This is a genomic window from Vibrio owensii CAIM 1854 = LMG 25443 (assembly GCF_000817815.1).
GTDB lineage: Bacteria > Pseudomonadota > Gammaproteobacteria > Enterobacterales > Vibrionaceae > Vibrio > Vibrio owensii.
The window spans coordinates 1-57,671 of record NZ_JPRD01000042.1; the positions used below are offsets into that span (position 1 = coordinate 1).

Consider the following 57,671-nt stretch of genomic DNA (forward strand, 5'->3'; position numbering starts at 1 on the left):
GCGGACTGTGAGCGTATTTGGCGATATCGATAATACGAAAGCCAACTCAACCGCCATTATTCGTCAGTTCCAACAAGATGAAGCGCCAAAGCTTATGCAAAAGTATCCTGGTCTTCGCTTTGATTTTGAAGGCGAAGCCAAAGATACCGCTGAAACTGGGGCATCAATGGGTAAAGGCTTCTTGCTTGGTTTGTTTGGCGTGTTTGCGATTCTGAGTTACCAATTCCGCAGTTATTTGGAACCATTCGTCGTCATGCTCGCGATTCCACTCGCCTTTATTGGTGTGGTATGGGGACACATCCTACTCGGTCACTCATTAAGTATGCCAAGTATGATGGGCTTCGTCTCACTAGCGGGGATTGTGGTGAATGACTCGATTCTGTTAGTTCAGTACATACGCCATCATGTCGATGAAGGGGATAATGTGCACGACTCGGTAGTCAAAGCCAGTCGAGAGCGCTTTAGAGCAGTATTCCTAACATCAATGACCACTGCAGCAGGTTTGCTTCCGCTACTGACTGAAACCAGTTTGCAAGCACAGGTTATTCAACCACTGGTTATCTCTATCGTGTTTGGTATTTTCGCATCCACTCTGCTGGTGTTGTTTATGATCCCTGCCGCGTATGCCATTTTAGCTGACTTCGGCCTAGTCCATAAACACGAAGAAATCTAAAACGACTGATAAGTAAATTTATCAAAATGAACAAGAGCGGCTTAGGTCGCTCTTTTTGTTTTCAGTGAAAAGCGTTAAAAACAACACAAAAACTTAACAAATACAGGGTTATTATGTGGCATTAAGTGCAAATATGAACAATTGAGAATGCGGTATGTCGAGCTTTATATAACCAACCCCAATGATCACTATAGGATTTATGATAAGTTTTATTATCAAAAACGACATTTAGCACAGTATAAATACACACAGACAACACATTCACAATTTGAACTAACGATAATGAAATCATTGATTGAAGAATTAACATTTTAACAATGATTACAACAATGTTAACTTTAGCCTCGTTGGTCGCACTGGTGGTAAGCCTCTCACCAAGCCTATTGTCAGTATGATATGGACGTTCGACCATCTCCAAAATGAATAGACACCCAATTTGGTGCCCTTTTTTCGCCCGTGAAGGTATTCTTCGCGGGCTTTTTTCTATCTGCCGTATTTCTCCTACTCAATCCCCAGTTTTAGCGCCCCCTCCTCAATCAACAGGCATAAAAAAGCCAACCCATTAATAGGTTGGCAAATAGAGCAACAAGGTTGACGCTGACTGCTCACTAACGTCGTGCTTGTATCGGATGCACTCTGGTTAATCACTCGTCCTTGTGACTAACACGGAATCTTTGTCGTCAGAGGTTATGACTTGGTTGCCTCTGTCTTCTGGCATTTGATCTTTACCAGTTGAGCTTGTTGTTCTTTGATGTGTTTAACAATGCGTTCATCGCGTTCATCAATAGCGTCCATGTTCATTTGTTGGATGTCCGCAACCGCCTCATGCTTCATTGTTGTAAATTCTTGACGTAAATCCGCACTCCACTCTTCTTTGTCTAGAGTGTTAGCAGCAGCGATTGGTGATGACATTACAGCAATAAGACCTAGAGTAGATAGAAATACGCTTTGCATAATAAGCTCCTTAGGGATTAGCAGTTCATTGGGTTGCACTCTATACATTGCACATAGGATGCCAACTTTTTAAACCTTTAATATCAACAACTTAAACAAAAGTTTATTTTTCTACCATCTGCTCAATGGCGAATTTCACACACACAGTGTTAAATTAACCAACGATATTTATGAATATTTAACCATTCATCCAGCTTATAGTATAGATGGTCCATTTCAGTTCGCTTAAGGCACAAAAAAAGCAGCCCGAAGGCTGCTTTAGATTTTCGTTTTAGGTGAAACTAGCTTTGCGTGCTTTCGTTGCCGACAGTGTTTGATGACTGTGATTTGAACTTACCTATCAAACGACCAAAGAATCGTTTAACAATGCGGAAGATGTTTTTAATATCCTCGAGCATCAGGTACAGACAAGGCACCAGAATCAAGGTAAGGACAGTTGCAAACAGAACGGCAAAACCAAGCGCGACCGCCATCGGGATAACAAAACGCGCCTGCAAGCTGGTTTCAAACATGATAGGAAGTACACCAGCGAAGGTGGTAATAGACGTCAGCGTGATCGCTCGAAAACGAGCACAGCCAGCCTCAACAACCGCTTGCTTAATGCTCATGCCTTTTTCTCGCACTTGGTTAACGTAATCTGTCATCACCAAGGAGTCATTGATAACCACACCCGCTGCCGCAATTAAACCAAACGTCGACATCATGCTGATGTCCATATCCAGCCAGAAGTGTCCCCAAATCGCACCCGTTAAGCTAAACGGAATTACCGACATGACGATAAGCGGTTGGGTGTAGCTCTTAAGCGGCACGGCCAGCAAGATGTATACGATGATCATGCCTGCAATAAAGAACATGATTTGCTCGTTACGCTGTGCTGCTTGCTCTTCGATGTCACCACCCAATTCCGTTTTCACACTTGGGAAGGCTTGCTTCATGTCCGGTAAGATGTTGTCGTCGATAACTTTCACGACTTCTTGAGGTTCAACTAACTCTTCATCTATAGAGCCATAGACATAAACGGTTTGATAACCGCCTTCACGTCGAATGGTACTCACACCCGGTTGCTCGTTGATCTTCACCACATCACCAAGCATGACCTTTTTGCCTGCTGGTGTGGTAATCACAGCGTAACGCAGTGATGAGAAGGCTTCACGCGTCAGTTGCGGGTAACGCACCATAACCTTAATTTCTTCGCCATCACGGATAATGCGCTGCGCTTCACCACCGTAGAAACTGCCACCCACTTGCTCTGCTATCATGGTAAGATCCAAGCCCAAATCATAAGCAACAGGGGCAAGTGATAGCAGTACCTCTTTACTACCAGAATCGATAGACGAAGAAATATCGTACAGACCTTCTTCTTGCTGAAGTCGGCCAATCAGGTAGCGCCCTGCTTCGTTTAGCTCGTTAATGTCCGAACCAAACAGCAAGTAACCAAACTCGTCGCGGTCACCGCTACCTGCACTTTGCTCGCGGATCTTAAAGCTCTTCATGCCCGGAATAACTGGCATTGCCTCACGCCAGCGACGTGCAAGTTCAAAGGTATTGAATGGACGCAGTTCTTCATCCACAAGCGGCACAAGAATACGACCTTCAGTACGGCTGCGGTTGTAAGAAAGCACATCCCGAATCATCCCCTGACCATGCTCATCAATGATCTGGTTTTCGATTTTCTGCATCACGCCTTCAATGGTTTTTAACGCATTGATGGTTTGCTCGCTCGATACCGTGTCATTCATCTCAATCGTAATCGCCGGATAATCCGTTGGAACTTTTGGATTTGGAATCACACGAACATAGTTCGAGCTAACTAAAGCAGCACTAATCAGTAACAGACCACAGAAGAAGGCAAACACGGTCCAACGCCAATGAGTACAAGCCTTAACGAAGCTGCGGTAAGGACCATTAACAAAGCCGAAGAAGCGCTTGTTGAAATTATCGCGCCAACCACCCGCTTTGATTGGTGTAAAGTTGGTGTGTGCTAAGTGAGCTGGCAAGATCAGCTTAGATTCAATCAAGCTAAAGATAAGACACAGGATCACCACACCCGCAATACCGTAGAAGAAGGCACTATCAATCCCACTTGAGAGTAGGAATGGGGCAAACACCGCTATCGTGGTTAACACACCAAAGGTCGCCGGAGTCGCGACACGCTTAACTCCCGTCACAACGTTCTCAACACCACCACCCTTCTCTTCGATCTCACTGTAGGCACTTTCCCCGGTTACGATGGCGTCATCCACCACGATACCGAGCACCATGATAAAGGCGAATAAAGACACAATATTCACGGTGATACCCAGCATTGGCATCATCATTACAGCGCCCAAGAAGCACACTGGTAGTCCCAACATTACCCACATTGCTAAGCGGAAACGAAGGAATACTGAGAGCATGATGGCCACCAACGCGGCACCTTGAAGAAGGTTTTTCAGCATCATGTCGAGACGACCATTTAGGTAGTAGGTCATATCGACGAGAACTTTCAGTTGAATGTCGTCAGGTAAGGTTTTGTTCTTTGCTTCGATGTAGTTACGAACGGATTCTGCAACTGGGATGATGTTTTGATCACGCGTGGCTTGAACCGCCATGTAGATCGCGTTTTGACCCGAGTATTCGAAGTAACGATCTTCCTCAGTAAAGCCATCTTTAATCGTTGCGATGTCTTGTAGCAGAACTTTTGCACCGTTTGCGCCAAGCTTAACTGGAATATTGCGGAACTCATCACCACGGTAGTATTGGTTCTCAATACGTACTGCGATCATGCCTGCGTTGGTTTTTACTTCACCTGCAGAAAAGTTCGCTGAGTAACGACGAATCGCGTTACTCACATCACTTAACGTTAAGTCATATTTACGAAGAATCAGCGGATCAACTTCTATAGCAATCTCTTCTTCTGGTGCATTGAGATCCACCAGCATGACATTTTTCAGTTGCAGTAACTCGTCTTCGACTTGTTTAGCGATAGGTTTGAGCTCTTCCAGTGGTCTATCGCCCACTAAGCCCATTTCTATCACCTCTTGTCGCCATTCCACCTGATAAACGTTGATGGGTTCCATGCCTGCCGGCAAATTGGATAAGGTATCTACCCGTTGCTTTACATCGTCCAATACGCGTTTGATGTCAGCATTCACATCCACTTCTATCGATACGTAAGCGCTGCCTCGAGAAGCTCGTGCCACGGTCTTTTTGATGCCAGTGACGTCTTTGATCGATTCTTCGACTTTAACCAAGATACTCTCTTCAATCTCTTGCGGAGAAGCACCAGGATAAGCCGCTCGAATGTTGATGTAGTTAACTTCAACGTTCGGGAACATTTGTCGTTGAATGAACATAAAGCTCACGATACCCATCACGATGATGAACACCATCATCAGGTTCGCGGCGACAGAGTTATTAGCAAAATAGGCAATGATGCCCTTTTGTTGATTCTCTTCCATGATTGACTCCTACTTACTGTACGACGGTTTCGGAGTCGTCATTCTTTTTTGCGACTTGGACAGCCATGCCTTTTTGCGGGTACTCAGGTAACGTCAGAACCAACTTGTCTGATTGCTCAAGACCTTCTCCCACAAGTAGGAACTCACCTTCTGCACGAAGTACGTTGACCGTTCTAGGTTGCAGTTCGTTTTCGCCATTCACGACCCAAACGGTGCGGTTCTTTACTAGCTCCTGAGGGAGACGATAAATGTGCTTGAGCTCTTTACCGGTAAAGCTCACTTCAACGTATGAACCAAACTTAATCGGTGGCTGATTGTTGTCTAGACCATATGGGTCACGAACTTGAATCACCATATTGATCATGCGCGTCGCGCTGTCGATCATGCCGAGATCGCGAACAACTTTGCCTTCACGAGTCGTCGATAGAATGCCTTGTTGCGTTACAGTCGCACGTAGTTCTTTCAAAGATTCAGGAAGGAATGCACTATCAAAACCAGCGATAGGAACGTGGATCTCCGCCACTTCGATATTATTCAAGGTTGCAACGCGAGAGCCGGAAGAGACAAACTGCCCCACACCGATATCACGCTCAACAACAAGTGCATCGTATGGCGCAATCACTTTACAGTTTTCTAGATCGCGGTTAGCTCGCTTCAACGCAGCTTGTGCAGACTTAACTTGCGCCTGAGCACTCAAGACATGCGGCTTGCGTAAGTAAAGATCTGTGACTTGTTTGTCGCTTAACTTTTTCGCTTGGCGTTTTGCGACTTCCGCTTTGGCTTGTTCCTCGATCAAAGCAGCACGTGCACTTGCCAAGCCCGCTTCAGCTTGTAGAACAGCCGCTTCGTAGTTATCACTTTCAATCGTGAACAACACTTCACCACGCTTTACGATTCCACCCGTCACAAAATTTGGGTGCCAACTGATCACTTCGCCGCTAACTTGAGCTGCTAGATGCGTTTTTTCAAATGGACGCATTTCACCATGGCTGGTGATAACAACTTTATGATCGGTAGGAAAAAGTGAAGAGGTTTGTACTGTGGGTTCAGTAACGGTGTCTTTGATTGACTCTTTTTCGGGCGCAGTAGCGGCAATCGCGGCATAACCCGCATAAGAACCACCAACCACGACGAAGGGTAAAAGCCAACGTAATACTGGTTTTGCTAACATCAAAAATCCTTTTTTATTTTTGTATTCTCCTGTTCATCCCCGTCAGGCCTTCGCCTTAGAGCTGAATTAACAAACGGAACTTTCGATAACCCAATCTCCTACTCTCCGTGGACAAACAGTGAGTGTTTGCATCTGAAATAGACAACTTTATAAGAGCGCCGTGCTTCTGCTGTGTTTCGCGATTATCAACCACAAAAGAACTATCCATGGCAAGTTAATAAAATTAACAAAAACTTAACCATCTCCGCAAGTTACGACCTCTCACGCTCACTGTTTATACGCAATCGTCATGCCAAACGTTTACTCTTTAAATATCAATAAGTTAGGTTAAATTGGTAATTTCTCTCAGTGCAGTGTTGGTAATTACCACCAAATATTAGTGATATTGACCATTTCTGAGTAAAACATAAGTAAAAAACATGATATTGTCCGCCCGAATAATATGCTTTCCAAAAACCATATCGAGTCATTCAGATTCGGTTGCTTTATTGAGAAATCTGCGACTTGGCTACAATCACTCGCGTTACCCAGATTTAAAGCTTGATATATAATCAAAGAGTTACGTTGTGTATTAACAAGGAAGTGTGCATTGCTACGTTCTCTCTCTAAAGCCTTACTCGGTTCAATGCTTGTACTTGTCTCGGCTTGTTCCTCAATTCAGCCAAGAGATCCAAGTGAGAAATCCACCAGTTTTCAGTTCGGATATCAAAGCGACTCATCGTTGGCAGAGTTCTTTGAAAGTTACGACAAAGACTCTAACTCAGACACTGGCTTTTACCCTCTCAATCAGGGAAGCGACGCACTATTAGCTCGAATCGCACTGATTGAATCTGCCGAAAAAAGCCTAGATTTGCAGTACTACATCTATCGCAGTGACGAGACCAGTCAACTAATGACTTGGCGTTTGTATGAAGCAGCACAACGTGGCGTACGCGTTCGCCTACTTCTAGATGACATGCAAAAGCGAAATGATGCAGGAATGGCAGAGTTGAACGCTCACCCAAACATCGAAATCCGACTGTTTAACCCGCACCAATATCGAGATGCACGTGTATTTGCACTGGCAAGTGACTTTGACCGCCTTAATCGTCGCATGCACAACAAAGCTCTGATTTCCGATAGTGTGTCTGCCATTGTCGGCGGCAGAAACATTGGTAATGAATACTTCTCTTTCGAGTCCAATGTCGAGTTTGGTGATTTCGATTTGATGCTTTATGGCGAGGCCGTGACACAAACCGCGGACCAGTTCGATTTGTATTGGAATAGTCTCTATGCCATCCCAATGGAATGGATTGTGCCTGAGTCTGAAAAAGTGGCAGACGATGCGATTCAAGCGCAGGTGAAAAAGCTCAAATTGGAAGAGAAGTTTTCTACCGGTCCCTATAACTTCAAAGAGTTAGACCTATATGAGGAGCTCCAACAAGGCAAACTGAAACTGTATTGGGGACAAGGCCAAGTGTGGTTCGATTTACCCGACAAAATTGCCACTCAAGAAAGCCAACTGGTTGCGAACTTAGGTGAACTCCTTGAGAGCGTTGAAGATTCTTTTGTTCTAATTTCCCCTTACTTTGTGCCGACAGAATCCGGAACAAAAGCTCTGACTGATGCGGCAAAACGAGGGATAGATATCACCATCGTGACGAATAGCTTGGCATCAAACGATGTATTTGCTGTCCACGGTTGGTACGCCAAGTACCGAGAAGATTTGGTTAAAGCGGGCATTAAACTATGGGAAGTAAAAGCCAGCGCGAAAATCAAAAGCAAATGGAGCTTAACCGGTAGCAGCCGAGCGAGCCTGCACGCCAAAGCCATGATGATCGATGGGAAAACCTTGTTTGTAGGTTCGATGAACTGGGATCCGCGTTCGGCTGAGCTCAACACAGAGATGGGCGTAGTTATAGAGCAACCAGAGTACGTGCAAAAACAACAAACCGTTTTGCCAGAGCAGCTGAAAGAAAATGCCTATCAACTCATCATCAAAGATGGTGATATCGCATGGATTGATCAAGCAACAGGCGAAGAATTTGATTCAGAGCCAGAAGCCAGCGTGTGGAGAAAAATGGGGGCTTGGTTCTCAGGCATTCTGCCAATCGAGGATCAACTCTAGCTTCCCTGCGAGGATAAAATCAACAAATCTAAATCAAAACGCTATTCAACACTGAGTAGCGTTTTTTACACATAAGAAAGGAATCGCAATGTCAGTAACATGGAACGATTACTATCAAAAGGTGGCGAGCCAACCTCACCGACCAAACGTAGAACGTGCCGCCAACCTGCTTACGCTCGACAACAAAATAGCCATTGATGCAGGATGCGGTACCGGTCGAGATTCCAACTACCTCCTCAATCAAGGCTTTACCGTTTACGCGTTTGACACTCATCAAGATGCGGTGGAAACTTGCTTGACGCGTTTCGAAGGCAATCCTAACTTTTCCATATCACAGTCTTGCTTTAGTGACTTTGATTACCCGCCATGCAGCTTGTTCATTGCCAGTGCGAGTTTGTTCTTTTGCCCTAGCGAGCACTTTGAAAGCGTGTGGCAAAGAATCGACTCAGCCTTAGTCTCCGGTGGTGTTTTTTGTGGGGATTTACTGGGCGTGAAAGACTCTTGGGTCAAAGCCAAAACGCATCCAGACATAAGTGCATTCACCAAAAAGCAAGTCGAAGCATTGTTTGAAGGGTATGACATTCTCCACTTCCATGAGCGGGATGAAGATGGCAGCACTGCTCTCGGCAATGCAAAACATTGGCACATGTTCAGCGTCACTGCGCTCAAACGTTAATTCGTTACTCTTATTCGTTACTCTTATTCGTTACTCTTATTCGTTACTAAAAGGAGTGTTATGTACCATTTCCAAGGCGTCACATTAAGACGAGCCGTTCCGGAAGAAGCGAAAACGCTCTATAAGCTCATCACCGAGGATGAACGCTGGGCGCAATTCAATGGTCCTTACTTCCCTTATCAAACACCGACATTAGAAGGCTTTCGTAACCACACCTTTCAACGCCTACTAAAAGGCAAAGACATGTTATTGATTGAGTTCGAAGGTAAGCCCGTTGGCTCAGTGAGTTGGTATTGGGAATGTGAGAGCACTCGCTGGCTTGAAGCTGGCATCGTCATTTACGATTCGAACTATTGGGATAAAGGGTTGGGCTTTTGTGCGCTAGTTCCATGGATTAGTCATATATTCGAAACCCAAGACATAGCACGAGTGGGTTTAACAACCTGGTCTGGTAACCCAAGAATGATGCGATGTGCAGAAAAGCTTGGCATGCAACAGGAAGCGCGGATTCGTAAAGTGCGTTACTACCAAGGCGAGTACTACGACTCCATCAAATACGGCGTATTAAGAGAAGAATGGCAAATGCTGCTCCAACGGCTCTATAGCCAAGAACAATTAGCGTAAATCATCGTAGTTAATGAAAAGGCTTGGCAACGCGCCAAGCCTTTTTCGTTGGGTTACTTGGATATAGGGTAAACCACTCTAAAACGCTCAAGTACCAACAAACGTTGCTCATGCCAGTCGATGCCAAGCTCTTCACATTCCGCTTTAAAGAATTTAGTGTGTGCTTCTCTCCACCAAGTTAACGTGCGATCGCCTTCCCCTTCAGCTTGGGCAAATTCTTCACTCACGTCCGAATATCGGCAGGTACTGACGTCTGTGATTTGAATAATACAAACAGGTTCGCCGTCCCAATTGGTCACCACTTGTAAGTGCCCCACTTGAGGCATCACCTCTCCGTGTTCGCTGTACCAGAGCTCCATACTGCAAGAGGCCGTTTTCTGGCCGATTCTCACCAGCTCAGCACAAGTATTAGCGTTGTACTCGTCAGCACAATAATAATCAGCACTTACTGAGGGAATCGCTGCTTGCTCTTTTCCAGAGAGCGTATCCAAATATTGGTTGAGATAAGCTTGTGCTTTGGCGTCCATACATCTGTACCTTGGTTCTGCTTTTCCTTCGCTTTACTAGCCGGAAAGAGTATCCATTCATGATCAAAAGAACAAGATACGAGCCCATCAGAACGCTTTATAAAACAAGCATTTTTCATCTGTTTTTTGCTAAACCTTGTCTGTATTTGCTATGGTTTCAGAGATCCATCCATTCTCGACGCAAAAGGACGTTCTATGCGCTTAATCATCGGCATCTTCTTCGCTGCTCTGCTCTCCTTTCCAACTCTTGCATCCGAAGAAAAGTATTCAGAATCCGACCTTTTGGATAGACCATTAATGGAGCGTTATATCCTTGATGAGTTGAAGTCGCTGCGTCAGGAGCAACAGGATTTAGAACGAAGAATGATTGTTGAAATCACCGACCGAGAGTTAACGGTGGCTGATAAATCTTTGAACTACGCTAACGTGACGGTTACCTACTTCTTCTACATCATTGCGGGTGTCGCTTCACTCATTGCTTTTGTTGGCTGGCAATCTCTGCGCGAGTTTAAGCACAACACCAAAGAGATGGCAGACAAGCGATTAGAAAAGATCGCTCAGGAATATGAGAAAAAGTTCGTGGCGTTGGAGCGTGACTTGAAACGTAAAACCCGCATCATCAGCGAGAACAACAAAGAGATTGAGAAGATCAACGAAATCCATAACTTATGGCTTCGTGCACAAAGCTCACAAACTCCGGAACAACGCATCGACATCTACGATGAAATTTTGCTTGTTCGCCCTGGAGATTTAGAAGCGCTGACTTACAAAGCCGACGCCGCTATGGAGATCAAAGAGTACCACTGGGCACTGAGCTTATGTAACAGAGTTCTGGAAGTGGACGATACGAACGGTCCAGCCCTTTACCAACGTGCTTGTGCCTACTCTCGATTAGGGATTGAAGAGCAAGCGATTGAAGACTTAGAGCGTGCGATTGACACCAGCCCTTCCATTCGCGATCTGTTAGCGGAAGAACAAGATCTCGAACTGCTTCACGGCAATGAGCGCTTTGAACAGCTCTTAGCAAGCAGCACGCCTGAGTCTCAAGCATGAGCAGCCACTTTAACCTTGAAGATGCCAGCCAAGTTTTGGTTGGCGCTTTTGCTCTCGCCGTCCCAATTTCTTTCTCGGAAGAAGCGTGGCGCTTGGGTGAAAGCTTGCCGATGTTGAATTTGCTGATGCTATTCAGCTTGTCGGTGCTCTTCTTAGGTTTTTTTGCTTATCAAAGCGTATTTCAAAGCAACATAAAAACGCGCGTTGCCGTGTTCATCTTTCGTGTGGTAATTGCCTACTTCATCGCCGCTGTGGTGGTGGCTTTAGTGCTATTCTGCATCAACAAACTTCCTTTATTCACAGACCCACTAATCGCCCTCAAACGGGTGATTGTGATTACTATGCCTGCTTCAATGGGCGCGATTGTGGTGGATAGTTTCGATAAGGAATAACCAGCTCAGCCGTTGTTATGACTCTTGTTCGTCGAGGGTCAGGTTCGAACCAGCATGATCTTTACCGAGCACATCTTCTGGGTTTCTTAATGCACAAGTTTCTAGTGAGAGACACCCGCAACCAATACAACCACCCAAATCGTTTTGTAGCGCTTTGAGCTTTTGAATCTTTTGTTCTAGCTGCTCATGCCAATGACTGGCCATGGTTTCCCATTGCTGCTTGTTTGGTGCTTGATGCTTAGGCAGCTCTTCTAATGCCACTTTGATCTCTTCTAACGACAATCCAACTTGCTGCGCTGCTTTGATCACAGCCACACGGCGAAGCACGCTGCGATGGTAGCGACGTTGATTACCTTGATTTCTCCAGCTTGAAATCAATCCCTTCTGCTCATAAAAGTGCAGCGCTGATACCTTCACTCCAGAGCGCTTTGCCACCTCGCCTACGCTGATTTCCATTTCTGACCTCTTGTTTAAAAAAACGCTTTACCTCAAGTTTACTTGAGGTTCTAAAGTTACACCACGTTAACAAATTAAGCAGATAAAAACGATGAAAAATAAAACGCTGCCCTACTTGGCTGGGCGATTCTTCGATAGTATTTCTTCCGGATTATTTATGATGGCACTGCCATGGGTAATGTTGGCTGAACCCGGAATGGGAACCTTTGTTGCTTTGGTCTCACTCTCTTGTACTGCGGTTTCTTTCTTGGCTACACCTTTCTTCTCCACTCTTATCGACCGCCATTCAAGAAAGCAGTTACTCGTGCTCAATCAATGGTTACAAGCTGGTATGGCGTTCATCATTTTTGTCGCGTACTGGTTTGAGCTTGGCTCACATTGGTTGTTAGCGTTTGCACAATTGGTCTACTGGGTATCCAGTAACTTCGCATGGACAACCAATAATGCTTTCACCCAAGAGAACTATCAACGCCATGAATACGCCAAAATTTCCGGTCAGCAAGAAATCGTGATGCAATCGACCACGCTGGGCGCTGGCGCGCTAGGTATCGTGTTGTTAGAGATGTGGGGAATGAGGGAATTTGCTTTGTTTGCTGCCTCCGCCTCTTCTATCGCCGCCCTTTTCTATATGGCTACGCCGTACGTGCAACAAATCAGAGACTCTCACGCTGTTGCCTTTATGTCGCAGTTAAAAGAGAGTAAGCAAATCTTTGCTAAAGAGCCGACCTTTTACACTTTTATTTTGCTGTCCTGCCTGTCTTATCCCATTCTGACTTACCTAGGAAAATTGGTGCCTATTTGGTTCTCGGAGCAAGGTATCTCCGGTGATTGGTACGCAGGGTTTAACATCAGCTTTGGCTTGGGTTCATTACTAACCGGACTTATCGTTACCAAGGTACTGAATCAGTTTGGTCACACCAGCATTATTGTCGTATCGATGAGCGTGTTAGTAATTGCTTTAATTGGCATGAGCTTATCCGCACATCCACTGACCATTCTGATGTTTACTGCGCTCTTTGGCACATTTAACGCGTTGAATCGAATCGCAAGAATCAATTGGATGCACCACACTGTCTCTGTCCATCAACGAGGGCGAGTCGACGGCGGAATCAGCATGTTCGCCACTACCGTGCAATCTTTAAGTTATGTTGTTATTGCGATGTTGAGCCACTATGGCTTGACCAAGTATGGCTTCATACTGGCGGCTGGCACCATGGCGATGGCAGTCTGTGTGATGTGGTATTTGAATCATAAAATGAATGGCGATGGTCAACTTGCCACAAGCCAATAACAAAAAGCCCAGCAATCGCTGGGCTTTTGGCTTCCAAAGGGAGGAATTAGAATTCGTAGTATAGGCGAACACGCGCACCGAAATCGTCTTCTTCAGCAAAGGCAGTTGCATCCGATTGCTGCGTCAGCTTGTTGTCGACCATAGTGTAGTAAGTACCTAGTAGGATTGAGAAATCCTGAACTTCTAGCACATCACGGAATGCGTAAGAAGCGTACCAAGTTGATACGTTTACGTCACCTTCCGCCCAAGAAGAAAACTCTTTGTTTTCGAATTCGTTCGTTGAGTAGATGTAGCCAAGACCTAGGTTATTCCACAATGCGTTCACACCTGCCGACATGTTGTTCTCGTCTACTGCATCTAGGTAAGAAACACTTGCGTTCACAGACCAATCACCGCTTGTCCAGTTACCTGTTAAGCCGTAACCCGTACGATCTGAGATGTCCACGCCATCGGCAACAATAGCGTCAGAAACTAGGTTAGTCTCCATCGATGCTGCGACTGTGAAATCACCCATTTGGTAAGCAACGACAGGGCGTAGTAGGAATGCATCTTTGCTTTCTGTGATTTCTTTACCGTGGTAATAACCACCAACGCCGCCATCAAATAAGTTAGAACGGTCACCCAACATCGCACCAACTTCTACGTAAAGGTTGCCGAATGTTTGGTTGTACATGATCTGACCATCAGAACCACGACCGCGCGCTTCTTTCATTTGGTAAGAGTATGCCGCACCGTCTGCATATAGGTCATTCGCCGTATCACCTGAATACTCAAGGAATACGTCTAGGCCCACAGGGAACATATCATAAGCTTCGAAACGACCCGCTTTAATCGCCCAACCGTCTTTCTTACCAAATTCAAAGTACGCGTCATCCAGTGCGATGTTGCCTGTGCTCTCAAAAAGAGGCTGTGCTTTTACACCCACATAGTGACCGTTGCTGGTGTACTTTTCACCCGCAAACTCGATAAGTACGCGGCCGTCTTGGTTGAACTCGCTGTCGTCATTGGCGTTTGATTCACGATCTTCAAAGTTGAAGTTTAGCTCTACGTTACCGCCAACCGAGAAGTTACCTTCTTCGTTGTCAACGATGCTGATACCTGCGTTTGCAGTCATTGCTGTTGATACTAAAACAGCCGCTAGCGAAAGCTTAAAAGTGTTGTTCATGTGAACCCCTATATTTGTATTTTTTAATAGTTTGCCCGCCTTAAAGGAGGGCTTATGTGTAGCTATGGACAAAAAAGAACTGCTAATTAACTGGCCGATCATTAACAGTGGACGGGGCTAATTCTTGATCAACAAAAACAGCAAAACAATATTGCTAAACCGTTTTTGCTAGACAAGATCACGATTTTAGATCTTTAGTTATTTACCTTTAATTACAGCAACTTAAATATAAAAATTTATAATTATCGGATTTTAAAGCAATTTTTTGAGTGAAATTGATAGAAATCAAACTCATTCATATGAGCATTGTAACATGACAGATATCACAAAATTTATGAATCAATTTCATTGCTAAATAGCAGGCACAAAAAAGGCCACCAAGTTGGTGGCCAAAAACCAATCCGAAACTGCTAGCAGTAAGAGATCGGGGACAAGTAATGCAGTGTTGCTTGAGCCTGTTTGAGCTCGATGTTGCACAGATCATCAATAAAGATCCGCGAGGTGAAAACCGTCTTACCACTGTCGGCAAAAATCTCGATGGCAGAGTTATCCACGAAGATACGAATGCGCTGTGCTTGTTCAAGTCGCTTGGCATAACGAACGGAACCAAACGCCTCGGCATGCAAATGAGAAACATGAGTTCGATCTAGGGTGAACTCATGTTGATCGCCGCTAAATACCATTCGCTCACCTCTCTGATTGGATAGAGTCAAAGAGAAAGCGCCATCAACATGAAGCTCGACCTCAAATGCTTGAGAATCCAACGAATGTGAACCGTCGACTTCAACAGAGTCTTTACGTAACGCTTCCAATTCTTGTAGTGGGCTTTGAATGAGGTAATCCCCTTCAATAGTCAAGACACGAGGTAGCGTCAGCATATGCGCCCAGCGGTTCTTATCGGTTGGGTATTCACTCTTCGAGTTGCCCAACCAACCAATCAGAATACGTCGCTGCTGATCATCGAGATAGGTTTGAGGAGCATAGAAATCAAAACCTTTATCCAACTCTCGATAACCCTGATTAGGAAAGACTTTGTTTTCGAAATCAATGCGCTCGCCCACCATGTACACCACAGAGAAAACGTTCTTCAGGTCATATTTACTCTCTGAGCTTACGCCTTGAGGAGAGAAGATAAACACACCGTTTTCATCTTGTTCGTAATAGTTAGGGCACTCCCACATATAACCAAAGTCAGCCAGCCCCACATCAATATTGCCTTGATAGTGGTAATCATCGATATCGGAACCGTGATAATAAGCAAGCTTGCCTTTTTCATCATGCCCTTGAGCACCTATCAGCATGTGGTAACCGTCGTCGCGAGTGACTAATACTGGATCACGGAATTCTTGCGTGTACGCATCAGAATTAAACTCAACCACGACACCTTTTTTCTCGATCTTGCCTTGTTTATCCATCACCGCGAGTGCTTGTGTTGGCAAGCCTTTCCCCTCTTCATTCAGAAGGTTGGCGGTGTAAAACAAGTACAATTCGTCATTGTGAGGAACACCCACGCCCGTGTAACAACCGTGATGGTCGTAATCTTGGTCTGGATACATCGCAATGCCGCGATCGTTAAAGTTGACGAAATCTTTGGTCGATACGTGATACCAATGTTTCAAACCGTGCACGGGGCCTAGTGGAAACCACTGATAGAAAATATGATGCTCGCCATTAAAGTAGCTCAGACCATTTGGGTCATTCACTAAACCATGATGCGGGGCAATGTGGTAGCTCGGATAAAACGGGTCTGTTTTCGTTTTATGCTTAATGTCTGCCAAATATTCCGCGCTCACCTCATCGATTCTCACAAATCGATTTTGGCGATTAGAAAAATCCATAACGACTCCAAAAAGAGAAAGCACTCCCGCTAAACAACGGGAGTGAAAAGAATTACTTTGGTTCTTTGTAGAACAGTTTTGTTAGAGCGAACGCCGACACTGCGCCCACCAGCATGACAAGCATGTACATGCCTAGACCACCGCCGAGGTACAACAACATACCTGGTAGCATGGTTGCACCTGTACCCGCAGAGCCGATGCCGGCAATCGCACCAAGACAGCCACCAATCGCACCACCGACACAGCCGTATAGGAAAGGCTTAACGCGAGGAAGCGTAATCGCAAACATGGCAGGCTCTGTGATACCAAATAGTGCAGGAAGCGCCGCACCAAACATGCCAGAGCGTTTTACTTTGTCTGTTTGCATAGTCATGACCGCCATCGCCGCACCAAACTGGCCAGCAATCGCCGCTGTACCAAGTGGGTTGATGTAGTCGAAGCCTGTGTCTGTCACCATCGCAATCGTGATTGGAACGATAGTGTGGTGCATGCCAGTCACGGCCATAAATTGAATAGCACCACCGTAAATCAAACCGCCGATACCGTAAGGAATTTGCAGGAAGTACAGCACCGCCTCAGTAATCAGTTTCTCAATACCAAGCAGAAGTGGGCCTACGAACACCAAGCCAGCAATCAGAGACACCAACAAGGTAATGAAAGGTGTGAGAATTAAGTCCAACACTTCTGGAATGTGTTTGCGCGAAGTGCGCTCTACCATCGCCGCGAACCAACCCATAAATACCGCAGGAAGAATAGAGCTTTGCAGACCGGTAACTGCGATATCAAAGCCCATAAACGGAATGATCATGGCTTCTGCGTTGCCAAAGGCCACATCCCACTTACTGGCTAATTGTGGCGCAACTAGCATCAGGCCGAGCACAATGCCGAGAACCGGGTTACCGCCAAACACGCGCATCGCTGACCAAGTCACCAAAACTGGGATAAAGATAAATGCCGTGTCGGTCAGAACTTGCGAAAGCGTGTTTAACTGTGGCGATAGCTCCATGCCAAAACCGTTGACGAGCAAACCACGTAAGCCCATCAAAAGACCCGTAGCAACCAGTGCTGGAATAATGGCAACAAAGATATCAGAGAAGGTACGCGTCACTGCTTGAAAGGTGCTGACTTTGTCTTTCTTCTCTTCGGTTTGTGGCGCTTCTTCAATCGCTTCATTGCCTTTCATAATGGCAAATACTTTACCCACAAAACCAGTACCCAAGATCACTTGGTGCTGTCCGTTTTGGAAGAAGTAACCGTGTCCCCCTTCTGTCGCGCTGAGTCCTTCCGCGTCTACTAGTCCATCGTCCTTGGCCACAACACGCAGTCGTGTTGCACAGTGATTAAGTTGTGCGATGTTGCCCTCACCACCTAGCAAGGACATCACTTTACTCGCTACAACTTTCGCATCTCGCGCCATAATTTTTGTCTCCAAAGAGTGCAAAGAAATAACAACCTGTATTCAACTTGTATTTATCGTAATGCAGGTTAGATACAGGTTGTATTTTTCATTCTCGTTTTTTGTCACACGTCACACTTGTTATTGATTCAAAATGCATGCAGTTGCTTAGTTATTAAACCTATAAATAAAAAAATAGCCCACATCGGTGGGCTATTTTTCAATTCGTTCAATATTCGTTTAATTCAAGGTCTTTAAACTCGTGCGGTGATTTCAAAGTCGTACAAACTCGACTTGTAATAAACGATGGAATACTCGTATATCCCTTGTTCTTCATAGAAGTTCTGAGATTGGTTGATCAAGATAGGATCCAGCTTATCGACCACCAACAGTTTCTGTGCAGCATCATCCGGTAAGGCAGGAATCAATTTCTGCTGCGTTTTCACCATCTCAATGCCATGACGACTTAAGTATTCGAACTTTGAGCCTTCAAGGTCTTGTTGCGTTAAATTAGGCAAAAGAACACGAGGAATATAAAACTCCTCATAAGAGACAACCTGATCATTAATCAGACGTAAACGACGAGCAAAATTCACTGGCTCACCTTGCGCAATATTGAGTTTTTCAGCCACTAACTCGTCTGCAAGAACCACTTCAAACGCATCAACAATGTTCTTAGCTTCTAACCCTGAGCCTGCCGCTTCTTGAGCAAAGCCAGACATGGACAAGAAATCATGACGCAATTTGTTGGATTTAACGAACGTCCCTTTGCCTTTTTCTGAGAAGGTGTAGCCCAAATCATTAAGCTGTTGAAGCGCTTTACGAACCGTCACTCGACTGACTTTGAGTAACTCCACCAGTTGATTTTCCGATGGAAGCTTACTGCCTGCAGGGTAAATACCTTTATCAATTTCGCGCTTTAATTCATCCGCGACTTGAATGTACAGCGGCTGCAAACTTTTTTGATCAAATAACTCAGTCATAATTCCGTGAAAACTAAGGGGTTACCAACTCATCTTACTCAAGCTGAGGGCAATTACCAACTATTGTTAAAAGGCGTAAGAATTGGATAAGCTAGCTTCTAGCTCAAACGAAACAACAGGAAACCGCAGTGAATTTAAGACAATTGGAAGTCTTTTACGCCATCATGCAGACCGGAACTGTTTCTGGTGCCGCGCGCCTATTGCATGTATCGCAGCCTAATGTCACTCGGGTACTTGCCCATACGGAACAACAACTTAGCTTTGCCCTGTTTGAGCGCGTCAAAGGCCGCTTAGTACCGACCCAAGAAGCCAAAGCCCTATTGCCAGAAGCCGAAAAAGTCTACCAACAACTTGGGCAATTTCGCTCCCTCACCAATAAAGTGAAACAAGGCACTCAGCACTTGAGAGTCGGAGCACCTCCTGTCTTAGCTTCCCAACTGCTTGCTCCAACGGTTGCTACACTGTCGAAGCAACAAGGCATCTCATTTGAACTATTAACCGCAAACCGTGATGAGCTGTGTTCAGGCTTACTTAAGCACGAATTGGATGTGGCGATTGCCTTTGGTGAAGAAGCGCCACCTGCGATTTTGAGTGAGGTGTTACTCAAGCAGCAACTTGTTCTGATTGCGCCAAAAGAAGCGCTCAATTCGACTGACGACGCGATATCGTTTGATGATTTGATTCAGCACGAATTGCCAATCATCGGCTTGGACAGTCGAGACCCACTCGGTTTATTGCTACATCAAACACTCTCTGCGCGTGATGAACATTATAACCATGCGATCACAGTGCGCAGTTACGCCGCTGCCGCCGAGCTAGTCAAGCATCATGCGGGGTTTGCGATTGTCGACCCATGGACAGCAAAACAGTATCAAGATGACGAATCAGTAAGCGTGCGCTCACTTTCTCCGGCGCTGTCATTTTCTATCTCTATCTTGTTTGCGGAGCACACACCGCAATCCATATCGACCAAGCTTTTTATTGAGTCGTTAAAGCAGCATGTTAATCAGTAAGTTAGCACTCACGCCCACCTATAACTTCAAGTTATAGGCGCACAACAAATAGGCATTCGGCTTCCCTCTTCAAACTGACTACATTGTCTGAAAACGTACGAATGACAGAGGGAACCATCATGCAAATTGCTCAACCTTACCTACTTTTTCTTGGCGACGTCACCGATCCATTAGCCGCAAAAACTGCACGCGGTATACATCAATGGCGCCCAGAGATTTGCTTAGGTCAGCTTCGTCTTACGTCAGAAACCGTTTCATTAGGTTTAACCGACATGACGCTGCAACAGGCTCAGCAGCAAGGCGCAAAAACGCTCGTCATCGGTACAGCAAACCCTGGTGGTGTTATTCCTGAATCATGGCAATCAACCTTGCTCGAAGCGGCGGAAATGGGGTTTGAAATTGCCTCAGGTATGCACCAACGTCTTTCTGAATTCGCGCCTTTGAATGACTTACAGCAACGTGGCTTGACCAAGTTGCACGATGTACGCCATTACGATGAACCGCTAAAAGTGGGCAATGGTAAAGCGCGCTCGGGTAAACGCTTACTAACGGTTGGTACCGACTGCTCGGTTGGAAAAATGTTCTCAGCTCTCGCGATTGAGAAAGCCTTACAGCAATCTGGTTGTAAAGCTGAGTTCAAAGCCACAGGTCAAACGGGCATCTTAGTCGCGGGCAGTGGTATTTCGATTGATGCGGTTGTCGCGGACTTTATCTCTGGTGCGGTGGAAGCCATTAGTCCTGAGTTTATTGACCACGAATGGGACATCATTGAAGGACAAGGCTCGTTGTTCAATCCTTCTTTTGCTGGCGTGAGTTTAGGCTTGCTTCACGGCGCACAAGCAGACGCTTTGGTATTGTGTCACGAGATCGGTCGCCCGCACATTCGCAACCTTCCTCATGCTAAGTTGCCAACGATTGAACAAACCATCGAAGCGAATTTACAAGCTGCACGTTTAACAAACTCTGACACACGTCTTGTCGGAATCTGCTTGAATACTTCTGCAATCAGTGAAGATGATGCCGCACAGCTTTGCCAAGACTGGACTGAGAAATACCAAGTACCAGTGACCGATCCTGTGCGTTTTGGCGTGGAGCAAATTGCTCAACAGATTATTGCGATTTAAGTTGCGATTTAAGGATTGTAGACGCGATGAAAATTCATGTAGAGCCCGTCACCATTGCGATGGCGACGCCTTTCCGTATATCACGTGGCAGCAGAACCGAATGCCACGTGGTGCGAGTAACCATAGAGCAGAACGGCATCACTGCCCAAGGTGAATGTACACCTTATCCTCGCTACGGCGAGTCGGTGGAATCGGTGATCAAAGCCATTTCTCAAGCCGCCCATGAACTGCAAGGTTTGTTTGCCAAAGGCGATGCGAACATAGTCTCCCTTAGAGAAAAGCTGCAAACCCTTCTCCCTGGTGGTGCGGCACGTAATGCACTCGACTGCGCGATGTGGAACTTACAAGCGAAGCTAGCGGGCAAGCAACACACTCAAGATTTATTTGAACTGCCAGCATCGATTGTCACCGCGATGACCGTGTCGATTAACACGCCAGAGGCAATGGCAAATCAGACCCGTAGTTACATCGAACAAGGCGCAAAACTACTTAAAGTGAAGCTCGATGGCGAACAAGTGATTGAACGTGTTCGCGCAGTTCGTGAAGCGGCAGGCGATGCGATGATCGTGCTGGATGCGAACGAAGCATGGCAAGAACTGGATTTAGACGCCACCTTTGCCGCACTAGCGCCATTGAATATCGCGATGATTGAGCAGCCTTTACCCTCGAATGACGATGACAAGCTAAAAGACATTTCGCACCCTATTCCACTTTGTGCCGATGAAAGTTGCCATACGCGCCAACAATTGCATGAATTGGTAGGCAAATACGAAATGGTCAACATCAAGCTCGACAAGACAGGTGGTCTAACCGAAGCCTTATTGCTTGCAGAAGAAGCGAAACGCCTTGGCTTTACCTTGATGTCTGGTTGCATGTTAGGCACTTCACTAGCGATGCGAGCAGCTCTACCCATCGCTGTTCAATCGAAAGTGGTCGACTTAGATGGTCCGGTTTTACTGGGTCAGGATGTTGAGCCTGCTTTGGTATATCGAGAAGGTGAAATCGTCCTGTAAAGGGTCAGGGATCACCCCATCACCCATTTCATGACCTAGATTAAAAAACAATCACCGTCAGCATGAAATAAGTCACATAAATTACGGGGTTATTACGGCATGCTAATAACGTAGTAACCTCTAATGCGCTTTTTCAGCAAGGTGGTGGTTGTATGTATAGAGTCATCCGAAAAATGACATGGAAGACGAAAAGGCGGTAAACCCGCCCTACTCCAATGCAGTTCGTGCCTGATATCAGGTTTGCTTTGGAACCGTTGATTGGCCGCTAAAGGCTCACTCGGTTTCGCACGTCATTTGCAAGGAGGCTCTATGCCTATCAATAAGATCCGCAACGTCGCCTTTGTCGGTCAAACGGGTACCGGCAAAACCACACTGATAGAAAAACTGCTCTACACCTGCCAAGCTACCAACCATTTAGGTTGTGTGGAAAAAGGCGATACGGTGACCGATTTCGACCAACAATCCATCCAATATCAACACAGTATCGAAGCCACCCCAGTCGCCCTAAGTTGGAACAAACACCGCCTCAATATCATCGACACTCCCGGACAGAGTGAATTACTCGGACGCACACTCAGCGTGTTCCCTGCCGTTGAAACTTCCGCGTTGATCATCGACCCACAAATGCCCATCAACCAAACTTCTGACCGCTTGTTCGCCTTTGCTAAAGAGCAGCAAAAGTGCCAGATGATCATCATCAACAAGCTCGATAATCACGGTAACCAACTTGAAGCCGTGATGGAAAGCATCATCGAACACTTTGGTGACAACTGCTTACCAATCAACTTACCTTCAGCCGATGCTCAATCGGTCGTGGATTGCTATTTCGAACCAGAGATCGAACGCGAGACCCAGCTCGCCAAAGTCGAAGAAGCCCATGAAACCTTGATAGACCAAGTGATTGAAGTCGATGAAGAGCTGATGGAACTGTATCTTGAACAAGGCTCAGAACTGACAGCAGAACAGCTGCATGACCCGTTTGAAGAAGCATTAAGAACCGGACACGTTATTCCAATCTGCTTTGTGTCGTCCGAAACAGGCGCAGGGGTAGAACTGCTGCTGAGAACCCTAGCGGAAATCATGCCGATGCCAAATGAAGGCAACCCACCGCTGTTGGAGAAAAACGGCAAGAAGGTCAAAGTAAACTGTGAAGCACTTGAGCACAGCGTGGCGCATGTGTACAAGATCAGCGTCGATCCTTACATGGGCAAACTCGCCTACTTACGTGTTTACCAAGGTGAAATCAACGCAGGCAGCCAACTCTACATTGGCGAGAGCAACAAAGCGTTCAAAGTCGGTCATCTCTACCAATTGCAAGGCAAAGACAGAACAGAAATCCCAAGGGCGCTTGCCGGCGATTTCTGTGTGCTAGCCAAAGTGGATGAGTTGGAATTTGATTCCATTGTTCATGACTCTCATGAAGAAGATGGCGTGCAATTCAAAACCCTCAACTTCCCTGATTCAATGTACTCGCTGTGCCTAAAACCCGTTAAGCGTGGCGACGAGCAAAAGCTTGGGGATGTACTGAATAAAATCGCCAGTGAAGACCCTTCTCTTCGAATCGAACATCGCGCACGCACTAATGAAACCATCATAAGTGGTCAGGGTGAATTCCACCTCAAAGTAGCGCTGGAGAAAATGTCTTCTGTTTACAAACTGGAAGTGGAAACCAGCCAACCAAGCGTCGAATACTTTGAGACCATAACCAAGCCAGCAGAAGGTCATTATCGTCATAAGAAACAGAGCGGCGGTGCCGGTCAATTTGGTGAAGTGCAATTAAAAGTACGCCCACTCGAGCGCGGTGCGGGCTTCAAGTTCATCAATAAAGTGGTAGGCGGTGCCATTCCTACCGCACTCATCCCTGCGGTGGAAAAAGGCATTGTTCAAGCACTAGAAGAAGGAGCGATTTCTGGTAACCCAATCAAAGATGTCGAGGTGACCGTTTACGATGGTAAATACCACTCGGTTGACTCGAAAGAAATCGCGTTTGTCATCGCAGGTAAGAAAGCGTTTTTAGATGCGATCAACAACGCAGACCCGATTGTGCTCGAACCGATTGTTCAAATGGAGCTTCATATTCCAACCGCGAATGTGGGTGATGTATCCGGCGATTTATCTGGTAATCGCGGTCTTATTGAAGGTACCGAGCCTATCGACGCGAACTTCACTATGTTAAGGGCGAAGTCTCCGGTCAACGAGTTGCAAGATTATGCTCGTCGTCTGCGCTCAATTACTGGCGGTGAAGGCAGTTTTAACATGACGCTCAGCCATTACGAACCAGCGCCACCAGCTGTGCAAAAACAGGTCTGCAACGAAGCGACGCAGCAAAGCTAAGACTTAACACATTTAACTTCACCAACAAAAAACGCCCTCGAAACTTGAGGGCGTTGTTGTATTCAGTTGAGGTCTATTTGTCTAACGACATACCAATATCTTCAAGCTTGGATTGGAACTGTTCAACACTGTCGGCTTTATAGGTAGGAGAACCGTTAAAATAGCGCGGCTTCTCTGGCAACATCGCGTTCTTGAGTTCTTGTTCCTGATCGACATTGTCATGGTACACCGTTACACGGTTTGGGATATCCTGTTTCATAAATGCCATTTTGGTTCTCCTTTGTTAAGACGAACCTTAAAGTTAAAGATGGTTAAAAAATAAGCAAAACAAGTTGTGTAAAAATTAGACATCCTCGACAGTTTTTATTGTTAAATTCAAAGCATTTTATAAACTAGACATGAACTTAATTTTGACACTACGTCATCGAACTGGCAGCGAACTCATCCTATCCCCTACCAAACGTGCGCCTATTATCATTTCCACAAATTATGTCTTTTTTTTGAGATTTTAGTCAGTAATGTGTGAATGCAAATAGCCTCATATTCAACTTACTCATAGAGGCGACCTTTTTCTTTTTGAGTTTTACTCGACTTGCTGATTCAGATGAATAGACGTGTTTTTGATAAACGCCCAACCATTGGCATCATCTTGCCTATGTTGAGCGGTTTTTATATGGGAGAGCTTAACGCCACGTTGCGCCAAATGGCTAAGCAACATGGGGTTAATTTGGTATTTATTCGTAGTGGGCATCGCCGAGACTTCGACCTGTCTGTTGCTTTGCATCATCTCGATGCATTGATGGTGGTTTTGCATTCTGCATCCGACCATCTGGTGCAAACGGCGCTGAACAAAGGCATTCCAGTGTTGTCTTTGGGCGCAAGCTACGCACCGCTTGATGTAGAGCAGTTCATCAGCATACAAAGTGACGGCGTAAAAGCCTTGTATCGCTGGTTGTTGGAGCAAGGACATCAACGCATTGGTTTTTGTGGTGACTTGTCGGTTAACGATGTACGTTCACGTTTTAAAGCCTACCAACATGCTGCTACACAGCATCAAGGAGCTTTCAATCCCGAAGATTTCTTTAGCGTTAGCAACTGCTCATTAGCGGGTGGACGAGAAGCTGCCGTTGAGTTCGTGCAGCGCAACTCGCAATGTACGGCGGTTATTTGTGCTACCGACCACAACGCCATTGGCATGATGGAGCAACTTAAGCACTTGCAAGTTGCCGTACCAAATGAAGTCGCCGTGGTTGGTATTGATAACGTCTTCTTCGGTAAACAAACTCAGCCACCGTTAACCACTGCCGATCAGCAATTGGAAGTTCTGGCACGCCGAGCATTTAGCCGAGCTATCGAGCGCATTCAAGGAGCTGCGTTTTCAAACCAGATTAACCAAGTGCCACAGAAACTGGTTATCCGTCAGTCCTGTGGTAATCGTAACCCAACCTATGAATCAACAGAATGTCCGAACTCAATTCGTCATGCGCTGCTGAATGTGGAAGGCCGCTCTCCGGCAGAGATTTTTGAGAACTTCTATTCTCAAGCTCAGAACGGTTTTAACTCCATTCTTGACGCTCAAAGCTTGTATGGCAACAACCTCGATTGGGCATGTTTAGCGCAGTGCGATCAGGAGCAATATCATATCGAGAGTTGGGTCGAACAAGGCATGACCCAACCAACCACGCTGCCAAAACAGAGCACCGCAAGTGATGACATTCGTGATTTTCCTTTCCTTGAAGGTTGCGAACACTTTGTCGCAACAGTGATGCCAATTGCTACGGGGCAAAAAAACCAGTGGCAGTTAGTCGCCGTGGTCGATTCACTTGAAGATCAACAAAACATCGGTACCCAATCGGTGTTCAACAACTATCTCGATATGTTGTCTTTGTTCATCGAACGTGATGCGCTACTCAACACCAGCACCTTACGCCAAAAGAACTCACAGCAATTGTTACAACAACTCAAGGTGGTATCAAACAGCTCAAATGATGGTATTTGGGATTGGGATTTGACCAGCAATAAACTGCGTTGGAACAGTCGCTTGGTCAACATGCTCGGCAATGAAAACATCTCCCACAAACGCTACATTGATTGCGATCAGCTGTTCCAATTTATTCATCCAGAAGACATCGACCAATTAGAAGAACACATCCAAGCTCACTTGGTCGATAAAGTGGCGTTCAAAACCGAATTTCGTATTCGCAAACACGACAACAGCTATATCTGGGTACAAGCCAATGGCTCTGCAGTACGCAACGCACAAGGTCATGCGGTGCGCTTTATCGGCTCAATGACGGATGTGACCGAGCAACGAGAAAGCGCGGCGAAGATCCATCATATGGCCTATTTCGATGCGCTAACGGGTGTCGCCAACCGCCGCAAAATCATGGAAGAGATTGTTGAACACATCAGCGTCAACCCAGATAAGCCTCGCGCCATCATGTTGATGGATCTCAACCGCTTTAAAATGATCAACGACTCTTTCGGACACCATGTCGGCGACGCCTTGCTTTGCCACATAACCAAAGAGTTAGAGAGTGTTTTGGTTGAGCCTCATACCATTGCGCGACTCGGCGGAGATGAGTTCTTGTTCTTCTGCCATGTTAGCAATGCCGCCCAAGCCAACCAGATTGCTAGCATGATTTTACGTACCATCGAAAAGCCAATGATTCATGAAGAGATGGAATTGGTCAGCCAAGGCAGTTTAGGGATTTCCTTCTACCCATCGGATGGCCATAGCCCTGAAGAGTTGGTGAAAAAAGCCGATATCGCCATGTATCAAGCGAAGCAACTCGGCGGGCGCAAAGTGGTGCATTACAACGACACCATGGAAGCGACGACACAAAGCTTAATTAAGTTCGAACACCACCTAAATCGCGCTTTAGAACAAAGCGAAATTGATGTGTTCTACCAACCTCAGCTGTGCCACAAAACGCAGCGTGTGATTGCAGTAGAAGCCTTGGCTCGTTGGCAATCTGAAGCGCTTGGCTTTGTCCCACCAAGTCAGTTTATTCAAGTCGCCGAGAACGCAGGTATGATCTCGCGATTGGGAGAATACATTCTCAATCGAGTCTGTCGTGACGTGCAGCAATCCGCTTGGTTACAATCAATGAGCCATATTTCGGTCAACATCAGTGCACGTCAGTTGGTACAGCCTTATTTTGCAGACGAGGTGATTCAAACCATCCTTAACTACCGATTGCCGCTGTCTCTGTTCTGCATCGAAATCACCGAAACAGCAGCCATTAGTGATTATGACTTGTGTGTGAAATCGCTTGAGAAGCTCAGAAAAGCGGGCATTACCATCTCTTTGGATGATTTCGGAACAGGCTTCTCTTCGTTGTCGTTATTGAAGAAGTTGCCATTGAGTGAAGTCAAAATCGACCGTTCTTTCATCGCCGACATCATCAAAGATCAATCCAACCTCGATTTCGTTTCCACTATGATTTTGATGGGTAGAAGTTTGGGTTATCGCGTGGTCGCAGAAGGGGTAGAAACCGCAGAGCATGTCTCTAGCTTAAGCGAACTCGGCGTGGATTTACTGCAAGGTTATTACTTCAGCAAACCCCAACCTATTTCTCAACTAGAGCAACAATACACACCACTTGGAGCCGTTTAAAAGCAACAAGGCGAGCTCATGTGCTCGCCTTGTTCTGTTCTTCACCGTTGGTTTTAAATACTTCGCTTTAGAAAACCTTCTTGTCTAATCCAACTTCATTTCCATCAACGGTCGCCACATCTCGATAATCTCTTCTTCCGATGGCATTTCGCTTTGCTCGATGGTTTTCACTACGCGACATGGACTCCCCACTGCAACGCAATCTGCTGGGATGTCTTTGGTCACCACGCTGCCTGCCCCAATAATCGCTCGGTCACCAATTGTCACGCCATCCAAAATGATGGCACCCGCACCAATCCACACACTATCACCGATGGTAATTGGGTTGCCCGTTGCTATGGGACGAACACGCTCGGCGAGCTCAAAGGGGTGTCCTGCCGTACTGATCACCACATTAGGACCAATTTGCACGTACTCACCAATATGAACAGGCGCAAGATCGAGAATGGTAACGCCAGCATTCAAAAAGCCGCCTTGGGTAAAGTGAATATTCTTGCCCATGTCACAATAGAACGGCGGCACGATGTTCACGCCGTTCGCACTGCCAAGAAGTGACTCGATGATCTCGGCTTTCTTTAAATGCTCAGAAGGTCGTGCGTGGTTGAAATCATACAGCTTCTCCTTCACTTCGGTTTGAAACTCAAACAGCTCAGGCGTAATAGGAATATGCACAGAAAAATCAGCCAGTTTACTACTCATCGATAACCTCTAAAGAACCAAGAACACATCGATAAATAATCGTAAATTCAGCCAGTTAACTTCCAACTTTTCGCATCATTTCGCTAGGTATTTGCGAGCAACAACGCATTTTGATGTTGGCTGTTAAGCACACTACGCTTTCGAACTCGGCTCTTGGATCTGATAGAGGCGGCGCTCGTTGTCTGCACAAGTAGTCTCACAGTTACACACTTTATCAACGCCTACGTTATTCAAACCGCCGCAACTGCCTTGAATGCGTTTGTTATGAAAGATCACGCCCAGTGACATCAACAAAATGATGGCTAAGAACCCAAGAAAAGTGAACAACCAAACCATTACTTCACCTCTTTCACGTAAGAAGAAACCAATGCTTTGAGTTTCATCGGACGAAGCGTCATGAGTGTTTTTTTGGATTGAGATTGAGGATTAAGCAATAGCGAAGACGCTTTTTTGCTGCCACAGCCTCCGCAACCACCTTTCTTAGCGTGGTTGGTAGAAGGTCGACCTTGCGTGGCAAGCGTTAATGGCGATCGCGGCACACCCATCACATCATCCAGCGAACTGCGAGTCGATAGCTTAAAGACTTGCTTACCACTGCTCAAAAGCTTACCCAGCGCACGTTCACCAATGTTGCGAACCAACACCGCATCTACTTTGTATTCTTGCAAAGATTGAATAAGTTGTGATTTTGCTTTGCAGCCAGCTTGTGGCATGGAAGCAATGTTAGCTAGATTCTTTAACAATCCGTCTGAATCGGAATAAATCGCAATGTATGGGGCTTTAACAAAGTGATTGGCGACGCGTTCGCCGTCATTTGGAATAGCGTAAATCATGAGTTTGACTCCTGGTCAGGAAAAACAAGTGCATGACCCTCAACTAGGCTTTTCGCGACTTTAAAACGCGCGCTTTTAACCGTATTACCAAAGGTCTGGCGAGAGACTCCCATTTGGTCGGCGGCTTGTTGCTGGCTCAATCCTTCCAGATCGGCCAATCTCAATGCCTCTAGTTCTTCTGGCAATATGTTGACTTTTTCTAGCTCGTAAAACGGTACACCATTAGGCTTAAAGCAATGGTGCGCTGCACGTCCACATATGCGTCTTTCTATTTTTGGTCTCGCCATCACATCCTCTCTACAAAACGCCTTCACCTTACGCCCGTTTGTGGCATATGCCAATTATAGTTTTTAGCATATGCCAATATCTTAGTTTGCAAAAATCGTATCCATAGCGAAATATTCGTTAGACATCTAATAATAATGCAACAACACATACAAACCACCATACGATTCATTGACATGAGCCGATAAAAAACCTCGCATTTCTGTGGCTATTTTCATCAAATGTTCACCATCATTTTCACGCTTGTTAACAAACAAAGCTATAATTCATCTAACACATTAGTTTGAACACTAATGATTAATTCGTTACCCTAAGTGAGCTATTTAGAGAAAGGAAACTCAATATGACGTACAAAACTCCCTTACTACTAGCGATTGGTGCGCTAGCAGCGACCAACGCAAACGCAAGTGAGTGTGGAACGGTTACCATTGCAGATATGAACTGGAACTCTGCAACACTGATTGCCAATGTGGACCGTTTTATTCTTGAGCACGGCTACGGCTGTGATGCCGAACTCATCCCAGGCGACACCATGCCTACCGGCACCTCAATGATCGAAAAAGGACAGCCCGATGTGGCACCAGAACTTTGGAGTAACAGCCTCAAAGATGCGCTAGACAAAGGTGTTGAAGAAAAACGCCTACGTTATGCTGGTAAAGCGCTCGTCGATGGCGGTGAGGAAGGTTTTTGGATCCCTGCCTACCTTGTTAAGCAATACCCTGAAATGAAAACCATCGAAGGTGTGAAAAAACACGCGAAGCTGTTCTCTCATCCTGAAGACAAAGCAAAATCGGCATTCTACAGCTGTCCTGCTGGTTGGAACTGTCAGATCAGCGCAGGTAACCTTTTCAAAGCGATGGATCTTGCTGACTCAGGTTTTGACATCATTGACCCAGGCTCAAGTGCCGGTCTATCTGGTTCCATCGCAAAAGCTTACGAACGCGAACAAGCATGGTTTGGTTATTACTGGGCACCAACTGCGGTTCTTGGTAAGTACGACATGGTTAAAGTCGATTTCGGCAGCGGCGTGAATGAAGAAGAATTCGTGAGCTGTACAACCCAAGCGGATTGTGAAGCGCCAAAAGCAACCATGTACCCACCATCACCAGTGCACACAATTACCACTGAAGAGTTTGCTTCACGTTCTCCGGCTGCATACGACTACTTCACTAAACGTGGTTTCACCAATGCAGACATGAACCAACTGCTAGCTTGGATGGAAGACAATCAAGCAGACGGTGAAGAAACCATGTTCCATTTCCTAGAAAACTACCCACAGATCTGGACCGCATGGGTTCCTCAAGACGTAGCTAAAAAAGTGCAAGGTGCACTGTAAGACTTAGACGTTTCGTAAATGGTATAGGAATACCAAAATTGTTGTATGCCGAGGCTCGCTTGAGTCTCGGCAAGAAAAGGAAGTAAACATGTCTGACTCGAATTGGCTTAGCGAATTCCCAGAAATGGATCGCTCAGATCTTAGAGCCATCCGCAAAACCTTAGATGGAGCCTACCGCGATTTTTCTCGCGAATACGGCGACCTAATTGAATCATTCTTCGATCCTCTTCTCTCATTTCTCGTTTGGTTCGAAAAACTCCTCATTTCTACACCATGGATGATCATCCTTGCTGTGTGTACCGCGTTGGTTTATGCCGCGAGTCGCTCATGGAAATTGGCTGTCGCGTGTTTCGTGTCATTGATCCTGATTGGATACTTTGGCATGTGGGAAGACACGATGCGGACGCTCAGCATCATCACGGTGTGTACCATGCTCGCCATTGCGCTCGGTATTCCAATTGGTATTGCCATGGCGCGCTCAAATCGCGTGCAATCCGTCGTAACCCCGCTTCTTGATGTTATGCAAACCATGCCCGCGTTCGTTTACCTGATTCCGGTCGTGATGCTTCTAGGTATTGGTAAGATTCCGGGCTTGATTGCCGTGGTTATCTACGCAATTCCACCAGTGATTCGTTTGACCAATTTAGGTATTCGACTGGTAGATAAAGAAGTACTTGAAGCCGCTACTGCCTTTGGTGCCAGTAAGAAGCAGCGCTTAGTCGGCGTGCAATTACCTTTGGCAATGCCAACCATCATGGCTGGTATCAACCAAACCATCATGATGGCGCTTTCTATGGTCGTTATTGCTTCGATGATTGGCGTAAAAGGCTTAGGTCAGCCAGTATTAAAGTCAATCACGAACCAGTATTTCACGCTTGGTCTGCTTAACGGCTTGGCAATCGTGGCACTGGCGATTTTGTTTGACCGTGCATCGCAAGCTTACGCAAAACGAACGCAAGCACACCTAGGAGATCTGAAACATGACTAAGCCACTTATTGAAATCAGCGGCCTGTATAAGATCTTCGGCCCAAAACCAAATTCTGTTATCGACCGTGTTAAGCAAGGACAAAGCAAAGACCAAATTCTTGCTGATACCGGCCATACCGTTGGCTTAAAAGACATCAACCTGCAAATCAACAAAGGCGAAATCTTCGTTATCATGGGGCTATCTGGCTCAGGTAAGTCGACCATGATTCGCCACTTCAACCGTCTGATTGACCCTACTATGGGACAAATCTTAGTTGAAGGCGTCGACGTAATGCAGTTGTCGTCAAAAGAGTTGGAAGAGTTTCGTCGCCATAAGATGTCGATGGTATTCCAACGCTTTGGCCTGTTGCCTCACCGAACTGTGGTCGACAACGTCGCTTACGGCTTGGAAATCCAAGGCATCAAGAAAGAAGCTCGTCTTGCCAAAGCTAATGAGTGGTTGGAAACAGTAGGCCTCAAAGGTTACGAGAACCAATATCCTGCACAGCTTTCTGGTGGCCAGCAACAACGTGTAGGCTTGGCTCGCGCATTGGCGACCGACGCTGAGATCCTATTGATGGATGAAGCCTTCTCGGCGCTCGACCCACTGATCCGCAGCGAGATGCAAGATCAGCTTATCGAACTGCAAGAGAAGCTACATAAGACCATTATCTTTATTACTCACGATTTGGACGAAGCACTTCGCTTAGGCGACCGTATTGCTATCTTGAAAGACGGTGAATTGGTACAACAAGGTTCTCCAGACGAAATCCTGCTTCATCCTGCTGATGAATATGTAGAAGCCTTCGTTAAGGACGTTAACCGAGCACGCGCTCTGACCGTAGAAACCGTGATGCAGCCGCCAGCGTATCGCATTGCGGCGACGACCATTGAAGAAGCCTTGATCGAAATGAAACGCGTGAAGCAAGACTATGCCTACCATGTAACCGACGACGGCTATCAAGGTGTGGTGACCAAAGAGAGCTTGCTTGACGCTGCGAAAACCGATGCAGCACAAGAACTCGATGAAGAGATCTACGAAGAAGTGCCTGTTGTCTCTCCGGATTCTGTGATTGAAGAAGTGCTGCCGGACACCATGTCCTGTGACTACTCACTGCCAGTTGTTGATGACGAAGGTAATCTGCAAGGCGAACTAGAACGAAGCGCCGTGGCCGAAATCTTCACGGATAATACCGAAGAGGAATCTCCATCAAAGGAGGTCAAAACGCCACCAGCAATGGATAAGGCATCCTAATACGCAAAAGGCTCATCATCTGATGAGCCTTTTTGTTTTGCTTTGTTGTCTCTTCAATATTGGTGTTATTGCTATCCCTACAGCCATATAAGCAGTGCAAAGATTAACAGACTCAATACGATACCAAGCAGAGCAATCCGTCCCTGCATTTCTGTCGAGACAGGACGATGCGGTCTTTTACCTAGCGTCAGAATATACAATCCCGCGTAACCGATACTGTAAGCAACCCTGTCTAAAAAAATTTCGATCAACAACCAACGAATAAGTGCTCCCAATACCCTAAGCGCACCTATAACTAATTCTTCCATTTTTCTTTTCCTTTTCCTTCTTCTTTGCAAATCACTGACGTTAAAGAGTTTTTCTAACAGAGGCTGTTCAATGGTTTGCTTTGTTCTGACGCAGGTCTAGGAAACAAGTCTATTATTATCACGGTATACCTAAGTGACCTTAGCATACATGCAACGAGATTACTTTGGTATGTCAACTTGTTGATTTAGAGAGGAATAAAATGAAAAAGACATTATTAGCACTCACAGGTGCGGTCATTATTCTAGCAGGCTGTCAGGATGAGAAACCAGCGGAGACAACTGCGGTTGACGTTCCTCAAGCCACTGAAGTTGAAAGCACGGTTGATGCGACACCAATTGAAGAAGAGCAAGTGATCACTCCGGACACGTTCGTAGATTCTGGCCACAATGCGCAAAATGCATTGGATTGGAACGGCATTTACAAAGGTAAGCTTCCTTGTGCAGATTGTGCGGGTATCGATACTACGCTAACTCTGAACGAAGACGGTACTTACTCATTGGTAGAGCTTTATGAAGGTAAAGAAGGCGACCCAATCAAGTCAGAAGGTAAGTTCACTTGGAACGAATCAGGCAACACCATTACATTGATTGATGAGTCTGGTCCAAACCAGTACTTCGTTGGCGAAAACATGCTAATGAAGCTGGACATGAATGGCGAAAAAGCAACAGGCGAGTTGGCTTCATTCTACAACCTGAGCAAGATGCCTTAATGCCAAATAGCAATTCAATTTAATCCTGATAAAGACCAAATCCGAGCCTCCCCCGCTCGGATTTTTTCATTCTCGTTAATTAGAACGACAATCAAGAATTTTCATTTATTAAGAAAAATAACAATCCAACCAATTGACGCAAACGATTGCTATTGATAGATTGCGCCATCTTTTTTATTTGTAAGTATGTCGTATGCAAATCTTTAAACGTTTCGCTGCACTTGTTCCTGCAGTACTTTCCTTCTCTGTTTTCGCTCAAACTCAACCTATCCTTGTTCAGGGTGCAATGGATATTGAAACCAGCACATTGGTTGAAGCATTGGATGATGCGAAAGAAACCACCGTTGGCTCTTGGACTTTCTGGCAAGGTGAAATCGACGGCTACCCAGTTGTCGTGTCTCGTACCGAGGTTGGCTTAGCGAACGCTGCCGCTTCTACTACGATTGCGATTGAACACTTCAATCCTAAGTACATCATCAACCAAGGTACATCGGGCGGTCACGACCCTGAGCTATACCGTGGTGACATTGTCGTGGGTGAAGCCAGCTTCAACATGGGCTCTTACAAGTCTGAGTTTACTGAAAAAGGCAAAGGCATCGACCCAACGAAGTGGCAGAACTTCGACGTAACCATGCGTCTACGTGAAAACGGTGAGTTTGTTGAACACAAACAATTCAAAGCGGATCCGGCACTGGTTGAAACCGCTCTTTCTTTGTCTGAAGAATACAAGAAAGGCAAAGTCGTGAAAGGCTTGATTGGCTCAGCGGACGAATGGAACCGCGAAGTGGATCGTATCAACTGGTTCCATGAAACGTACGGTACGTCTGTTGAAGAAATGGAAACGTCATCAGCGGCATTGGTTGCTCAAGCTTACCAAGTACCTTTCGTTGGCATCCGTATCCTTTCGAACACAGATCAACACAAGCAAGACTTCGAACCACAAACTGCGGTCGATTGTCAGCTATACACGATTGATGTGATTAAAGCGCTGATCAAAAAACAATAGTCGCTTTTTTGAATCGCAAAGGGAGGCCGAGCGCCTCCCTTTCTTGTTTATAGACACTGCTGCTTAAGCCAGTTGGTCAACTTAATGATTTCTGGTTGGCGAGCTCGATTCTTCTTATGCACGAAGTAAAAGCTGTCGCCCGTTTCTAAGCCGTGAGAGGGGATATAAACCAAGTCTTGAGCCTTGTCCCGTTCATTCAACATGAAGTCATTGGCAAACGTAATGCCCTGATCGTAACGAGCAGCTTCGATAGCCAGCAGCATGTGACTGAAATGCTGCATATCAATGTCTTTAGGTAGCTCAAACCCACCAGCTTTACACCACTCCGCCCAATCTTTACCGCGCTCACGATAGATAGAATCCGTAGAAAGAATCGGATAGTGCCAAAGTGCGTCTGGCATCGGTTGATCTTGAATTTCCTTCCAAATATTGAGGCTGCATACCGGATACAAGGTCTCGTCATATAAGCGAACTGCCATGTAGTTGCGCTTTGGCTTCTGTACCGTGATAAAGCAATCACCAACGCTGTCGGTTTGCTCTGGGTCTCCTGCAACCATGTTGAGCGTCAGATCGATTTCTGGATGCTGACGCTTGAAGTCCGCCAATCGTGGGATCAACCATTTCACCGCCAGAGAACTGTAAATCGCCAAGCGCAAGCTGCCCTTTTCGCCTTCCCGCACTTTTTGGCTCGCCATCGCAATGGCACTGATCGCAGGGCTGATGTCTTCAAGATAACGAAAACCGGTATCCGAGAGAGACAACTTACGACCTTGGCGAATAAACAGAGCTTCACCAAGGTAGTCTTCTAATATACGAATCTGATGACTCACGGCGCTTTGGGTTACGTTGAGCTCTTCTGCTGCAAGGGAAAAGCTCAAATTACGCGCAACGGACTCGAAACAGTGAACCGCTCTCAGAGGTGGTAATTTCATCATCTAAAAATCTCATACTTAAACTAATAAATATCATTTCACTTCATCCTATGACATCACCTACTCTTTGGCAAAGAATGAGGAGAGGAATAACGTGAAAGTCACATCTGTCGGCGCAGCCATGCTGCTATTAATTGTTGGTAACCTAATTGCGGTGCTCTCAGACGCTTTGATCAAAAGTGTCGGTAACGAGGTGCCGGTTTTTCAGTTTGTGTTTTACCGACAGCTGTCAGCTGTGATGATTTTGTTACCTGTATTCTTGCTCACCAAACAAGCACCGTTGATGGAAGGCTTTAAATGGCATGCAGTGCGTGCCCACGTTTGGCTAACTGGCGCGATTTTCATGGTGTTTGCTATCTCGTCTATGCCACTCGCTACCGCAAATGCGATCTTTTATGCCGCTCCTTTGATCATGTTGCCACTGGCGGCGATCTTCTTTGGAGAGAAGCTTTCTGCACAATCTATTGCAGCGGCAGTAATGGGCTTTGCAGGCGTGCTTGTGATTATTCGTCCTGATCAAGTTGATTGGGCGGCACTATCTGCTCTGGTTGTCGCGGTTACGTTAGCGATCAACAACCTGTTGATCCGCAAGTTGCCAAAGAACCAATCAGTGCCACACACACTATTGATGACTAACCTAGCCGGCATTCCTGTGTCTCTATTGTTAGTGTTTATCGAAGGTGAAGCGTGGGATTGGAGCTCCTTCCCTGTTGCGGCAGGATCAAGCCTATTCATCATAATTTACGCGGCAACTTGTGTATTGGCTTATCGCTCTATCGATAGCAACAAAATCGCCAGCGCAGAATACAGCGGCTTAATTGGCGCGGTCATCGTTGGTTTGATTTGGTTTGGTGAAGTGCCAGATATCTTTATGGCAATTGGCACAGTGATGATTGTGGTGCCTCTGGTTTGGCTATCTAAGCGCGAACGCCGCAAACAAAAACAAGCCCAAGCAGCCAAACTTGCGGAAGAGCAAAAACATCATCAAGCGCCAGCAGCGTAAATGACCAAAAAAGCCGAGCACTCATCGCTCGGCTTTTTGTTTTCAGGCAACACAGATGAGCCTTGTCTCTCGAGAGTTATCGACTCATTAGTTTTTGATGGCGTTAATGGTTAGCGCTTTTTGCTGTAACGCTTTAAAGTCAGCGCTCTGCTTAATTTGGTTCAAAGTGTCAGTAACATCAAAGGTCCCCACCACCTGCTTTGCAGCCTCAAAGGGTGTCACTCCTTTTTCCAATTGAAGGATGTCATAGCCTGCCGCCTTCAACGCATAAATTGCGGCTGCACCACTTGGATAGAAATACCCCCAACCAAACTGAGACTCCACACTTTCACGGTTTTGATACTGAGTCGTAAACGCGTAGCTATCGACGAACTTGAGCTCGGAAAAATTCGGTAGCGCATTTCTCAATGCCATCACTTCAACATACCAAGCGCTGCCTTCAAACAACTCTTGGCCTAATCCCATGTTCTTCGCATAACGCTTACTGCTGGTATCAATATTGATTTGCTCCTGAGTCAAAGCGATGTATTGCTTAAGCATGGTTTTCGCTTCGTCTTGGGTTATTGTTTTAGGCAAGGATTTAAACAGATCCAGTACCGCTAGCTTGTAAGTTATCTGCTCTACATTCACAGGGTAACCGTTGAGCTCGTTAAAGTAATCGGCAGGATCGCTAAAGTGATCCAGCTGATAATCATGAAACATCTCATGTACAGCTAATGCAATGGTGTTACGTTGATGCTCACCTTTTACGAAGGTCTCTGACGGCTTATACACTTGGAGATAGTACTTCGCTCCGTTAAACGTATATTGCCTTTCATACACCCCATTACCTTTGTTTATTGCGTCATGAAAAACGTGCATATTGGTTTCGTATTGATAGATATTCAGAGCGCCACTTTCATTGACGCCTAACTTTTGCGCTTCCTCTGGGACTTTAATAGGATTGACCAAATAGGCAGTGACTGGCGTGCTGCTCTTTTCATCCAAACGTAGAAAATAAGCTGGCGTACCTGATAAGTAGTCCCCATAGCCGCCCCAAACGGATTGGAATTTCAGTGCATTCACAGAGGCATTAAGTTGCTCGAAAAGCTTACCATCGACCTCATTGGCCAAAGCCGTTTCGCCTTCTGAAGAGACAAGTTTACCGAGGCCATACTTGGTTATCTCTTGCTCAGACATGTTGTGTATGTCTTTTGCCGATGCTGCATTAATCGTGAAGTAGTAGAAACCTTCTGGGTCTGACAATCCCATCTTTTTGTAGTAATCGATGTAAGGTTGATGATATTTGTGACCGACAGGAAAATCCGTTGCAACTTGATCTTCCGTTGCCCATGAATGAACACCAATCGTTGCGCCGCTCTCAATCGTTCGGTTTACACCTGCCAAAAACAAATCAGTGCCGCCAGAAGCAATTTGCCCACTGCTCGCAATATGGGAATCCAGCTGTTTAGCGCGAACTTGATAAGCCAGTTCGAGGTTTGATTCATCATCAACAGAACCATCAATACTGATGAACTTGAGCTGCTTCACGTTGGCGTGTTTTGTCATCATTTGCTCAAACGCCTTTGGTGAGCCCTGACAAATAACACCTTGCAGTTCTGCGACGTCTCCTTTCACAACAAACGACAAACCCGGCTCTTGAGCTGACAGTTGGTCTCCACACTGAGAAGTAAATGTGTTGGTTGTGGATGTGCTTTGGTCTTTCCCTTCTGAACCACAACCAGATAATGCCACGGCAATGCTCAGCGCCAATACTTGTTTTTTCATTCCTTTCCCCAATAAAACACCGTTCGATAGAAGGAATAATAAACAAAAAAATCCTGTTTTCTGGCGATTCTTACGTTGGCTTACAGACGCTTAATAATCCATCGATAACACCGGTTTTGTAAGCAACTCGCATACAATTTAGGTTGCCTAAACGTTCGAAGAAGCCTCAGATAGGCATCAGCTGCTATAGTTAAAACAGTAAATAATAAAACTAGGGCAGTATTGAAATCGTCATCACCTCTCCTACTTTCTCAGCACTCTGGCATTTTTAGAGCAAGCATTCGCTCTTGATTCGATTCATCGCTGCCTCTTTTTTGAGGGTCTGCGCATGCAAATTGGTTTCAAATCGACGCTTCAATCTTTTGTCCTTTCAACGCTTTTTCTTTTCTCTGTTTTCAGCCCTTATGCTTCTGCATCTTCACTAAAAGTAGGGACTTACCCCTGTCCGCCTTTTGCCATCGGCTCTGTTAATTCGGAGCTAAACGGCCTCAGTATTGAGTTGTGGGAACAAATAGCCAAAGAGATGAATGTCGAGTTCACTTTCGAAAACCACCCATTGGATGATCTTCTTAACTCGATAGAAACAGAACAAATCGACATTGGCGTGTCATGCATTTCAATTACTCCAGAACGTGAGTTATTCGCAGACTTCTCCCACTCTTTCTATGAGACCCACCTTGCGATTGCAGTTAAAAATCAAGGGTACCTACATACCTTACAATCGATCTTCATGAACCCTGCATTGTGGTTAATCGTAGGCGCGATCATTCTGGTTGCAGGTTTGGTTGGGGCGTTTTTCTACGCGATAGAAGAAGGGAAAAATGAAAAGCTGTATTCGATGAAAAGCCGAGTAGGACGTTGGGTTGAGAGCTTTATCCTTGGACTTCTCTTCATTACACGAGGCCCCTTTAACTACTTCGAGTTTAAGAGCTTAACAGGACGCATAGTAACGGTGTTTATTGGTGTGTTTAGCATGCTCTTTATCGCCAGTATCACCGCCGTGCTGGCCAGCAAATTGACCCTAAGCCAAGGCTATTCTCAAATCAAAAGCATTAACGATCTCGCCAATGTCAAAGTGGGAACCAAAACCGCAACCACCTCATCTTTGTTACTGACAAGCTTCGGTATTCGTCATCAAGATTATCAAGACATGACCGCGCTTTTAAATGCATTGGATACTGGAGAAGTCGAAGCAATCGTTGCCGATGACGTCGTGCTCAAATACATGATTGGTAACGGCAGAATATCGGGGCAATATGAGGATTTAGAGGTGCTGCCTTATCAGCTAGAAAAGCAGAACTATGGCTTCATCATTACGGAAAACAACCCGTATGAGGAAGAGATCAATCGCGCTCTACTGCAAATTCGTGAATCACGGAAATGGCGTAAGATTCTGGTCGATTATTTTGCAGACAAGTAGTGTTCACCACTGTCTTCTAAAATGAAAAAAGCCCTTAAGTTCAATGAACAAAAGGGCTTTTGTATTCAATCTCGTTGGCGATTATTGCGGTAGAACCACTTTGCCATCTTGAATTGGGAAAGTTTTACCTGCAGGTTTGCTTTGCATACGAACGGTTGTTGGCGCGCCAGCAACTTCGTAAGTGACATCGTAACCCACTACTTTCTCAGACGTGGTGTATTCAGTGTGACATTGCTTCTCAGTTGATGTCACAACATCACCCTTTTGTACATTGTCTTGGATCTTACGACCTGTCATCGCACCAGCAACAGTACCTGCAGCAGTCGCAATCACTTTACCTGAACCACCACCGATTTGGTTACCCAATGCAGCACCTGCCGCTGCACCACCCACAGTACCAAGGATCTTGTTGTTGTCCGTTGGTTCTACTTGATGTGTTACTACCACGTCTTTACACACTTGGTGTGGGTTTTTCACAGTTTCTGTTACCGCTTCAACAAGCGTGATATTTGCTTCTGTTGGTGCTGGTGGCGTTTTGTCTTTACAACCCGCTAGTACTGCAACAACCGCTGTTGCGATTGCGATAGATTTCATATTCATGATTTACTTTCCGATACGGTTATCTTTGTTTGGCGATATAGTAAATCTAGAAGAAAAATTCACATCAGGTGAAAACAAACGTCCGGTCATTAGCAGGTTAAAATACAGCGTTTTTTAAACACCGTGTTAGAGAAAGCTCAGAGAAAGGTCAATTGGAGCGAGATCACATCAGTTTGAACAATGAATATTGCACTAACTACAATGCCAAGTTGAGCAAACTTTAGGCAGGCACCATCCAACGAGTCCAAAATGCAAGCAACATCGAGGCAAACATGACCCATACCAGCGTCGCAGCCGTCAATGTCCTCACCAAGCTCAAGCGGTAGCTAAAGTAGAAAACAGAAATTAGGTACGCCGCATAAGGAATCAAAGAATAGATGCCAAATAGAGCCGTTTGGCGCAGGGCTTCCATGTCTCGCTCGCTACCGACAATAAAGTGCGCGATCAGAGCAAAGGTCGGAAACAAAGGCACGAGCCCTGCGATATAAAAGCTTTTCGACTTCGATAGCATGGCAATAATCAATACTGCCACGGCACCAAGCAAAGATTTAAGAAACAGACTGGTCATCAGTGTATGCCAAACACCCTAAGCTAGACTCAAGAACAGCTCATCATCAGTGAGATACTTATGACGATGACTCAGGCTGCGTAAGTGCATGAACATAAAATCAGGAAAACCAGGTGCGATAACGTTGTTTGGTTCCCAGAAGATGCCACCAACAAATACATAACGACCTTGCTTCTCATCATCATGTAAAGGGTTGTTGATTGGTGTTGTCAATTCAGCACGACAACCTTCGACAACACAAACGATCTGACCTTTGAAGATCCCGATCACTCGTTTCACAAGATTTGCTTTAATCCCACACTTCCAAGCTTGGCGTGTTGCCCATTCATAGCCGTGTTTGTTGATCGCTTTTTTCTGTAGATGCACAACCAAATTCATCGTTCATTCCTGACTTGACCTTTGCTTGTACTATAACCAAATCGCCTGTTGGGTTTGCCGATATTAATTTATCGAAATCATAGAAGGTAAAAATCAAGAAACGAGAGCGTCACCACAAATCGCCATTTACTTAACGGTTTTTAGGATTTTTCTGACACTAGAAACAGAGTTGTACTGCATAGAATAGCATCACATTTATAAAAATAATTATGACAACAAGGTGACGTATGACTTTTGATGACTACTGGAAGAAGGTTCGCGAAAAGCACTTGAAAAGTGCCAATCTAGAAGGGCTTATTGTAAAGAGGGTTCGCGCTAACACAGGAAGTAAACGTCTTCCCTATCGCACAAAATGCGGCGCGCTGTGCGAAATCAAATACAACGAAGTGTGTGAATCACAAAAAGAGTGATGAATTTGCACCACCCTTTTTCATCATGACCCACTTCGAGATTTAAGCGTCGATAAGGTAGTTATCGCCCTCGTTTTCTAGACGATCAAGCAATACGCGACACTCATCGAGATCGAGCGGCTGCTCAAAACGACGCTTCAAATTCATCAAAAAGAAGATATCTTCACACATCGCTTTCTCTGGCTCATCACTGATTTTCGCCACTGGAGAACCGTTACACGAAACCATCTTGATTACGATGGAGAGCGGCTTATAAGCGACGCCTTGTTCGTTAGTGTACTCGCCCATATCGTTTGCCAAAAACGTACCAATACCAAAGCTGATTTGTACTCGACCTTGGAAGTGCTCACAAATGTCCAATGCTTGGTCAAAGTTTAAGCCGTCTGTAAACACCAAGGTTTTGGTCATAGGGTCGATGCCAAGCGATTGGTAATGCTCAATCATCTTCTCGCCCCATGTGTAAGGGCAGCCACTGTCATGACGAACACCAGCGTAAGCATTACTTAGCTCTTCATCGAAGTCTTTTAAGAACGCATCGATACCAATGGTGTCTGTTAAAGCAATACCTAACGCACCGTTAAACATCTTTTGCCAACGCTGCAATGCTACCTTTTGTGAATCACGAACATTCACCAGCGCTTGGTGCCCCATAAACCATTCGTGTGCCACCGTACCAATTGGCGTGAGATCGAGCTCTTTCGCCAAATGGTAGTTACTGGTTCCAGTGAGGCTGTCAGGCAACTCTTCGCTCAGATACTGCAGCATTGAACGCTGGGCTTGGAACGAGAAACGACGACGGGTCGACATATCAGCAAACTTAAAGTTAGTGATATTGCGGCGTGTTAGTTCGGATTTTAGATGACTAACTTTCTCTTTTAGAACAGATTGGAATTGCTCGGCTGGAATGTCTGCCCAACGTGCACGGCTACGCACTTCGGACACAATACTCATGATAATGGTCTCGTAGAGAATGGTTTCTTTCCAAAGGCCATTGATGGTGATGCGTAATTGGCTTGTGCCATCAGCCATGGTTTTAGTATTGAAAGAGACGTCACGTTGAGGGTTAAAACGAAATGCATACAGAGCGTCAACAAACTCAGAGCTAAGATAAGGCGCGACGCCTTTCATGTACTCGATTTCTTCTACCGAGAAAGTGATGTCTTGCAGTTTAAGAACTTCCGCTTTCACATCCGGCAATAGTTCAGATAGGTCTTCTTCACTGCGAACAATGAATTTGTAGGACACCATCGCATCTGGATAAAGCGCTGCAACAGCACTCATCATATTCACTTTGTATACGTCAAAATCTAACGCACTTTGAATGATGCGAGACGAAAATAAATTGGTGGTCATTCGGAGCCCTTCTACACGCCCTTTTTCGTTTATACCCAAATTCCCTCAGCACGGTGCAAACCGCATCTTATTGTTTTCCCAACAAAGTTGGTGGGAAGTTCTCAACAAGGCAAACTTGGGTATATAACTTGTTGTTACTAACTAAATTGCGTAAACAATAAACACCCACTATTAGTTTGTCAACTTTTGTTACTAACCACTCTTTTTTATAAGGTTTTTACGCGTAATAATCCAACAACCATTGTGGATAACCTGAACAGATACGCACATTCATGCTTAAACATCACCACTAATAAAATGCATGTACGTTTCTAACAATCGGTTACTTACCCATTGATTGACTACTTGTTATGCGCTAGATTACTTACAAATCAATCTCAGGACCCAATCATGATCGTAACTGTCGACATCATTCCATTCAGACTATCTGGCTGTGCCGATAAAGGGTTGGAAGTGTTGCTGATCAAACGCTCAAATCCAGAACGCCCCTACCACGGCGTGTGGGCTTTGCCTGGTGGATTTGTGTTTGATAAAGACATGACGCACGAAGGTGGACGAGCAGCAGACGAAAACTTCGAAGCAGCGCGACGTAGAATCTGCCGTGAAAAAATTCACACCTACCCTCGCCACTTTAGCGAAGCTTTTGTCGATGGCGACCCAAAGCGTGACCCTGAAGATTGGAGCCTGAACATCACCCACTACGCCTTAGTAGACCGCAATAACAAAGAACAAATCGACAACGCTGGTGTACCAGAGTGTCATTTGAAGTGGTTCCCGCTACAAGCAATCCTTGATGCTGAAGAAACCCTCGCTTTTGATCATCAAAAGATGATTGAAAAGGCATGGCAGAAGCTGCGTGCCTCTATTGAATACACCTCAGTATTGTTGTTCGCACTCGATAAAGAATTTTTGGTTGCAGACATCATTGCCGCATACCAAGAGTTCGGTATTGATATCAGTCGAATGACGATCAAACGCCGCTTGATTGATTCCGGTGTTCTCAAGCCAACCAACAAAGTCGCTTCCACTAACAAAGGTAAAGGCGGTAAGCCAGCCATGGTGTACACCTTAGCAAGCGACGAAGTGACCTTTTTCCAAAACTGTTTGCGTGGTTAACGCAAGCACAAAAGACAGACAAGGAGTCTGCCATGACCGTTCGAGTTAACTACCAAACTACCGCAGTGATCGACGTGGATCCTGAAAAAGGCTTCACCAAACTTTGCCCTGACGAATTACCCGTCACTGGCGCATTAGAAATCGTTCCAGAGCTATTAAAGAACCACACTAAAGGTCGCTTAAAGCTCGTTAGCCGTGATTTGCATCCACCAAAAGCAGCTTGGGATGCAGAAACGCCAGCGAATATGCTTGAACCTGTCGGCCTACCTAATGTGGACATTAAGTGGAACCGCCATTGCGTGCTTGGTACTACGGGCGTTGAACTGCTGGACGGTCTACCTCCTGTTCTGGAGTACGATTTCCAAGTCAACAAAGGCATGGACCCAGACGCACACCCTTATGGCATCTTTTTCCACGACGTGGCTGATACCAAAACTACAGGTGCGAATGAGTTCCTTAAATTCAACCACATCGATACGGTTGTTGTTGGTGGCTTAGCGCTTGATTTTTGTGTGAAGAAATCCGTGACTCAAGCTCTCGATTTAGGTTTCAAAGTGATTGTGAACTTAGCCTCTAGCCGCGCAGTATTGCCAGATACTATCGATGCAGTGATTGCGGAGATGGAAGAGAAAGGTGCAGTATTTGTTAGCAATGCAGATGACATCATCGTCGAGAACTTCGCGTAATTTAAGTCGGTTTAATCTAAGCCTATCGGCTTTCGCTTAAAAAGAAAACGGTCCAGCTTATCTGGACCGTTTTTTGTTTGTGGCATCTAAGAAGGGGATTACTTAATCACACCACACACAATGCGAGCACCGCCGCCGCCAAGTTTCGCCGGATGGTCGGAGTGGTTATCGCCCCCCGCATGAACCATCAAAGCACGACCCTTTACGTCATCAAGTTTTACTCGTGGTGTCAATACTGGCTGATCCGCCACACCATGAGCATTCACGTAAAGCGCTGGTAAATCGCCAAGGTGATTATCGTCCGTCCAAGGGAAACCATGCTTGCCTGTTTTTTCTGGGTCATAATGCCCTCCGGCAGCACCGCCAAGTATGGTTTTACCTTCTTTGATAATACTGTCGCACGAGCCGTTAGTGTGTAGATGGAAGCCATGTGTACCAGCAGGTAAACCCTGTAGTTTCGGCGTAAAAACGGTACCGTAATCACTGTCGCTGATCATCACGCTCCCGGTTGATTGACCAGAGCCAAGGTCAATCATTTCTACGCTTACTGTCTCGGCAAAAGCTGGGGAAGAGAGAAGCGTAAGTGCAGCAAGCCATGTTGTTTTATTCATACTGTGGGTCCTGTTTATTGTTATTTATCAGTGTTGAAGCGATTTCAACACATTGGATTGACCATAGATCTCGGCAAACTCTTTCAAATTTAACCCTGCTTTATTGCGCAGCTCTGGTGAACAGTCCGCTTGATAGAGGTCTTTCGCTATGCCGATTTCACGCTTGATGAGTGCGCCCATTAATGCAGTGTTACCACGTTTATCTTGCAGGCAGGCGTTAGCACCGGAGTCGAGCAGCAAGCGAACGGTTTCTCGGTGTCCTTGATACGCTGCCACCATCAATGCGGTATAGCTTTGAGTGTTACGTTGGTCGATTGGGAAGCCTTGAGAAACAAATGTATCTACCACTTCGTTATTGCCAATTCGCGCTGCGTCAAAGAACAGTTCAACCAGAGATTGGTATTCTTCTTCCAGTTTGTCTTCGGCAGCTAATAAACTCAGCGAGAAGCTCAAAGAGAACAGAACGGCACTGAGCAAAAACACGGTTTTCATTTACTCACCCTCACTAACAGAATTTGAGAATGACCCACGGGAGCCCTGATTTTCGGGCAGAAAAGAGCAGATAAACCTCCCGCAGGTCAAAACTTATTGCTTACATCATCGCCTTGTTTTTCACTTGCTTGAGATTGGTATCTGTCGCCTCAGCCAGACGCGTACCGTACTCTTTATCTGCGCGATAGAAATAGCTCACCATGGTTTCCTTAACGTCTTTATCCATCACCTTGTTCAGATCACCTGCTAAGTTGGCAATCAAATCACTTTGGTCTTGCTCATTCATGCTGCGGAACAACACACCCGCTTGGTAGAAGTTACGAGGATTACTGATCGCTTTTTGTTGAACAGTGCCAACCAGCTTGGTTTCAACCGCTTTAAATTGCGTGTCTTCTGCCAGTGCCAGTTTACGGCTTGGTTCGTAGTTCACATCACCATTGCCTTGCTTCGCGTTGTTGCTCAATCCATCTTGGTTATGGTTGTTCACTGATGCTAAAGGACGGTTTACTGGCAGCTGGAACAAGTTCACACCCACGCGGTACAGCTGTGTATCTGCATACGCGAACAGACGGCCTTGTAGCAAACGGTCTTCCGATGGCTCGATACCAGGAATCAAATTCGAAGGCGCAAATGCCGACTGTTCAGTGTCTAAAAAGAAATTTTCTGGTAGGCGGTTCAACGTCATAGTGCCGACTTTTTGATCCGGTACATTCAGCCATACTTTGGTCGCATCCAACCCGTTGTAATCCAGTTTGCTCAGGGCTTCTGGTGACAGCACCTTCACGTAGAGATCCCACTTAGGGTAGTTACCACGCCCAATTTCTTTGTACAGATCATTGGTTAAATGGTTGAAATCTTTACCCTGCATTGCGGTGACTTCATCAGGACGCAGGCTTTCGATACCTTGTTGGCTCTTCCATTGGAACTTCACATAGTTCACATCGCCTTGCTTATTAATCCACTTGTAAGCGTGCACACCAAAGCCGTCCATTGTACGGTAGCTTGCTGGCGTACCTAGGTTGCTATAAACCCAAGTCAGCATGTTGGTCGCACTCGGCTCATGACTGAAGAAGTCAAAGAATCGGTTTGGGTCCTGAACGTTGGTAACAGGGGACGGTTTTAGAGAGTGCACCATATCCGGAAACTTAATTGAATCGCGGATGAAGAACACAGGCAGGTTGTTCCCTACCAGATCCCAGTTACCCTGTTCAGTATAAAATTTAGTGGCGAAACCACGAGGATCGCGAAGTGTCTCAGGTGATCCTTTTGAGTGAATAACGGTCGAAAAACGAACGAAAACAGGGGTTACCTTTCCTTTGTTAGTAAAAGGAGCGGAAACCGTTAAGTCACTAAAATCACCCGATGCAACAAACTCACCATGAGCACCTGTACCACGAGCATGCACAACACGCTCAGGAATACGCTCTCTGGCAAAACGCTGCAATTTTTGGATCAGGTGAACGTCTTGCAGTAATACGCTGCCGTTTTCACCTGCTGTGATTGAATTCTGGTTGTCACCGACTGGTGCACCGTTGTCTCTTGTCAGGGTTTGCGCCTGTAGAGATGTGCTGGCTAAGCCAACTGTAATTAATAAAAAGCTTTTTGACATCTGCATGGTTGCTCTCCAATGCGTGCTAACCATTTGACCAGTCGAGTGGTCAATGGATACTCAAAAGCTCTTTTCTGCCCACGAAGAATATATCTTCAATGATTACATTTGTTTAATGGGAAATAACGATAGATTTAATAGGGATAACCAATGAAATTTTTGAGGTTTTATCAGTTTGATTAATAAAACCTAGACTCGGGCTGAGAAACTCAACGGAAGAGTTAATACACTGACAGAAAAGCACAGCGATGAAAAGGACACCAGAATGCACCAACATGAAAAGTTAAATTACGTTGAGTTTGGCACGCGAGACATCAATGCGACTAAACAGTTTTTCGAGCAAGCCTTTGGATGGCGCTTCGTTGATTATGGTCCTGAGTACAGTGCCTTTTCAGGTCAAGGCTTGGACGGTGGCTTTTATGCTGCAGAGCAAGTAAGCCAAACAACAAATGGGGCAGCACTACTGGTGTTCTATAGCTCAGATATTTATGCCACGTTAGCAAAAGTTGAACAGTTCGGGGGGCAAATCATCCGCCCGATCTTCGAGTTCCCGGGGGGTTGTCGTTTCCATTTTACCGAACCAAGTGGCAATGAGTTCGCGGTCTGGTCTGAAACCAATAATTAATGGCAAGTAAAACAATAATTAATGACAGGTAAAACAATAACGTACCACCGCATTCGATAATTGACTCGAAGAGTTACAAACCCGCTCGCCCCGCCTTTTCATTTGTTGATAACGCGGGGCTTTTTGATTGCTCAAATCTTATACAGTTGCTTTTTGTTCTTTAAATCAAAAGCAAAGGTAAAACATGGAAGTTTTGAAGCGTTGGTTCATCGCCCTTTCTTTGGGGCTTGTGTTATCGGCATGCGGAGGTGGTGATGGCTCCGGTGTGGATCCCTCAACATCGGACAACAATCTCAATCAAATACAGGCAAGCATCTTTTCCAACATCACGGGCGTCACCTACCCGTATGATGTTTATTTGCCTGAGAACTACGAAGACCGACTTAGTTCTTTGCCCGTCATCTTTGTCTCGGACGGTGGAGGAACAGGATTGAGCTTCGCAGAGCTTATCGATGATTACGGTGCTGAAGTCATTCTCGTTGCCATTCACGAAGGCCCACCGGGACGCAGAGACATTGATTACTTGCCTCCGGGCGTAGATGACTACTATCTCTTCCTGACGCAGGAACTTATTCCAATTGTTGAAGCCGAGTACGATATCGATCCGACTCAGCGCACGTTAGCTGGACATTCGTTTGGCGGTGCGAAATCCGCTTATGTGATGCTAACGGAAGATGTTGGTGCCGAGTTTTTCTCTAACTTTATCATCTCTGATGGTTCTTTTTGGCGTATTGAAGACACCATCTACCCTATAGAGGAAGAGCGCTACCTTATTTCTCCTTGGCTCGAAGTGACGGCGATTTTTAGCGCCACATCTGGCAGAACTGGGAATTTTTATTGGGTAGATATCTTCTACAGCCATATTAAATCGAAAGAGTACCAAGGGTTCACTCTGCCTCCTTTGATCCACTACAACGGATTAAACCACGGCGTGATGTGGTACCACACTTATAGAGACAGTCTGCCAATCTTGTTTCCAAAAGAAGAAACTTAAGATCATCAAAACAAGTCAGCGGTAGCCAGATTCGGAACTCGCGTTGCATTTCTGGTTGATCTCATCCTTGGTTTAATCCACTGTTAGCGCAACAATTAATCAATGAGGCGCTAGACCTCGACCAAGGATGTAACATGACCGCAGCCAGTTTTTTTCGCTTACTTTGTCTCGCTGCTATTTGGGGTGGCTCGTTTCTGTTTATGCGAGTCGCCGCCAATACGTTCGGACCGGCTTACTTAATCGAATTTCGAGTGGGGTTTGCAGCGATTGCCTTGTTGCTCATCTCCATTTATCTCAAAAAGAAACTCTCCTTCACCGCGCATACCAAACATTTCTTTATTATTGGACTGTTTAACACCGCGGCACCGTTTCTATTTTTCGCCTATGCAGCGCAGACGCTCAATGCCTCAACTTTATCGATACTTAACTCAACGGCTCCTATTTGGGGCGCACTGATTGGCTTTATCTGGTATCGCAGCCCGCTGACCAAGAAAGCGATTCTTGGCATGGCGATTGGTATCACTGGCGTCGCAGTATTGGTCGGTTGGAGTGCGGTGAAGATTGGTGAGGAGGCTATTCTCCCGATCATTGCTAGCTTGTTGGCCGCATGTAGCTATGGAATCGCGACCAACTACACTAAGAATGCTCCTCAGATTCCGGCTTTCAATAATGCACACGGCAGTATGTGGGCAGCGGTGATTTGGGTACTTCCACTACTGCCATTTTTACCAATGCGTGCAGAGCCAACCAGTATAGAGTGGAGTTCTGTGGTTGCTCTCGGTGTAGTTTGTACCGGTTTGGCTTATTTGCTTTATTTCCGTTTGGTATCAGAAGTAGGACCAGCATCGGCACTTTCGGTTACCTTTCTCATTCCAGTCTTCGGAATCTTATGGGGCTATCTTATTCTAGATGAGCCAATCGGCTTCAATACCATCATAGGGACCATTCTAGTGCTTAGTGGGACAATGTTGGTAACAGGCTTCTCTCCCGCCGCGATGCTGGCGAAACGAAAAGAAAAAGTCGCTTAACCGTTTTTAGGCGTCATAAAATCAAATAAGGCCGCTGTTCAAGCGGCCTTTTAGTATTAACAACGAAATGACTAGTTATACGCCCTCGCCAACGTACCACTCCCTTGATATTGGTAGAACTTACAATCGTTAGTGATAAACGCGGATTCTCCGGCTTTAAGAGTCAGACTTGTCTCTGATGTCATGACCTCAACACCGCCTTCAACACAAAAAACAATCTCAGCACCACGCACAAACTGTTGCTTACATTCGTCATCGGAAGAGAGAATATCAAACCCAAAATCGTCTACCGGAATTGGATAGCTCAACTTGCCCTCTTTGTGGATTGGCGACAGTTTAATCTGTTCCGGTTGCGTGGTGTGAAATGCCGTATTAGCGATAAGCTCATTCACATCAATGTATTTGGGAGTTAGCCCAGCTCTAAGCACGTTGTCAGAATTCGCCATGATTTCCAACGCTGTACCTTGCACATACGCATGAGGCGTTTCGGCATGGAGGAACATCGCTTCACCGGGTGCAAGCTCTATCGTGTTCAACATCAACGGAGACAGCAATCCAATGTCTTGCGGGTAGTGCTTTTGAAATTCCGCCACATAACTGAGCACTTCTCTTTCCAATGCCGTCTTTGGACCACGCTCTAACGCTGCGTCCAGTTCTGCCAAGGCTTGAATTTTATGAGCTTCGCTCAAGGTCATGATCGCCGTGAAGAAGCCTTTCAACCCGTCTTGATTTGGGTGCTCGGCTAACGCTGCCACCTCACCATCTAAACTGCGAATACCAAATTGGCGGAACAGCGTCAGTATTTGTTCTATCGGACGAAAGCCATTCATCGCCTTATAAAAAGTCAGTGCGTAGACCAACTCTGGCTTGTGATTAACGTCTTTGTAGTTGCGATTAGGAGCATCAAGTGGAATACCTTGTTCATTCTCTCGTGCAAAACCAAGCTCAGCTTTACGCTTGCTAGGATGAACTTGAATCGAGAGCGGAGAATCCGCCGCAAGCACTTTGAATAGGTACGGAAGTTCACCGAAACGCATCATGGTGTAATCACCAAACATGCTTGCTTTGTCTCTCGCAATCACATCAGATAATAACTCACCAGTTGCTGCAAGGCGCGAGCAACCATTAGGGTGTGCTCCCATCCAAATTTCAGCTTGAGGTTGATGTTTCGCATTGTCGATGCCAAATAGTTTAGAAATCGACTCTTTACTTCCCCAAGCGTAGTTTTGAATCACGTTATCTAACTTGAACAGTGACATCTCACTCTCTCCCGCGGTGTTTTAACACTGCAATTTGATCGCTTGAATCAAGGCTGAAACGCCCTGCTCGACTTTGCTTCTTGGGCAACCTAGATTGAGTCTGAGATAGCCTTTCCCAGAATCACCATAAACATCTCCAGACATGATGGCAATATTGAATTGCTCAATTAACGCCTGATTAAGCAGCGTCATATCTAGATTCAAAACAGATAAGTCAATCCATGCTAAATAGGTCGCGTCTGGGACAAGGTAACTCACTTCAGGAAAGGCGCTTTCCAGTACTTCTTTCACGTATTGATGGTTAGCCAATACATACTCGTTGAGTGCCTTTAGCCAAGGCTCTCCATGACGATAAGCCGCCATCGTACCAAGCACGCCCATGATAGAGGGCGATGAAAGACCATCCACCTCTTTGAGTTTATGCAGATAACGTTCGCGAGTTGGTGAATCCGCGATCAACGCATACGCGCCATTCAAGGCTGGAATATTGAATGATTTAGACGCCGATGTAACCACAGCCCAATCTTGTGAACGACCAAACCCCACGTAAGGGATGTGACGCTTAAAGCTCACGTCCATGTGGATCTCGTCAGAAATCACTTTGACTTGGTGTTGGTTACAAAGCTCCGCCATCTTTTCCAATTCGCTTTGATTCCACACTCGCCCTGTTGGGTTATGAGGGCTGCACAACAACAGCACAGTGTTGTTCTGGTCAGCGAGTTTGGTTTCCAGATCTTGCCAGTCAATTTCAAATCGACCTTGCTGCTTGATGAGCGGACTGCGAACGCACGCACGACCTTGCCCTTCAATCATTTTGTCGAACGCATCATAAGCTGGTGTATGGAACACCACGCCTTGTCCCGGCTGGCTCCATTGCTCAATCAACTTTGACACAATGTAGATAACCGATGGTCCGTACACCACTTGCTGAGTGTCGATTTTGCAGTCAAAACGAGTTTGATACCAGTAGCGAATCGCCGACTTAAAATCCTCATGGTTCCAGCGGCTATAACCTAATACCGGATGCTCTAAACGTTGTTTAAGCACATTCATTACAGGCTCTGGCGCAGCAAAATCCATATCTGAAATGGTAAACGGGAGTAGACCCGCTTTACCAAATCTATCCTGAACGTAGTCCCACTGCGTGCAGTAAGTGCCAGTGCGGTCAATCGGTGTATCAAAGTCGAAATTCTGAGTCATACGAATATTCCAATATTAAGGTCCCTCGTCACAATCTCATTGGGGGGGAGGATGGAGATTGTGCCGAGGGGGAGCATCTATCAAGGCAGTGATTAGCTTGCAGACATGATGGCTTGCATTTCGTTCTTCACTAGGTGAACTTGCGTACCAATCACGACTTGCAGGTTGTGCTCATCAAGCTTCACAACACCGAGTGCGCCGTTGGCTTTCAACTTAGCGTCGTCGACCAAACTCATGTCGTTAACAGACAAGCGAAGACGAGTGATGCAGTTATCCAGAGCCGTGATGTTCTCTTTGCCACCAAGAGCTGCCAGTACTGCGGCACCTTTGCCAGATTCATTGATGAAAGCGGCTTCAAGCTCTTTGTCCACTTCCGCCGTGTCGACTTCACGGCCTGGTGTTTTTAGGTTGAACTTAGTGATCGCAAACTTAAATACTGAGTAATAAACCACGAACCAAACACCCGCCACCAGCGGTACTAAGTACCATTTCGTTGCCGTGCCTTGCAGGATACCGAACACCAAGAAGTCAATCAGGTTGCCGTCTGTGTTACCGATGGTGACATCAAGCAAGCCCATCACCATAAAGCCCAGACCAGTCAGAATCGCATGGACGAAGTAAAGCACTGGCGCAACAAATAGGAACAAGAATTCAAGCGGCTCAGTGATGCCACCTACCACACAAGCTACGACGCCAGAGATAAGCAGTGCTTTAATTTTTGAGCGGTTCTCAGGGCGAGCACAGTGGTACATCGCAAGTGCTGCACCCGGTAAACCGCCTAGGAAGGTTGGCATTTTACCTTGAGACAAGAATGCCGTGACTTCCGGAGTAAACCCCGTTGTATCAGGACAAGACAGTTCAGAGTAGAAGATGTTTAGTGCGCCAGACACGGTTTGACCACACACGTCCATAGTACCGCCTGCTTCAGTGAATCGAATCAGCGCAACTAAGATGTGGTGAAGACCGATTGGCAGCAACAAACGTTCGCCCGTACCAAACAGCATTGGACCGAAATCACCCGCGCCTTCAATCACATGACCGATACCATTGATGCCTGCAGCAAAGTAAGGCCATACAAATGGGATAAACACACCGACAACGCCCAGTACCAATGCAGAAATGATTGGAACAAAACGAGCGCCACCAAAGAACGCTAGCGCATCTGGCATTTTGAAGGTGTAAAAACGCTGGTGAAGTTTCGCAACAATTACACCAACGATCACCGCGCCAAGGATACCAGTATCGATCGATTCAATCCCGATGATGCTTTTCACACCGTAGGCGGCACGTTCCGCTTCACTGTCTAGTACACCAGCGACGGTTAGGAAGAAGTTGATTGCAAGGTTGAACGCAGCATAACCAACGAAACCCGCGAAACCTGCCACGCCTTTTTCTTCACGCGCTAATCCAAGCGGGATGGCTACGGCGAACATCACAGGCAAGTAAATGAATGCGACAAGACCGATTTTGGTCATCCACATAAACAGGTATTGCAGAGGGGTGTTGTCTAAAAATGGGATGGCTTCTTTGATAGCGGCGCTAGAAAACGAGCTGCCGACACCAAGAAGAATACCTGAAAATGCCAGCAGCGCGACTGGCAACATGAAGGTCTTGCCGAGGCTTTGCAAGAACTCCCACATGGTCGATTTATTGCTTTTAGACATAGTTTGTCTCCGGAAATTGAGAACTTGTAGGGCTCATACACATCACATTATGTGCGCATGAAGTGTTGTTTTTATGCATTCAATATACGCTGCTAAAAATTTTGATAAAACGTTTTACCAAAAATTCTGTGATCGAGTTAGATATCTTTTTCCACAAACTGTGTAGGGCTTTTAAAATCAACCTAATAGGGTTACAGTTTGATGATAAAACGTTTTTCTAATCCATAAAGTGAATCTATGTCGTCAAAAAAAGTGACCATTACAGAAGTCGCTAAACATGCTGGCGTGTCAGTTACCACCGTCTCTATGGTGTTGGGGAATAAAGGGCGGATCTCTCCAGACACAATAGAAAAGGTCAACGCTGCGGTAGAAGAGCTCGGCTATATCCGTAACCGTGCCGCTGCCAACCTACGATCCAATTCCAGCGAAATCATTGGATTGATCCTCAAAGACATCAGTGATCCCTATTACGCAGAAGTCGCAGCAGGATTGAGTGAAGAAATCGAGCAGCAAGGTTACATGCTGTTTCTGGCTCAAAGTGGGGATAGCCAAGAAAAGTTTGAGAAGTGTGTATTAACCATGGCACGCCAAGGTGTCGGTGGTATCGCATTTTGCCCGATTGGTGAAAGCCAGCAGTTCAACGTCGAAAACCTCAAGCAGCACAATCTGCCAATGGTGTGCATTTCACGCGCTTCGGTGGATAAGCAAATCGACTACGTGGGACCAGACAACATGTACGCAGCCAAGTTGGCGACGGAGCATCTGGTTAAGCAAGGGCACCGCAGAATCGCTTATGTCGGCGGCGCGAGCAGTTCTTTGTGTCGTGCTGAGCGCATTGGTGGGTATTGTTCAACTCTGATGCAGTTTGGTTTGCCTTTCAAACCTGAGTGGGTGGTCGAGTGTGAGAAAAGCCAAGCGTCTGCCGCTCAAACTGTGCAGCAATTATTGTTGGAGCATCCACAGATTACTGCGGTTCTTTGTCACCATTCCTCGACGGCACTAGGCGCAGTTTATGGGATACATCGAGCAGGACGTTCCATCGGTAAAGATCAGTTTATCGGCGAGCAAGTATCGGTGATTGGTTTTGATGACGTTGAAGAAGCAGAGTTAATTGAACCACCGCTTACCTTCGTTAATTCCAATGCACGAGAGATGGGAAGACAAGCGGCAAAACGATTGATCAATCAACTGAAGCAAGAAGACAGCGAGCCTTACAGCTTGATCCTGCCTCCCAAACTTATTGTTCGTGAGTCGGCTTAACCCAACACCACTTCCACGCCTTGCTTTCTCAACTGTTCGAGGTCGCTTTTCGGAGCGGCTTCGTCGGTTAACAGCACCGAGATTTCACTCGTTTTACCAATCGAAGATGGGTAGATTTGCCCAAACTTGCTTGAGTCCGTCAGTACGATGTTACGACGCTTTTTCGCAATGATGGTTTCAGCGATTTCTGCGCGCATCATGTCTCGGCTAGTAAAGCCAGTATCTTGATGGAAGCCGTCAATACCCAAGAAAGCCGTGCTGAAGTGAATGTTCTCGATACATAGCTTGGTTAACGGTCCAACTAAGCTCTCGCCTTGATGCTGATACACACCACCGAGCAAAATGATGTTAGCTGAGGTGTTACGGATGAGGTGAGCGATGTACGCTGATGGGGTAATGATGGTGACGTCACCACGTTCAGCCAATGTGCGAGCCAAGAGCGCATTAGCACTGCCGCCTTCGATTAACACGGTTTCGTTTGGTGATACCAAATCTGCCGCTTTGTTGGCTAACGCTTGTTTGATGTCGAAGCGCACTTCGAGTCGCGTATCAATATCGTCACTTTGTAGCGCCGTCGCAGCGCCGTGTACACGCTTTAAGTAGCCTTGTTGCTCAAGGAAATTCAAATCCTGCCTGATGGTCACGCCCGACACGCCAATGATGTCAGAAAGCTCCGTCACTTGAACGCGTTTGCGGTCATTAACCAATTGCAGGATTTCGTTTTGTCTTGAGTTCACAGGCTCGCTCCTTATAGATGAGCTTGCAGTATACGCCCGAACACTTTCATATGAAAGCAGCCTGTGAACGATAGAAATAAGCTAAGTCGCGTTACACCGTAAGCTCAAGACGGTTGCCATCCGGATCTAAGATGCAGCTTTCGTAGTAACCATCACCTGTTTGTCTCGGACCGTCGATCCATTGGTAGCCATCATCCACTAAGGTTTTGGTCAATTGATCCACTGCCTGCTCTGATCCTAGAGAAAAGGCAAAGTGTGCCAACCCTGTTACCTGCATTGCATGAGATTTTTCACAAGCGATCACACCTTCCATCGACATCAACTCCAATCGTGCACCACTTTCAAACGAAAGAAAGTAAGATGAAAACTGCTTAGTTGGGTTGTGGTATTTGTCGTTAGACACGGCGTTAAAGTATTTCTCATAGAAGGCTTTTAGCTCTTCCAAACGTTCAGTCCAAATCGCGATATGTTCAATTTTCATTAGGATTCCCCTAGCTCTTAACTGCGTTCAATCTAACGAGGAAACGCAGCACAAAAAAGAGAGCAAATCACTTCTGAGTTGTTCCTGTTTTATGGTTGGAGTTGTGTTTGAATGAAAGTGATGCCCATAATGGCGCAAAGATTTTTCAGGACAGAATGATGGAAGAAATTTACTTCGCAGGCGGCTGCCTTTGGGGCGTTCAAGAATTTATGCGCCACCTTCCGGGCGTA

At 45.9% G+C, this 57,671-nt stretch carries 56 protein-coding genes (1 of these 56 running past the window's edge); 27 read left to right on the top strand and 29 right to left on the bottom strand.

Annotated features, from left to right (window positions below; genetic code table 11):
• The coding region (locus tag H735_RS20360; protein ID WP_042980322.1) for an efflux RND transporter permease subunit at window positions 1-673 on the top strand (673 nt) is incomplete at its 5' end.
• Window positions 674-1,360: 687 nt separating this feature from the next.
• On the opposite strand, the gene H735_RS20365 is transcribed toward H735_RS20360, so the two are convergent.
• From H735_RS20365 to H735_RS20375, 3 genes are all read right to left on the bottom strand, one after another.
• Complete coding sequence (locus tag H735_RS20365) at window positions 1,361-1,627, bottom strand: hypothetical protein (protein WP_005429553.1); 267 nt, start codon at window positions 1,625-1,627, stop codon at window positions 1,361-1,363.
• Window positions 1,628-1,908: 281 nt separating this feature from the next.
• On the bottom strand, window positions 1,909-5,067 hold the full coding sequence (locus tag H735_RS20370; RefSeq protein ID WP_020196083.1) for an efflux RND transporter permease subunit: 3,159 nt from the start codon (window positions 5,065-5,067) through the stop codon (window positions 1,909-1,911).
• A 13-nt stretch (window positions 5,068-5,080) separates the two neighbouring features.
• Window positions 5,081-6,238, bottom strand: a complete 1,158-nt coding sequence (locus H735_RS20375; RefSeq protein WP_020196084.1) for an efflux RND transporter periplasmic adaptor subunit — start codon at window positions 6,236-6,238, stop codon at window positions 5,081-5,083.
• Between the two features lie 589 nt (window positions 6,239-6,827).
• Between H735_RS20375 and H735_RS20380 the strand changes: the two genes are divergently transcribed.
• From H735_RS20380 to H735_RS20390, 3 genes are all read left to right on the top strand, one after another.
• A complete protein-coding gene (locus H735_RS20380; RefSeq protein WP_020196085.1) occupies window positions 6,828-8,345 on the top strand; it encodes a phospholipase D family protein in 1,518 nt (505 codons plus the stop codon).
• Between the two features lie 88 nt (window positions 8,346-8,433).
• Complete coding sequence (locus tag H735_RS20385) at window positions 8,434-9,021, top strand: class I SAM-dependent methyltransferase (RefSeq protein WP_020196086.1); 588 nt, start codon at window positions 8,434-8,436, stop codon at window positions 9,019-9,021.
• A gap of 60 nt (window positions 9,022-9,081) precedes the next feature.
• Complete coding sequence (locus H735_RS20390; RefSeq protein ID WP_020196087.1) at window positions 9,082-9,645, top strand: GNAT family N-acetyltransferase; 564 nt, start codon at window positions 9,082-9,084, stop codon at window positions 9,643-9,645.
• Between the two features lie 53 nt (window positions 9,646-9,698).
• On the opposite strand, the gene H735_RS20395 is transcribed toward H735_RS20390, so the two are convergent.
• The gene (locus H735_RS20395; RefSeq protein ID WP_020196088.1) at window positions 9,699-10,172 is read right to left on the bottom strand and encodes an ASCH domain-containing protein; all 474 of its coding nucleotides are present in this window, start codon (window positions 10,170-10,172) and stop codon (window positions 9,699-9,701) included.
• A 195-nt stretch (window positions 10,173-10,367) separates the two neighbouring features.
• On the opposite strand from H735_RS20395, the gene H735_RS20400 reads away from it, so the two are divergent.
• Both H735_RS20400 and H735_RS20405 read left to right on the top strand, forming a co-directional pair.
• On the top strand, window positions 10,368-11,225 hold the full coding sequence (locus tag H735_RS20400) for a tetratricopeptide repeat protein (RefSeq protein WP_020196089.1): 858 nt from the start codon (window positions 10,368-10,370) through the stop codon (window positions 11,223-11,225).
• Complete coding sequence (locus H735_RS20405) at window positions 11,222-11,617, top strand: DUF2391 family protein (protein WP_005441475.1); 396 nt, start codon at window positions 11,222-11,224, stop codon at window positions 11,615-11,617. Before H735_RS20400 ends, H735_RS20405 begins: the two co-directional genes overlap by 4 nt.
• Before the next feature lie 15 nt (window positions 11,618-11,632).
• Here the strand turns inward: H735_RS20405 and soxR are convergent, their stop codons facing one another.
• The gene (soxR, locus tag H735_RS20410) at window positions 11,633-12,073 is read right to left on the bottom strand and encodes a redox-sensitive transcriptional activator SoxR (protein WP_005441477.1); all 441 of its coding nucleotides are present in this window, start codon (window positions 12,071-12,073) and stop codon (window positions 11,633-11,635) included.
• 91 nt (window positions 12,074-12,164) lie between these two features.
• On the opposite strand from soxR, the gene H735_RS20415 reads away from it, so the two are divergent.
• A complete protein-coding gene (locus tag H735_RS20415; protein WP_027726686.1) occupies window positions 12,165-13,364 on the top strand; it encodes an MFS transporter in 1,200 nt (399 codons plus the stop codon).
• A 46-nt stretch (window positions 13,365-13,410) separates the two neighbouring features.
• Here the strand turns inward: H735_RS20415 and H735_RS20420 are convergent, their stop codons facing one another.
• The 4 genes from H735_RS20420 to H735_RS20435 all read right to left on the bottom strand — a co-directional run bounded on the left by H735_RS20420 (window position 13,411) and on the right by H735_RS20435 (window position 18,746).
• A complete protein-coding gene (locus H735_RS20420; RefSeq protein ID WP_020196091.1) occupies window positions 13,411-14,529 on the bottom strand; it encodes a carbohydrate porin in 1,119 nt (372 codons plus the stop codon).
• Window positions 14,530-14,939: 410 nt separating this feature from the next.
• Window positions 14,940-16,367, bottom strand: coding sequence for a sucrose-6-phosphate hydrolase (locus H735_RS20425; RefSeq protein WP_020196092.1), 1,428 nt, complete (start codon window positions 16,365-16,367; stop codon window positions 14,940-14,942).
• Window positions 16,368-16,419: 52 nt separating this feature from the next.
• Window positions 16,420-17,784, bottom strand: coding sequence for a PTS transporter subunit EIIC (locus tag H735_RS20430; protein WP_020196093.1), 1,365 nt, complete (start codon window positions 17,782-17,784; stop codon window positions 16,420-16,422).
• 233 nt (window positions 17,785-18,017) lie between these two features.
• Window positions 18,018-18,746, bottom strand: coding sequence for a GntR family transcriptional regulator (locus tag H735_RS20435; protein ID WP_020196094.1), 729 nt, complete (start codon window positions 18,744-18,746; stop codon window positions 18,018-18,020).
• A 128-nt stretch (window positions 18,747-18,874) separates the two neighbouring features.
• Between H735_RS20435 and H735_RS20440 the strand changes: the two genes are divergently transcribed.
• The 4 genes from H735_RS20440 to fusA all read left to right on the top strand — a co-directional run bounded on the left by H735_RS20440 (window position 18,875) and on the right by fusA (window position 24,230).
• Window positions 18,875-19,759, top strand: coding sequence for a LysR family transcriptional regulator (locus H735_RS20440; RefSeq protein WP_020196095.1), 885 nt, complete (start codon window positions 18,875-18,877; stop codon window positions 19,757-19,759).
• A 119-nt stretch (window positions 19,760-19,878) separates the two neighbouring features.
• The gene (gene dgcN / locus H735_RS20445; protein WP_020196096.1) at window positions 19,879-20,883 is read left to right on the top strand and encodes an N-acetyltransferase DgcN; all 1,005 of its coding nucleotides are present in this window, start codon (window positions 19,879-19,881) and stop codon (window positions 20,881-20,883) included.
• Between the two features lie 26 nt (window positions 20,884-20,909).
• On the top strand, window positions 20,910-21,896 hold the full coding sequence (gene dgcA, locus H735_RS20450; protein ID WP_020196097.1) for an N-acetyl-D-Glu racemase DgcA: 987 nt from the start codon (window positions 20,910-20,912) through the stop codon (window positions 21,894-21,896).
• A gap of 309 nt (window positions 21,897-22,205) precedes the next feature.
• Entirely contained in the window at window positions 22,206-24,230 is a 2,025-nt protein-coding gene (gene fusA, locus H735_RS20455; protein ID WP_020196098.1) for an elongation factor G, read from the top strand.
• A 73-nt stretch (window positions 24,231-24,303) separates the two neighbouring features.
• Here the strand turns inward: fusA and H735_RS20460 are convergent, their stop codons facing one another.
• Entirely contained in the window at window positions 24,304-24,498 is a 195-nt protein-coding gene (locus tag H735_RS20460; RefSeq protein WP_020196099.1) for a hypothetical protein, read from the bottom strand.
• 336 nt (window positions 24,499-24,834) lie between these two features.
• On the opposite strand from H735_RS20460, the gene H735_RS20465 reads away from it, so the two are divergent.
• The gene (locus H735_RS20465) at window positions 24,835-27,849 is read left to right on the top strand and encodes an EAL domain-containing protein (RefSeq protein ID WP_020196100.1); all 3,015 of its coding nucleotides are present in this window, start codon (window positions 24,835-24,837) and stop codon (window positions 27,847-27,849) included.
• Window positions 27,850-27,933: 84 nt separating this feature from the next.
• Here the strand turns inward: H735_RS20465 and H735_RS20470 are convergent, their stop codons facing one another.
• The 4 genes from H735_RS20470 to H735_RS20485 form a co-directional block, all read right to left on the bottom strand.
• Window positions 27,934-28,548: a sugar O-acetyltransferase gene (locus tag H735_RS20470; protein WP_020196101.1), complete on the bottom strand. Its 615-nt coding sequence runs from the start codon at window positions 28,546-28,548 to the stop codon at window positions 27,934-27,936.
• A 132-nt stretch (window positions 28,549-28,680) separates the two neighbouring features.
• Window positions 28,681-28,884: a (Na+)-NQR maturation NqrM gene (gene nqrM / locus H735_RS20475; RefSeq protein WP_020196102.1), complete on the bottom strand. Its 204-nt coding sequence runs from the start codon at window positions 28,882-28,884 to the stop codon at window positions 28,681-28,683.
• Window positions 28,884-29,381: a NifB/NifX family molybdenum-iron cluster-binding protein gene (locus H735_RS20480; protein ID WP_020196103.1), complete on the bottom strand. Its 498-nt coding sequence runs from the start codon at window positions 29,379-29,381 to the stop codon at window positions 28,884-28,886. Before H735_RS20480 ends, nqrM begins: the two co-directional genes overlap by 1 nt.
• Complete coding sequence (locus H735_RS20485) at window positions 29,378-29,668, bottom strand: DUF134 domain-containing protein (RefSeq protein ID WP_005452940.1); 291 nt, start codon at window positions 29,666-29,668, stop codon at window positions 29,378-29,380. The genes H735_RS20480 and H735_RS20485 overlap by 4 nt, the downstream gene beginning before the upstream one ends.
• 341 nt (window positions 29,669-30,009) lie before the next feature.
• Here H735_RS20485 and H735_RS20490 point away from each other — a divergent pair, with 341 nt between their 5' ends.
• The 3 genes from H735_RS20490 (at window position 30,010) to H735_RS20500 (ending at window position 33,224) form a co-directional block, all read left to right on the top strand.
• Window positions 30,010-31,002 carry an ABC transporter substrate-binding protein gene (locus H735_RS20490; RefSeq protein WP_005441515.1) on the top strand — a complete coding sequence of 331 codons (993 nt, stop codon included), beginning with the start codon at window positions 30,010-30,012 and terminating at the stop codon, window positions 31,000-31,002.
• Between the two features lie 88 nt (window positions 31,003-31,090).
• Entirely contained in the window at window positions 31,091-31,990 is a 900-nt protein-coding gene (locus H735_RS20495) for an ABC transporter permease (RefSeq protein ID WP_020196104.1), read from the top strand.
• On the top strand, window positions 31,983-33,224 hold the full coding sequence (locus H735_RS20500; protein ID WP_020196105.1) for a quaternary amine ABC transporter ATP-binding protein: 1,242 nt from the start codon (window positions 31,983-31,985) through the stop codon (window positions 33,222-33,224). The genes H735_RS20495 and H735_RS20500 overlap by 8 nt, the downstream gene beginning before the upstream one ends.
• Before the next feature lie 77 nt (window positions 33,225-33,301).
• Here H735_RS20500 and H735_RS20505 read toward each other — a convergent pair whose 3' ends face one another.
• Window positions 33,302-33,532, bottom strand: coding sequence for a hypothetical protein (locus H735_RS20505; protein ID WP_020196106.1), 231 nt, complete (start codon window positions 33,530-33,532; stop codon window positions 33,302-33,304).
• A gap of 200 nt (window positions 33,533-33,732) precedes the next feature.
• Here H735_RS20505 and H735_RS20510 point away from each other — a divergent pair, with 200 nt between their 5' ends.
• Together H735_RS20510 and H735_RS20515 are read left to right on the top strand one after the other, a co-directional pair.
• Entirely contained in the window at window positions 33,733-34,242 is a 510-nt protein-coding gene (locus tag H735_RS20510; RefSeq protein ID WP_020196107.1) for a copper resistance protein NlpE, read from the top strand.
• Between the two features lie 193 nt (window positions 34,243-34,435).
• The gene (locus H735_RS20515) at window positions 34,436-35,248 is read left to right on the top strand and encodes a 5'-methylthioadenosine/S-adenosylhomocysteine nucleosidase (RefSeq protein WP_009706380.1); all 813 of its coding nucleotides are present in this window, start codon (window positions 34,436-34,438) and stop codon (window positions 35,246-35,248) included.
• A gap of 47 nt (window positions 35,249-35,295) precedes the next feature.
• On the opposite strand, the gene H735_RS20520 is transcribed toward H735_RS20515, so the two are convergent.
• Window positions 35,296-36,180, bottom strand: a complete 885-nt coding sequence (locus tag H735_RS20520; protein WP_009706381.1) for a LysR substrate-binding domain-containing protein — start codon at window positions 36,178-36,180, stop codon at window positions 35,296-35,298.
• 94 nt (window positions 36,181-36,274) lie between these two features.
• On the opposite strand from H735_RS20520, the gene H735_RS20525 reads away from it, so the two are divergent.
• The gene (locus H735_RS20525; protein ID WP_020196109.1) at window positions 36,275-37,183 is read left to right on the top strand and encodes a DMT family transporter; all 909 of its coding nucleotides are present in this window, start codon (window positions 36,275-36,277) and stop codon (window positions 37,181-37,183) included.
• A gap of 87 nt (window positions 37,184-37,270) precedes the next feature.
• On the opposite strand, the gene H735_RS20530 is transcribed toward H735_RS20525, so the two are convergent.
• On the bottom strand, window positions 37,271-38,950 hold the full coding sequence (locus tag H735_RS20530; RefSeq protein WP_020196110.1) for a hypothetical protein: 1,680 nt from the start codon (window positions 38,948-38,950) through the stop codon (window positions 37,271-37,273).
• Window positions 38,951-39,278: 328 nt separating this feature from the next.
• Between H735_RS20530 and H735_RS20535 the strand changes: the two genes are divergently transcribed.
• The gene (locus H735_RS20535; protein WP_020196111.1) at window positions 39,279-40,370 is read left to right on the top strand and encodes a transporter substrate-binding domain-containing protein; all 1,092 of its coding nucleotides are present in this window, start codon (window positions 39,279-39,281) and stop codon (window positions 40,368-40,370) included.
• 81 nt (window positions 40,371-40,451) lie between these two features.
• Here the strand turns inward: H735_RS20535 and H735_RS20540 are convergent, their stop codons facing one another.
• The 3 genes from H735_RS20540 to H735_RS20550 form a co-directional block, all read right to left on the bottom strand.
• Window positions 40,452-40,970 carry a glycine zipper 2TM domain-containing protein gene (locus H735_RS20540; RefSeq protein ID WP_009706385.1) on the bottom strand — a complete coding sequence of 173 codons (519 nt, stop codon included), beginning with the start codon at window positions 40,968-40,970 and terminating at the stop codon, window positions 40,452-40,454.
• Between the two features lie 220 nt (window positions 40,971-41,190).
• On the bottom strand, window positions 41,191-41,538 hold the full coding sequence (locus H735_RS20545) for a GlpM family protein (protein WP_020196112.1): 348 nt from the start codon (window positions 41,536-41,538) through the stop codon (window positions 41,191-41,193).
• An 18-nt stretch (window positions 41,539-41,556) separates the two neighbouring features.
• Entirely contained in the window at window positions 41,557-41,916 is a 360-nt protein-coding gene (locus H735_RS20550; RefSeq protein WP_005436373.1) for a hypothetical protein, read from the bottom strand.
• Window positions 41,917-42,143: 227 nt separating this feature from the next.
• On the opposite strand from H735_RS20550, the gene H735_RS20555 reads away from it, so the two are divergent.
• The gene (locus tag H735_RS20555; protein WP_020196113.1) at window positions 42,144-42,326 is read left to right on the top strand and encodes a hypothetical protein; all 183 of its coding nucleotides are present in this window, start codon (window positions 42,144-42,146) and stop codon (window positions 42,324-42,326) included.
• A 42-nt stretch (window positions 42,327-42,368) separates the two neighbouring features.
• Here the strand turns inward: H735_RS20555 and pncB are convergent, their stop codons facing one another.
• Window positions 42,369-43,679 carry a nicotinate phosphoribosyltransferase gene (pncB, locus tag H735_RS20560; RefSeq protein WP_020196114.1) on the bottom strand — a complete coding sequence of 437 codons (1,311 nt, stop codon included), beginning with the start codon at window positions 43,677-43,679 and terminating at the stop codon, window positions 42,369-42,371.
• A 390-nt stretch (window positions 43,680-44,069) separates the two neighbouring features.
• On the opposite strand from pncB, the gene H735_RS20565 reads away from it, so the two are divergent.
• Together H735_RS20565 and H735_RS20570 are read left to right on the top strand one after the other, a co-directional pair.
• Complete coding sequence (locus H735_RS20565) at window positions 44,070-44,795, top strand: NUDIX domain-containing protein (protein ID WP_020196115.1); 726 nt, start codon at window positions 44,070-44,072, stop codon at window positions 44,793-44,795.
• Window positions 44,796-44,827: 32 nt separating this feature from the next.
• Window positions 44,828-45,481: a nicotinamidase gene (locus H735_RS20570; protein WP_020196116.1), complete on the top strand. Its 654-nt coding sequence runs from the start codon at window positions 44,828-44,830 to the stop codon at window positions 45,479-45,481.
• 98 nt (window positions 45,482-45,579) lie between these two features.
• Here H735_RS20570 and sodC read toward each other — a convergent pair whose 3' ends face one another.
• The 3 genes from sodC to katE1 all read right to left on the bottom strand — a co-directional run bounded on the left by sodC (window position 45,580) and on the right by katE1 (window position 48,199).
• Complete coding sequence (sodC, locus tag H735_RS20575) at window positions 45,580-46,092, bottom strand: superoxide dismutase family protein (protein ID WP_020196117.1); 513 nt, start codon at window positions 46,090-46,092, stop codon at window positions 45,580-45,582.
• 27 nt (window positions 46,093-46,119) lie between these two features.
• On the bottom strand, window positions 46,120-46,584 hold the full coding sequence (locus H735_RS20580) for an ankyrin repeat domain-containing protein (RefSeq protein WP_005436364.1): 465 nt from the start codon (window positions 46,582-46,584) through the stop codon (window positions 46,120-46,122).
• Between the two features lie 100 nt (window positions 46,585-46,684).
• Window positions 46,685-48,199, bottom strand: coding sequence for a catalase KatE1 (katE1, locus tag H735_RS20585; RefSeq protein WP_020196118.1), 1,515 nt, complete (start codon window positions 48,197-48,199; stop codon window positions 46,685-46,687).
• Window positions 48,200-48,458: 259 nt separating this feature from the next.
• Between katE1 and H735_RS20590 the strand changes: the two genes are divergently transcribed.
• The 3 genes from H735_RS20590 (at window position 48,459) to H735_RS20600 (ending at window position 50,840) form a co-directional block, all read left to right on the top strand.
• Window positions 48,459-48,818, top strand: coding sequence for a VOC family protein (locus tag H735_RS20590; RefSeq protein WP_020196119.1), 360 nt, complete (start codon window positions 48,459-48,461; stop codon window positions 48,816-48,818).
• A 184-nt stretch (window positions 48,819-49,002) separates the two neighbouring features.
• Window positions 49,003-49,812, top strand: coding sequence for an alpha/beta hydrolase (locus H735_RS20595; protein WP_020196120.1), 810 nt, complete (start codon window positions 49,003-49,005; stop codon window positions 49,810-49,812).
• Window positions 49,813-49,946: 134 nt separating this feature from the next.
• Complete coding sequence (locus H735_RS20600) at window positions 49,947-50,840, top strand: DMT family transporter (RefSeq protein WP_020196121.1); 894 nt, start codon at window positions 49,947-49,949, stop codon at window positions 50,838-50,840.
• Window positions 50,841-50,911: 71 nt separating this feature from the next.
• Here the strand turns inward: H735_RS20600 and manA are convergent, their stop codons facing one another.
• The 3 genes from manA to malX form a co-directional block, all read right to left on the bottom strand.
• A complete protein-coding gene (manA, locus tag H735_RS20605) occupies window positions 50,912-52,099 on the bottom strand; it encodes a mannose-6-phosphate isomerase, class I (protein ID WP_020196122.1) in 1,188 nt (395 codons plus the stop codon).
• A gap of 21 nt (window positions 52,100-52,120) precedes the next feature.
• Window positions 52,121-53,299: a MalY/PatB family protein gene (locus H735_RS20610; protein ID WP_020196123.1), complete on the bottom strand. Its 1,179-nt coding sequence runs from the start codon at window positions 53,297-53,299 to the stop codon at window positions 52,121-52,123.
• A 92-nt stretch (window positions 53,300-53,391) separates the two neighbouring features.
• The gene (gene malX, locus H735_RS20615; RefSeq protein WP_020196124.1) at window positions 53,392-54,963 is read right to left on the bottom strand and encodes a maltose/glucose-specific PTS transporter subunit IIBC; all 1,572 of its coding nucleotides are present in this window, start codon (window positions 54,961-54,963) and stop codon (window positions 53,392-53,394) included.
• 237 nt (window positions 54,964-55,200) lie between these two features.
• On the opposite strand from malX, the gene malI reads away from it, so the two are divergent.
• On the top strand, window positions 55,201-56,223 hold the full coding sequence (gene malI / locus H735_RS20620; RefSeq protein ID WP_005453001.1) for a Mal regulon transcriptional regulator MalI: 1,023 nt from the start codon (window positions 55,201-55,203) through the stop codon (window positions 56,221-56,223).
• Here malI and H735_RS20625 read toward each other — a convergent pair.
• On the bottom strand, window positions 56,220-56,960 hold the full coding sequence (locus H735_RS20625) for a DeoR/GlpR family DNA-binding transcription regulator (protein WP_005436345.1): 741 nt from the start codon (window positions 56,958-56,960) through the stop codon (window positions 56,220-56,222). The genes malI and H735_RS20625 overlap by 4 nt on opposite strands.
• A 91-nt stretch (window positions 56,961-57,051) precedes the next feature.
• Window positions 57,052-57,441 (bottom strand): VOC family protein, encoded by a 390-nt coding sequence (locus H735_RS20630; RefSeq protein ID WP_020196125.1) that lies wholly within the window; start codon window positions 57,439-57,441, stop codon window positions 57,052-57,054.
• A 158-nt stretch (window positions 57,442-57,599) separates the two neighbouring features.
• Between H735_RS20630 and H735_RS20635 the strand changes: the two genes are divergently transcribed.
• Window positions 57,600-57,671, top strand: partial view of a peptide-methionine (S)-S-oxide reductase gene (locus tag H735_RS20635; RefSeq protein WP_020196126.1) — the start only. The gene runs 408 nt beyond the window's last position; 72 of the gene's 480 nt are visible here — the first part of the coding sequence; the start codon lies at window positions 57,600-57,602; its stop codon lies off the right edge, out of view.

Coding starts and splice junctions, on each gene's coding strand:
- H735_RS20405 (WP_005441475.1), top strand. CDS start 11,222: ATGAGCAGCCACTTTAACCTTGAAGATGCCAGCCAAGTTTTGGTTGGC.
- manA (WP_020196122.1), bottom strand. CDS start 52,099: ATGTCACTGTTCAAGTTAGATAACGTGATTCAAAACTACGCTTGGGGA.
- H735_RS20465 (WP_020196100.1), top strand. CDS start 24,835: ATGAATAGACGTGTTTTTGATAAACGCCCAACCATTGGCATCATCTTG.
- H735_RS20600 (WP_020196121.1), top strand. CDS start 49,947: ATGACCGCAGCCAGTTTTTTTCGCTTACTTTGTCTCGCTGCTATTTGG.
- H735_RS20425 (WP_020196092.1), bottom strand. CDS start 16,367: ATGGATTTTTCTAATCGCCAAAATCGATTTGTGAGAATCGATGAGGTG.
- H735_RS20550 (WP_005436373.1), bottom strand. CDS start 41,916: ATGAATTTGGTTGTGCATCTACAGAAAAAAGCGATCAACAAACACGGC.
- H735_RS20390 (WP_020196087.1), top strand. CDS start 9,082: ATGTACCATTTCCAAGGCGTCACATTAAGACGAGCCGTTCCGGAAGAA.
- malX (WP_020196124.1), bottom strand. CDS start 54,963: ATGTCTAAAAGCAATAAATCGACCATGTGGGAGTTCTTGCAAAGCCTC.
- H735_RS20420 (WP_020196091.1), bottom strand. CDS start 14,529: ATGAACAACACTTTTAAGCTTTCGCTAGCGGCTGTTTTAGTATCAACA.
- H735_RS20370 (WP_020196083.1), bottom strand. CDS start 5,067: ATGGAAGAGAATCAACAAAAGGGCATCATTGCCTATTTTGCTAATAAC.
- H735_RS20610 (WP_020196123.1), bottom strand. CDS start 53,299: ATGACTCAGAATTTCGACTTTGATACACCGATTGACCGCACTGGCACT.
- H735_RS20480 (WP_020196103.1), bottom strand. CDS start 29,381: ATGATTTACGCTATTCCAAATGACGGCGAACGCGTCGCCAATCACTTT.
- H735_RS20460 (WP_020196099.1), bottom strand. CDS start 24,498: ATGGCATTTATGAAACAGGATATCCCAAACCGTGTAACGGTGTACCAT.
- H735_RS20515 (WP_009706380.1), top strand. CDS start 34,436: ATGCAAATCTTTAAACGTTTCGCTGCACTTGTTCCTGCAGTACTTTCC.
- H735_RS20395 (WP_020196088.1), bottom strand. CDS start 10,172: ATGGACGCCAAAGCACAAGCTTATCTCAACCAATATTTGGATACGCTC.
- H735_RS20590 (WP_020196119.1), top strand. CDS start 48,459: ATGCACCAACATGAAAAGTTAAATTACGTTGAGTTTGGCACGCGAGAC.
- H735_RS20530 (WP_020196110.1), bottom strand. CDS start 38,950: ATGAAAAAACAAGTATTGGCGCTGAGCATTGCCGTGGCATTATCTGGT.
- H735_RS20435 (WP_020196094.1), bottom strand. CDS start 18,746: ATGACTGAGTTATTTGATCAAAAAAGTTTGCAGCCGCTGTACATTCAA.
- H735_RS20500 (WP_020196105.1), top strand. CDS start 31,983: ATGACTAAGCCACTTATTGAAATCAGCGGCCTGTATAAGATCTTCGGC.
- H735_RS20535 (WP_020196111.1), top strand. CDS start 39,279: ATGCAAATTGGTTTCAAATCGACGCTTCAATCTTTTGTCCTTTCAACG.
- soxR (WP_005441477.1), bottom strand. CDS start 12,073: ATGGAAATCAGCGTAGGCGAGGTGGCAAAGCGCTCTGGAGTGAAGGTA.
- H735_RS20400 (WP_020196089.1), top strand. CDS start 10,368: ATGCGCTTAATCATCGGCATCTTCTTCGCTGCTCTGCTCTCCTTTCCA.
- dgcN (WP_020196096.1), top strand. CDS start 19,879: ATGCAAATTGCTCAACCTTACCTACTTTTTCTTGGCGACGTCACCGAT.
- H735_RS20485 (WP_005452940.1), bottom strand. CDS start 29,668: ATGGCGAGACCAAAAATAGAAAGACGCATATGTGGACGTGCAGCGCAC.
- H735_RS20520 (WP_009706381.1), bottom strand. CDS start 36,180: ATGAAATTACCACCTCTGAGAGCGGTTCACTGTTTCGAGTCCGTTGCG.
- H735_RS20630 (WP_020196125.1), bottom strand. CDS start 57,441: ATGAAAATTGAACATATCGCGATTTGGACTGAACGTTTGGAAGAGCTA.
- sodC (WP_020196117.1), bottom strand. CDS start 46,092: ATGAATAAAACAACATGGCTTGCTGCACTTACGCTTCTCTCTTCCCCA.
- H735_RS20415 (WP_027726686.1), top strand. CDS start 12,165: ATGAAAAATAAAACGCTGCCCTACTTGGCTGGGCGATTCTTCGATAGT.
- H735_RS20505 (WP_020196106.1), bottom strand. CDS start 33,532: ATGGAAGAATTAGTTATAGGTGCGCTTAGGGTATTGGGAGCACTTATT.
- H735_RS20595 (WP_020196120.1), top strand. CDS start 49,003: ATGGAAGTTTTGAAGCGTTGGTTCATCGCCCTTTCTTTGGGGCTTGTG.
- fusA (WP_020196098.1), top strand. CDS start 22,206: ATGCCTATCAATAAGATCCGCAACGTCGCCTTTGTCGGTCAAACGGGT.
- H735_RS20430 (WP_020196093.1), bottom strand. CDS start 17,784: ATGGCGCGAGATGCGAAAGTTGTAGCGAGTAAAGTGATGTCCTTGCTA.
- H735_RS20565 (WP_020196115.1), top strand. CDS start 44,070: ATGATCGTAACTGTCGACATCATTCCATTCAGACTATCTGGCTGTGCC.
- H735_RS20470 (WP_020196101.1), bottom strand. CDS start 28,548: ATGAGTAGTAAACTGGCTGATTTTTCTGTGCATATTCCTATTACGCCT.
- pncB (WP_020196114.1), bottom strand. CDS start 43,679: ATGACCACCAATTTATTTTCGTCTCGCATCATTCAAAGTGCGTTAGAT.
- dgcA (WP_020196097.1), top strand. CDS start 20,910: ATGAAAATTCATGTAGAGCCCGTCACCATTGCGATGGCGACGCCTTTC.
- H735_RS20580 (WP_005436364.1), bottom strand. CDS start 46,584: ATGAAAACCGTGTTTTTGCTCAGTGCCGTTCTGTTCTCTTTGAGCTTC.
- H735_RS20510 (WP_020196107.1), top strand. CDS start 33,733: ATGAAAAAGACATTATTAGCACTCACAGGTGCGGTCATTATTCTAGCA.
- malI (WP_005453001.1), top strand. CDS start 55,201: ATGTCGTCAAAAAAAGTGACCATTACAGAAGTCGCTAAACATGCTGGC.
- nqrM (WP_020196102.1), bottom strand. CDS start 28,884: ATGGTTTGGTTGTTCACTTTTCTTGGGTTCTTAGCCATCATTTTGTTG.
- H735_RS20545 (WP_020196112.1), bottom strand. CDS start 41,538: ATGACCAGTCTGTTTCTTAAATCTTTGCTTGGTGCCGTGGCAGTATTG.
- H735_RS20385 (WP_020196086.1), top strand. CDS start 8,434: ATGTCAGTAACATGGAACGATTACTATCAAAAGGTGGCGAGCCAACCT.
- H735_RS20555 (WP_020196113.1), top strand. CDS start 42,144: ATGACTTTTGATGACTACTGGAAGAAGGTTCGCGAAAAGCACTTGAAA.
- H735_RS20365 (WP_005429553.1), bottom strand. CDS start 1,627: ATGCAAAGCGTATTTCTATCTACTCTAGGTCTTATTGCTGTAATGTCA.
- H735_RS20540 (WP_009706385.1), bottom strand. CDS start 40,970: ATGAATATGAAATCTATCGCAATCGCAACAGCGGTTGTTGCAGTACTA.
- H735_RS20570 (WP_020196116.1), top strand. CDS start 44,828: ATGACCGTTCGAGTTAACTACCAAACTACCGCAGTGATCGACGTGGAT.
- H735_RS20495 (WP_020196104.1), top strand. CDS start 31,091: ATGTCTGACTCGAATTGGCTTAGCGAATTCCCAGAAATGGATCGCTCA.
- H735_RS20375 (WP_020196084.1), bottom strand. CDS start 6,238: ATGTTAGCAAAACCAGTATTACGTTGGCTTTTACCCTTCGTCGTGGTT.
- katE1 (WP_020196118.1), bottom strand. CDS start 48,199: ATGCAGATGTCAAAAAGCTTTTTATTAATTACAGTTGGCTTAGCCAGC.
- H735_RS20490 (WP_005441515.1), top strand. CDS start 30,010: ATGACGTACAAAACTCCCTTACTACTAGCGATTGGTGCGCTAGCAGCG.